Genomic DNA, 57,466 nt, shown 5'->3' with positions numbered 1-57,466 from the left:
ATAGGGAATGAAGGCGCCGACCAGAAGAATGCCGAACAGGAGGTTGGCGTAGCGCACGTTCCATAGCGACAGGGCGTAGCCGTTGATAGCGCCGGCGGCGATGGAGATCGCCACGCTCGGAATGAGGATCTTCGCCGAATTGAGGAAGCCAACGCTGATGCCATTGCAGGCCAGGCCCGTGCACGCACTCGACCAGGCCGTGCGCCAGGCCGTGAGGTCGAAGGCCTGTGGTGGGGCGAAGATCTGGCCCTGACGGATCTCGTCCATAGTCTTGAGCGACGTCAGCACCATCACCACGGCCGGCAGCAGGAAGAAGGCAGCGGCGACGACGAGAAAGATGTAGAGGCCGATGCGGCCGGGGGTAAGGCGGGAGGGTTTGCGCCCGCGTTGCGTCTCGAGGGCGCTCATGCCGGCCTCCTCGACTGCCGGCGGAAATAAGTGTGGTAGAGCCAGGGCGAGATCACGCAGATCACCGTGATCAGCATCACGGTCGAGGCCGCCGTGGCGAGGCCGATGTTCTGGCGCTGGCCGAGATTGTCCATCACGAATTTGGCCGGCATTTCGGACGCCGTGCCCGGCCCGCCATTGGTGAGGGCGACTACGAGGTCATAAACCTTGATCACCGCGATCGAAAGCAGCACCGTCGCCGTGGTGATGGTGGGGGTCAGGATCGGTAGGACGATGGAGACATAGACCCGCCAGGTTGGGATACGGTCAATCTTCGCCGCCTTCCACAACTCCGTATCCACCCCGCGCAGCCCCGCCAGCATCAGCGCCATTACCAGGCCCGAGGCCTGCCAGATCGCGGCAATCACCAGTGCAAACACGGCGAGATTCGAATTCACCGCCCAGTCAAAGGTGAAGCTCGTCCAACCCCAGTTGCGCACCGTGTTCTGGATGCCGAGATTGGGGTTCATCAGCCACTGCCAGACCAGGCCCGTGACGATGAAGGACATCGCATAGGGATAGAGGAAGATGGTGCGGAACGTGTTCTCGAAGCGGATCTTCTGGTCGAGCGCCACCGCCAGCAAGAAGCCCACGATCAGGCAGCAGATGATGAAGAGCACGCCAAAGACGGCCAGGTGCCACACCGAAACCTGCCAGCGATCCGAGGCAAACAACCGGACATACTGATCGAAACCGACAAAATTGTAGACCGGCAGCAACTTGGAACCGGTGAAGGAGATGACGATCGTCCAGATAACCGTGCCGATATAGGCGGCTACGACGATGATCCAGGCCGGTATCAAGGCCAATGCCGCCATGCTCAGTCGGCGAGGACGACGATTTGGACGCGACAATCTTGCAGGTTCGGCCATTGCGACCTCCTTCAGGATCCATCTTGTGGTGAGAATGGGGGCCGGTCTTCTCGGCTCCGCCGCGAGATGGAGCGAGACCGGCTTGTCCGTGCGTCGGGCAGGCGGGTCCGAGGACCCGCCTGTAGGAGCCTACTGCGCCGACTTCAGCGCATTCGCGAATTTGGCGGTGAAGTCTTCCGGGGTCTGGCCCTTGTCGTTCCAGAAATTGGTGACGACATCCTCGAGCGCGCCGATCAGATCGGCGCTGGACAGCATGTCGACCACCGGCGTCTGATGCGCGGGATCGGCGAGGAGCTTCATGCCTTTCTGCGCACACGGGTCGAACTTGCTGGCATCGACATCGGTGCGCACCGGCATCGAGCCCTTCTGAATATTGAACAACACCTGGGTCTCAGGCGACAGCATGGTCGAAGCGAGGAGGTTCTGCGCCTTGAGCTGGGCCGCGTCGGTGGTCTTGGGGAAGACGAAGACGTCGCCGCCGATCACCAGCTCCTTATCGTCGATGCCGATCTGGCAATAGAAATCCTTGCCGGCCTCCTTGTTCGCCGCCTTGAATTCACCCTTGGCCCAATCGCCCATGAACTGCACGCCGGCCTTGTTGGTGATCAGCAGAGCCGTGGTATCGTTCCAGTTGCGTCCCGGCGACCCGGCATCGGTGTAGGCACGCAACTTGCCGAAAATCTCGGCCGATTTCTTGAACTCGGATGTATCGATAGCGGTGGCATCGTTCTTGGCATAGAGCCGCATGAACGTGTCCTTGCTGACCGATTGCAGCACGACATTGAACAGCAGCCGCTCCTGCCAGGGCTCGCCGCCCTGTGCCAGCGGGATAAAGCCGGCCGCCTTGATCTTGTCGAGAGCCACGAAGAAATCGTCCCAGCTGGTCGGCACTGTGGTGACACCGGACTTGTCGAGCACTTCCTTGGAATAGAAGGCCCAGTTCTGGCCATGCACGTTCACCGGAACGGCATACATATGGCCCTCGCGGCTCGCGGCTGCGATGAAGGAAGGCGGCAGGAAGGACTTCCAGTTGCCTTCCTCGGCAACCTGGTCGACGGTATTGAGCAGGCTCTGGCTGACCAGATCGTCGAACTGTTTGCCGGTGTTGAACTGCGAGGCAGTGGGCGGATTGCCACCGACGATACGGTTGATTGCAGCCGAGCGCGCGGCCTGGCCGCCGGCAACAGCCGAGTCGACCCAAATGCCCCCGGCCTTGGTGTACTGGTCGGCGAAGACCTTCACGGCGGCGGCCTCGCCGCCGGAAGTCCACCAATGCATCACCTCGGCCTTGGGCTTGTCCTGAGCCATGGCCTGCCCGGAAATGCCCTGCCCGGCAAACGCCAGCGCGACAAGCGCACCGGCAAGCATCGAGCGCGCCGGAGCCCGCTGCAGAATCGCCCTCAATTTTTCCATGGACATCCTCCCTGAAGGATCGCATGCTGTGCTTATGTAATCGATTGCATGCGCCGGGATATTGATTGCGATCGGCGTTCGTGTCAAGGGGATCGGCGCAGGGCTCCGGTCGCACCCGCAACGAGCAGATGACGTGACTTTTACGAAGTTTCGTCAGCAGGTTAGAGTACGGTAGTCTGATGCCGCCCGCCAAAGAACGAGCCAAACGCATTCAAAGACGCGCGTTGCGCGACGTCTCCAAGATCCGCATCGGCGACGTGGCCCGCGCCGCGGGGGTCTCGACGGCCACGGTCAGCCGTGCCCTCACCTTTCCGGATCGGGTGCAGACGGAAACGCGCGAGCGTGTGCTCGCGGCCGTGCGCGAGCTCGGTTACACGCCCAACAGCGCTGCCCGGCAGTTGCGCGCCGGCTCCTCGCGCAGCGTGCTGGTGGTGGTCGGCCCCCGGCGCAATCCGCCCTTCTTCAGCGAGGTGCTGCGGGGGATCGACACCGCTCTGTCCCAGGCTGGCTATGCCGTGCTGATGGGCAATCTCGATAGCATCGACGGCAAGGAGAAATATCTGGTCGACCTCGTTTTCGGGGGCCATATCGACGGAGCGCTGGTGCTTGCGAGCACCGTGCCCTCGCATGCCGGGCGCACCATCGCCGATTCAGGCATTCCCATCGTCGGCGTCTGCGCGGAGACCGATGTTGCCGGCATACCGGCCGTGGTGGTCGACGACGAGATCTGCTGCCAGGCCCAGACGCGCTATCTCCTCGACAGGGGCCACCGGCATCTGGCCTATCTCGCCGGCCCGAAGGGCAATTACAACGAGCGCCATCGCTATGCCGGCTTCCAGGCCGAAATCGCCGCCGCCGGCCTCGGGCCTGATGATTTCGTGCGCTTCGAGGGCAATTATGATTTCGCCTCCGGCGTCGCCTCGGGCAAGGCTTTCCTGGCGCTGGAGCGCCGGCCGACCGGGGTGGTCGCCACCAGCGACGAAATGGCGATCGCCTTCATGACGACCATCCGCAGGGGTGGGCTCAGGGTACCCCAGGACGTTTCCATCATCGGCTTCGACGGCATCGAACTCGGCGATTTTGTCGAGCCGACCCTGACGACCATTCGCCAGCCGCGTTTCGACCTCGGATCGACCGGGGCGAAGCTGCTGCTCCAGTTGATGCAGGGCAACGCTGCCTCGCAACAACTGACCACGCTGAAGGGCGCGCTCGACGAGCGCGAGAGCGCCGGATGGGTGAAGACGTGACCGGCACCGGGACGAGGCCGAAGATCGCGCCGTCGAGCGCCGTCTCCCTGCCCCCGCGCGGACCCGACTGGTTCGAATTCGATTACGCCGTCAGCAGCGACGGCCGGCTGATCTGCCTCGATACCAGCCACGATATCGCCAGGCAGGGCCGTGAATCGTTTCTCAAAAGCGCTCCGACGTTGGGCCGGCTATCGATCTTCGACGGCGAAAGGCAGACGGAACCAGCCCATTTTCCGATGCCATCGAACACCTGCAATGCGACGGCGAAGGCAAGATCTGGTGCGGATATTGGGACGAGGGTGCTCTCGCCAATCGCGCCTGGAGCCGTGGCGGCCCCGGTATGGCGCCCAGCGGCCTGATGCGCTTCGATATAGGTGGAAGGGCCCTCTGGTCACAGGGCGTCGCCACCACAGACTTTGCCATGGTCGACTGCTATGCGCTCAATGTCGGACGCAGGCAGGTCTGGAGCTGTTGCTACACGGACTTCCCCATTCTCAGCATCGACCTGTCTGGGACTCACCGGCTCCGGCCCGAGGGCGCCAAGGCTATCGCCATCGATCGTCACTTCGATCTGCTGGCCGGCGGCTATGCGCAAGAAAGCCATCGCCTCGTACTGTTCCGATGCGACAAGCACGAGATCAAGACCCTTGCTGCCTACGATCTCGATCTGGGCTTCAGCCGCGAACGACCGGCACAGCTTTTCACCGCTCGCCAAGATACGCTGCACATCGTATTGGATGATCAATGGTACAGATTGAGCGTCATGGATGTGGCACTGGTCGCCGGGATCTTTTACTGAAGCAAGGGATCCGAAGCGCGCCCGTCAACAAGGTGAACGATTCCTTCCTTGCATGGCGACGAAAAATCCCTATATTGCGCTTGTCTCGATGAGACATCTCATAGACGGTCTACTTGATCGTTGGTTTTGAGAGTGGGCCCCACCCGGGACCCGCTCTTTTTGTTTCGAGGGTTGCGTGAACGAACCCGAAGCCATTGTCAGCAAGGCCGATTCGTCGGCTGACGCGTTGAACGAACCGCGCCGTCTCACCGAGACGGGCGTTGCCGCACGCGTGGCAGAGATCACCGAGCGCACCATTATGCCACTCGGCTTCCGCCTCGTGCGGGTACGCCTCAACGGCAATAATGGCGGCACCGTGCAGATCATGGCCGAACGGCCCGACGGCACCATGACGGTGGACGATTGTGAGCTGATCTCCAAGACGCTCTCACCCGTCCTCGACGTCGATGATCCGGTCGGCAAGGCCTATCACCTGGAAGTCTCGTCGCCGGGGATCGATCGCCCGCTGGTGCGCGTCAGCGACTTCCAGCGCTGGGCCGGGCATGAGGCCAAGATCGAGATGACCCTGATCGTGGCCGGTCGCCGCCGTTTCCGGGGCATCCTGCTGGGCGCCGAAGGCAGCAAGGCCAAGATTCGCCGTGTCGATGCTGGTCCCGGTGAGGCCACCGATGTGGAGTTGAAGGTCGACGAGATGAGCGAAGCCCATCTCATCCTGACCGACGCGCTGGTGACGGAATCGCTGCGCCGCGCCAAGGTCGCCTCCAAGGCGCTGGCCGCGCAACTCGAGGCTCAAGAAACGTCGGAGCTGGAAGCGGACGAACTGGAATCGGACGAAACCTCCGATCCGGAGACGCCGTCCAAGAAGCCGCATAGACAACCAAAAACCCGCTGAGAGGAAAGAATCATGGCCGTCAGCGCGAACCGCCTGGAACTGTTGCAGATTGCCGACGCCGTCGCCCGCGAGAAGGTGATCGATCGTCAGATCGTGCTCGCCGCGATGGAAGACGCAATTCAGAAGGCCGCCCGCTCCCGTTACGGTCAGGAGACGGAAGTCCGGGCCGAGATCAATCCCAAGACCGGCGAGATCCGCCTGTCGCGCCTGCTGCAGGTGGTTGACCAGATCGAGAACGACGCCGTCCAAATCCTGCTCGAGGATGCACGCCGCAAGAATCCGGCCGCCCAGATCGATGACTGGATCGCCGAAACCCTGCCGCCCTTCGATTTTGGCCGCATCGCCGCCCAGTCGGCCAAGCAGGTTATCGTGCAGAAGGTGCGCGAGGCCGAGCGTGATCGCCAGTTCGACGAGTTCAAGGACCGCGTCGGCACCGTGGTGAACGGCCTGGTCAAGCGCGTGGAATATGGCAATGTCGTCGTCGATCTCGGCCGCGGCGAAGCCGTGGTACGCCGCGACGAATTGCTGCCGCGTGAAGTCTTCCGCCCCGGCGACCGCATCCGCGCCTATCTCTTCGACGTGCGCCGCGAGCAGCGCGGCCCTCAGGTCTTCCTGTCGCGCACCCACCCCCATTTCATGTCCAAGCTCTTCGAGCAGGAAGTACCGGAGATCTATGACGGCGTGATCGAGGTGAAGGCGGTGGCCCGCGACCCCGGTTCGCGCGCCAAGATCGCCGTGATCTCGCGCGATTCCTCCATCGATCCGGTCGGCGCCTGTGTCGGTATGCGCGGTTCGCGCGTGCAGGCGGTGGTCGGCGAACTGCAGGGTGAGAAGATCGACATCATCCCATGGTCGCCCGACGTCGCCACCTTCATCGTCAACGCGCTGCAGCCGGCCGAAGTGTCGAAGGTGGTGCTCGACGAGGATTCCGAGAAGATCGAGGTCGTCGTGCCCGAAGCCCAGCTTTCGCTGGCCATCGGCCGCCGCGGCCAGAATGTGCGCCTGGCCTCCCAGCTCACCGGCTGGGACATCGACATCCTCACCGAGGCCGAGGAGAGCGAGCGTCGCCAGAAGGAATTCGTGCAGCGCACCCAGACCTTCATGACCGCCCTGAACGTCGACGAGGTCGTCGGCCAGTTGCTCGCCTCCGAAGGCTTCCGCACGGTTGAGGAAGTCGCCTATGTCGATCCTTCCGACGTGTCGTCGATCGAAGGCTTCGACGAGGAAACCGCCGGCGAGATCCAGACCCGCGCCCGCGACTACCTCACCGCGGTCGAGGAAGAGTTCGATGCCAAGCGCAAGGCGTTGGGCGTGGAAGATGAGTTGAAGACGGTCGAAGGCATCTCCACCGCCATGATGGTGGCGCTGGGCGAGAACGACGTGAAGTCCGTCGAGGACCTTGCCGGCTGCGCCACTGACGATCTCGTCGGCTGGACTGAGCGCAAGGACGGCGAGACCACCAAGCATGCCGGCTATCTCGACGGCTTCGAGCTCAGCCGTGACGAGGCCGAGGCGATCATCATGGCCGCCCGCGTCAAGGCCGGCTGGGTCGAGGCTCCGGCCCAAGTCGAGGAAGAGACTGCCGAGGAAGAGGCTGCCGACGAGGAAGCTTCTACACTCTCCGAGCATGGAGCATGACCCCTCGTGTTGACAGAGCGCATCGAGGAAGACGATGACCGCCGGGCGCGCGAGCGCCTGTGCGCGGCTACGCGCCTCGTACGCCCTGTCGACACGCTGATACGCCTGGTCGCAGCGCCCGACGGCACCCTGACCCCGGATCTCAAACGCGTCCTGCCTGGACGCGGGGTCTGGGTCACCGCCAACAGGGCCAGCGTGCAGGAAGCCATGCGCAAGCGGGCCTTCGCCCGCCTGCTCAAACGACCGGTCGAAGTGCCGGCCGATCTGCCAGGCATCATCGAGCGGCTGTTGCGGAAGGCGGCGCTCGACATGCTAAGCTTCGCCAATAAGGCCGGACTCGTCCTCTCCGGCTTCGCCAAAGTAATGAATGCAATCGAATCCGAACGCGTTTCACGGCGCCTCGTGGCCCTGATTCAAGCGCGTGATGGGGCCGAAGATGGCGGCCGCAAGCTTGCACAAGCCGTCAAACGGGCCTATTGGGATAAAAATGCACCTAACTTCATTACGATTTTCGATTCTGCCCATTTGGATTTGGCATTAGGGCGGACAAATGTGATACATGCTGCGCTCTGCGCGGGCCCGGCGGTTACCGGTTTCCTGGATCGCGTTGCAGCGCTTGCTTTCTGGCAGGATGGCGGACTGGCCTCGGCTGAGCCACGTCCATCCTCCGAAGCCCCGCTGCAGGCGGACGACGAACCCTCAACGCAAGATGCCGCCCCGTCGCGAGACGGCGACGACGTCAGCTGAACTATCGAATGAAACGGGGCGACCCGCAGGATTTGGCACGGAATGACTGATACGAAAAACCCGGGCGATACGCTGACTGTTACGCCCACCAAGACGCTGACGCTGAAGCGGCCCTCGAGCGCGCCGGATACGGTTCGCCAGAGCTTTTCGCATGGCCGCTCGAAGACTGTCGTCGTCGAGACGGTGAAGCGCCGTCCGTCAGGCCCCGTTACTCCGCCTGCCGCGCCGCCGCCTGCTGCGCCGCCACCGCGGCCGGTGCCTCCTCCGGCAGCAGCAGCGCCCCAGCCGGCTCTGCCCCCCCGGGCCGCCGAACCGGCGCCCGCGCCGCGCCCGGTGGAAGCGCCCAAGGCTCCCGCGCCCGCGCCCGTTCAGCCGGCACCCGTTCAGCCTGCGCCGGTCGTTGCCGAGAAGCCAGCCGCTCCGGCGGCTGCCGCTCCTGCACAGGCACCCGCTCCCGCACCGCAGGTGGAAACACCGGCGCCGCGCCCCGCAGCCCCGGCTCCGGCTGCAGCGGCACCGGCGGCTCCCCGCCCCGCGGCTCCAGCCGCGGCCGCTCCCGTGGCCCCACGTCAGGCTACTCAGACGCAGGGACGTCCAGGCGCACCTCAGCAGGGTGGACGCCCCGGACAGTCGCCGTCCGGTCGCCCCCAGGGCCAGCGCCCGGGCCGGCCCGGCGCCGGCATGGTTCTGCGCACGCTGTCGAACGAGGAAATGGACGCCCGCACGCGTGTGCTGGCCGAAGCCCGTGTCCGCGAAGCCGAGGAGCGCAAGCGCGCGGCCGAGGAAGCCGTGCGCCGCGCGGCCGAGGAAGTCCGCCGCGAGGAAGAGCGCAAGGCGGCCGAAATCCGCAAGCGCGAAGAAGATGAGCGTCATCGCCGCGAGGAAGAAACCCGCCGCCATGGCGAGGCCGAGGCACGCCGCCATTTGGGCGAAGCCGCGCCTGCGCCCCGCGAGGGGGCTGCACCGGCTCGGCCGGGTGGCTATGGCGACCGGCGCGAAGGTCCCGGCGATCGGCGGCCGCCCCGCGAAGGCGGCAGTTCCTTTGGCGATCGGCGTCCGCGTGAAGGCGGTGCCGGGCCAGCAGGTGAACGCCGTGGTCCGCCGCGTGAAGGCGGTGCCGGCCTCGGTGACCGTCGTGGTCCGCCGCGTGAGGGTGGTGCCGGCTTTGGCGAACGCCGTGGCCCGCCGCGCGAAGGCGGTACCGGCTTTGGCGACCGTCGCGGCCCGCCGCGCGAAGGTGGTTCCAGCTTTGGCGACCGTCGTCCCGGCGGTGGTGGCTTCGGGGCCAATCGCGGTGCTTCCGCCTTTGCTCCGTCCGAACCGGCAATCACGCCGCCCGCGGGCCGCAATGTCGGTGGTCCGCCGCGCGCTCGTGCCGTGGTCGAAGACGATGATGGCGCTCGTGGCGTACGTCGTGGTCCCGGCGGTCCCGGTCGTGCCGGCGCCGCTCCCCCTCGCCGTGAGGCTACACCGCGCACGACCGAGCAGAAGGGTCGCGGCCGACTGACCGTGACCAGCGCCACGGGTGAACAGGACGAGCGTACGCGCTCCGTCGCCTCCTTCCGTCGCCGTACCCAGCGCATGACCGGCCATCGCCATGTCGAGGCCAAGGAAAAGATCATGCGCGAAGTGGTGATTCCGGAAGCGATCACCATCCAGGAACTCGCCAACCGCATGTCGGAACGCGCGGTCGACGTCATTCGCCTGCTGATGAAGCAGGGCGAGATGAAGAAGATCAACGACGTCATCGACGCCGATACGGCGCAGTTGATCGTCGAGGAGCTCGGCCATACGGCCAAGCGCGTGTCGGAAGCCGACGTCGAGGAGGGCCTGTTCGATACGGCCGACATCGACGATCATCTGGAGTCGCGCCCGCCGGTCGTGACCATCATGGGCCATGTCGACCACGGCAAGACTTCGCTGCTCGACGCGATCCGCTCCGCCAATGTCGTCTCCGGCGAAGCCGGCGGCATCACCCAGCATATCGGCGCCTATCAGGTGACCTCGCCGCTCGGCGGCAAGATCACCTTCATCGATACGCCCGGCCACGCCGCCTTCACGGCCATGCGTGCCCGCGGCGCCAAGGTGACGGATATCGTGGTGCTGGTGGTCGCGGCCGATGATGGCGTCATGCCGCAGACGGTGGAAGCCATCAATCACGCGACGGCGGCGAAAGTGCCGCTGATCGTGGCGATCAACAAGATCGACAAGCCCGACGCCAAGCCGGAACGCGTGCGCACCGAACTGCTGCAGCACAACATCCAGGTGGAATCGATGGGCGGTGAGACCATCGAGGTGGATGTTTCGGCCAAGCAGCGCACCAATCTCGACAAGCTGCTGGAGATGATCCAGCTGCAGGCCGAAATTCTCAACCTGCAAGCCAATCCGGATCGTCCGGCCGAGGGCTCCGTCATCGAAGCCAAGCTCGATCGTGGCCGGGGCCCGGTTGCGACGGTGCTGGTGCAGCGCGGCACGCTCAAGGTCGGTGACATCGTGGTCGCCGGTGCCGAGTGGGGCCGCGTGCGTGCCCTGGTCAACGATCTCGGCGCCACCATCCCCCAGGCCGGCCCGTCCCTGCCGGTCGAGGTGCTCGGCTTCAACGGAACGCCGGAAGCCGGTGACCGTGTTGCCGTGGTCGAGAGCGAAGCCCGTGCTCGCGAAATCACCGAGTACCGTACGCGTCAGAAGCGCGAGAACACCGCTGCGCGCCTGAGCACAGGCCGCGGCACGCTCGCCGACATGATGGCGGCGGTGAAGGCCGGCTCGGGTGCCCGCGAACTGCCGCTGGTCGTCAAGGCCGACGTGCAGGGTTCGTTGGAAGCCATCATCGGTGCCCTCGACAAGGTGGGTAACGATGAGGTCAAGGCCCGCGTCATCCATTCGGGTGTCGGTGGCATCACCGAATCCGACATCGGTCTGGCGGAAGCCTCCGGTGCCGCTGTGATCGGCTTCAACGTCCGCGCCCACAAGGAAGCCCGCGAGGCTTCCGAGCGGACGGGTACCGAGATCCGCTACTACAACATCATCTACAACCTCGTGGATGACGTGAAGGGCGTGCTCTCCGGCCTGCTGGCTCCGACGCTGCGCGAAGAGTTCCTCGGCAATGCCCAGATCCTCGAGGTGTTCAACATCACGAAGGTCGGCAAGGTTGCGGGCTGCCGCGTCACCGACGGCCACGTCGAGCGCGGTGCCAATGTCCGCCTCATCCGCGACAACGTCGTCATCCACGAAGGCAAGCTCTCCACGCTCAAGCGCTTCAAGGACGAGGTCAAGGAAGTCCAGGTCGGCCAGGAATGCGGCATGGCCTTCGAGAACTACCAGGACATGCGCGCCGGCGACGTCATCGAGTGCTACCGCGTCGAGGAAATCAAGCGTACGCTCTGATCGATCTCGGCAGAAAATCACGCAATGGCCGGGGGAACCCGGCCATTGCTGTTTTTGGAGCGCGGACATCCTGTCCGCTCTTCTGTCATATAAGGGAAAGAGCGGACAGGATGTCCGCGCTCCGAGAAAGCCATGCCCCGTCTTACCCCCTCCTCCTCCAAGGCCCCCACGCAGCGGCAGTTGCGCGTCGCCGAGCTGATCCGCCACGCCCTCGCCGAGATCCTACAGCGCGGCGAGATCGTGGATCCCGTGCTCGAAGGCAAGGTCATCACCGTGCCTGAGGTCAGGATGTCACCCGATCTCAAGGTCGCCACCGTCTATGTGATGCCGCTGGGCGGCGGGGATGGCGAGGCTGTGATCAAGGCCCTCGCGTCCCATGCCAAATATCTGCGCGGCCTGATCGCCCGGCGGGTGACCATGAAATACGCGCCCAATTTCCGCTTCCTGATCGATACGACCTTCGATTACGCCTCCAAGGTCGACACCCTTCTGCGCCAGCCGCAAGTCAGCCGCGATCTCGAGCAAAGGCTGCCCGGCCAGGAGGAGGACGAGGCATGAACGCGCCCCGTTCAACCCGTGTCGAGGTCAATGGCTGGATCATCCTCGACAAGCCCGTCGGCATGACCTCGACCCAGGGCGTCGCCGTGGTCAAGCGCGTGTTCAACGCCAAGAAGGCGGGCCATGCCGGCACGCTCGATCCCCTGGCCTCCGGTATCCTGCCCATCGCCCTCGGTGAAGCCACCAAGACGGTCCCCTATGTCATGGACGGCCGCAAGGTCTATCGCTTCACCGTCACCTGGGGAGTGGAGACCAACACCGACGACACCGAAGGCGGCCCGGTGGCGACCTCCGACCTCAGGCCTGAAAAAGCAGAGATCGAAGCCTTGCTGCCCCGCTACACCGGCGTGATCAGCCAGGTCCCCCCGCGTTTTTCCGCCATCAAGGTGGATGGCGAGCGCGCCTACGACCTTGCGCGTGACGGCGAGGAGGTTGAGCTCGAGGCCCGCAATATCGAGGTTCATGCCCTGCGCATCGTCGAATTTACCGGCGAGACCACCACTTTCGAGGCCGAATGTGGCAAGGGCACCTATGTCAGGGCGCTGGCGCGCGACCTCGGCCGCGACCTCGGCTGCTACGGACATGTCACCGCTTTGCGCCGGGCCATGGTCGGTACCTTCGATGAGCAGGATGCGGTTACGCCCGACGAATTGCGCGCCATGAAGGAAGGCACGCCGGACCTGCCCCCGCTGGCGGAAGCCCTGCTGCCGGTGGAAACCGCCCTCGAGGCCCTGCCGACCCTGATGGTTTCCCAGCACGACGCCAGCCGCCTTGCCCGCGGCCAGGGCGTGATCCTGCGAGGCCGCGACGCGCCGGTCTTCGAAGGCGTGGCGGCAGTGATGTCCGGCGGAACGCTGGTGGCGCTCGCCGAACTCGAGCGCGGCGAATTGCTGCCCAAGCGCATCTTCAGACTATAGAGAGCGTCGTGCCAAAAGGCGGACACCGGTTTTTGCCAAAACGAAGCGGCAACAGCTCCTTGCAGCATCGGACCTGATTCCTGAATCGAGTCCGGTGCTGTTGCGTCTTGCGGGCCGGTGACCTCGCCGTCCCGGCAGCAGGGGGTCGGCTCATTTGCGATAGACAGAGGGATTTCAGGCTTCCTGAAACCACTCCGCTCTTCGCAAGGGCAAGATCGACGGCCCGTGGATGCGCCGGGTCGCCACGGTCTGGAACACGTTGATGCCGCCACGCTGGAAGCTGATGCAGCACATCGACAGGTAGAGCAGCCATAGCCTCGTGCGTTCCCAGCCGACCATGGCGCTGGCCTTCTCCCGGTTCGCCCAGAGATTGTCGACCCAGTGCTTGAGGGTCAGGTGAAAATGCATGCGCATCGGCTCGATATCATGGATCTCGAAGCCATGCCGCTCCAGATTGGTCGCGGTCATGCCGATATGGTCCATCTCGCCCCCCGGGAAAATATAGCGACGGATGACTCTCATATAGGCCGTTTCCCGGCCGAACTTGGACATGTCGAACAAGGCACGCCGAACACTGGCCTGGTGGAGATAGCGGCCGTCGGGCGTCATCAGTTCACGCATGTGGATGAAGTGGCGGTCGTGATTCTTCAGCCCCACATGCTCGAACATCTCGATCTGCGCGACCGCATCGAACTGCCCCGATGGCTCGATGGTGCGATAATCGCGCAATTCCACCTCGACCTGGTCTCCCAGCCCCTCCCGTTCGATTTTCGCGCGGCAGAATTCCAGCTGGCGCTGCGCCAGGGTCACGCCATAGGCCGTGACGCCGTAATGCCGGGCAGCGTGGCAGACCAGCCCGCCCCAGCCGCAACCGATGTCGAGCAATCGGTCACCGGGTTTCAACTGAAGCTTCTGGCAGATGCGGTCGAGCTTGGTCTGCTGGGCATCTTCAAGCGAGGATTCCGGACTCGGGAAATAAGCCGCCGAATAGACCATCTCCGGATCCAGGAACAATTGATAGAACTCGTTCGAGACGTCGTAATGGAACTGGATCAGCTCCTTGTCGTCCCGCCCCTTGGCATAGCGCATCGGGATCGAGCCATCAAAGCTGGGCAGCGGGGCTGCCTTGGCCATCCGGCCAAAGAGGAATGGCGTGGCAAACCCCAACAGCTTCATTTTGGGAAATGACCGACCTGTGGCGAGTGCCTTGCTGTGATTCCAGCGGTCTGCCGCCTGCAGAGGACTTCCACCGACAATATCGACTTCCTGTTCAGCGTATAGCTCGAACAACGTCATCAGCCTCGGGCGCGTCAACATCCTGCGTATCGCTTCGGGGGAGCGCAGCACAAAGCGGATGTCGTCTCTGGCATGAGGCCCGAGCGGCAGAACTTCGCCGTTCCACAATTCGAGACTGAGATCCGCCCCAAGCTTGTCGGCGACCTCCCCGACGAGCTTACGCGTAACTGCAAGACGCTTTTCTTCGAGATTCATGGGCGCCGCTTCATGGGTTGGGAGGCTTGCCTGCACTCGCCCCACCCGACGTGAAGGCAATGCAGCGACGCTTCCCGAATCGACCGGCTCGGGCAGACGTCTCTCCGTCACCTTTTTGACAGGTTTAATATTACCTGCAACCCATGGGTGCATCATGTCGCGGCCGCAACGGACAAGGACGATATGAGGCTACGGCGCTTGGCGTGATATCTACGCCTTCGAGGCCTTGCCGTCCTGCGTGGCCGCGACGCACCGGTCTTCGAAGGCGCGGCAGTGGTGATGTTAGGCGGCGCGCCGGGAGCGCTCGCCGAACGCGCGCGCGGCGAATTGCTGCCCAAGCGCATCTTCAGCACCGGCCCTCAGATCGACTTCGCATCGAGGCCTGGCAACTGGGCGATCGCACTTGCGAGAAACTCGATCAGCAGTCTGACGCGCGCAATGCCGGCACGCTCGGGCACGATCAGCATGTTCAAAGGCGTGGGCACCGGCACATAATCGGGCAGGATCGGCTCCAGCCGACCTTGCTCGAGGAGATCATCGACCAGCCAGACATGGGTCGGGCCGAAACCACGGCCGGCCGCGAAAGCTTCGCGCGCCGCAAGTCCGTGATCGACCTGCAGGCGTCCGCCAAAGGGCACGGCATGGCGGCTTCCGTCCGGCCCCTCGAGAACGAGCATCTCGCTGCCCGCGATGTTCGACATGCGTATGCCCTCAAGCCCGGCCAGGTCTTCCGGTGTCCGTGGCCGCCCATACCGGGCCAGAAAGTCAGGAGCTGCCACGAGAACCCGACGGCTGCGGCCCAGCGACCGCCTCTTCATGGAGCTCTCGTCGAGCGGCCCGAGCCGCAGTGACAGGTCGACGCCTTCCCGGACGAGATCGATACGTTCGTCGGTGAGGCTGAATTCGACTCTGATATCGGGATGGCGGTCCTGGAAGGCGAAGAGCAGGCGGGCGACATGCCGAACGCCGAGGGCGGCCGTGCAAGACAGGCGGACCGTGCCGGCATGCTCTCCCTGCCCCTGTCGAGCCTCGTCGCCGGCCTGTTCGACGAGGCGCAGGATCTGGACGGCATGGGCATAATAACGGCTGCCTTCCTCGGTGAGCGAGACGCGCCGGGTCGTACGGCTGAGAAGAGCCACGCCCAGCGCATCCTCGAGCTCGCTCAGGTGCCGCGTGACACTTGACTGGCCGATATTCAGCTCGCGTGCGACCGCAGAAAAATTTCCGCGCTCGGCGACGCGAACAAAGCTGCGAATGCGTTCCAAAGTGACGTCTGATTTATCCATAAATCGGCATAGTACTATGCATTCTCCAGGTATAGCGGATTATATGGACCTTCCCTAGCTTTGAGGAATGATTTCTCATTCCCGGAAACACCCATGAAAGTCCTGCTCGTCTTCGCGCATCCCGAACCCCGCTCGCTCAATGCAAGGCTTCGCGACGTTGCCATCGCCGAACTCGAGGCTCAGGGCCACGAAGTTCGTCTGTCCGATCTCTATGCCGACAAATGGAAATCCGAAGTCGACCAGGCCGATTTTCCGGCACTGGAAGCCGAAGCCAGACTGATACCGGTGCATGCCTCCAAGAAAGCCTTCGAGGCCGGCACGCTAACCGACGACGTCAAAGCCGAGATCGAGAAACTGCTATGGGCCGATGTCCTCATCCTGCAGTTTCCGCTCTGGTGGTTCACCATGCCGGCCATCCTCAAGGGCTGGGTCGACCGCGTCTTCGCCTATGGTTTCGCCTATGGCGTCGGGGAACATAGCGACCAGCGCTGGGGGGATCGCTATGGCGAGGGAACCCTGGCCGGCAAGCGCGCGATGCTCATCGTGACGGCCGGCGGCTGGGAAGAACATTATACGCCGCGCGGGATCAATGGCCCGATCGACGACCTGCTGTTCCCGATCCATCACGGCATTCTCTATTATCCCGGCTACGACGTACTGCCGCCCTTCGTGGCCTATCGAGCCGATGGCCTCAAGGAAGCGGGTTTCGAGCCGCTGGCCGAGCGCCTGCGCGACAGAATGCGAACGCTGCCATCCGCGTCGCCCATTCCCTATCGCCGCCAGAATGCCGGCGACTACCTGATCCCGACCATGCAACTGCGAGCCGGGCTCGCAACGTCGGGCGAAACGGGCTTCTCGCTGCATCGGCGCGCGCCCGCCGATTGAGCCTGCCGGCCCGGATGGCCGTCACAACCTGGTTTCGCCTTCGTCCTCGCGCAGGGCCCGGTCCTCCATCTGAATGGTGACATGGCCGATGCCGAATTCGTGGCCGACAAGCTGGCGGGCTGCGACCAGAACCTCGCGCGCTTGGGTCATGTCGGCCAGCACCAGATGGCCACTCATGGCATCGAGCCCCGAGGTTATCGTCCACACATGCAGGTCATGCACGGCGACCACGCCGGGAATTTCGCCCAGCTTCTTCTCGAGCAGGGAGAGATCGACGGTAGGTGGCGTGCCTTCCATAAGAATATGCACCGCCTGCTTCAGCAGGATCCAAGTGCGCGGCACGATGAACAGGCCGATCCCCGCGCCGATGATGGGATCGACCAGCGTCCAGCCCGTCAGCATCACCACGAGGGCGGCGAGGATGACGCCGAGGGAGCCGAGCATGTCGGACAGGACCTCGAAATAGGCCCCCTTGACGTTGATGCTCTCGGAAGAGCCCCCGGACAGGAGCTTCATGCTGATCAGATTGACCACCAGTCCCGCCATGGCCACTGCCAGCATCGGGGCCCCGAGGATTTCGGGCGGATTGAGGAAGCGCTCATAGGCTTCATAGAGGATGTAGACGGTGAGCAGCAGCAGCACGACGGCGTTGGTCAGCGCCGACAGGACCTCCATGCGGACATAGCCATAGGTCTTCTGAGGCGTGGCCGGCCGTTCGGCGAAACGGATGGCGATCAAGGCCAAAGCGAGGCCTCCGGCATCCGTTAGCATATGCGCGGCATCCGCCAGCAGAGCGAGGCTGCCTGTCCACAAGCCACCGATGACCTCCGCCGCCATGAAGGCCGAGGTCAAGGCAAGGGCGGCCAGCAGACTGCCCTTGTGACGGCCCGCTGCCGTCTCCCCGCGCGAGGCCACCCCGTGCGCATGCCCGTGTCCCATCCATGCCCTCTTGCAATTGCCGCACAACGCAAGCCGCGATGCAGGGGAAACATAACTCCTCTAGCCGCTAGAGGAGCAAGACACAAAGGCGATGGGTGGGGCGAATATGCGCCAAACCGTCCAGAATGAAGTGCGTGATCCGTTCAAATCACACAGCGCTTTTGCCGACTCAGTGCTTGCTGGCTTTCCGCTTGGCTGCAGGAGTAGCCTTCCGCTCGGGCTCGGGCTCGCCTTTCGCGTTCAGTTCGTGCACGTCATAGAAGCGGGAGGTCAGCGTCGATTTTGCTTCCTCGCCGACGATGAATTTCTTGGCCATCTCCCAGTGGCGAAGATCGCTGCCTTCCGGACACCCTTCGCGCAGCCAGATCTCATAGGCCTTCATTCGAATGCGCTGTTCGGTCGTATGTGGCATCGCTGCGCTCCCTCGTCGCGTTTAACGGAGCGGCCGACGCAGAGGCGCGTGGCGGGCATTGCCGATCAGACATATCACGGCATCCGCCCGCCCCGCATTGCCCGGCCGCTGCGGGGAAAACGCAGGGCGGGCCGGCTGGTTCCCGACAAGCGAGGTTTCTGGGCCCAAGGCCTGGCACGAAATTGGCGTGCCGATCTGAAGATCGGTACAGCGTGTTTCGATCTATCCCGCGTCAGACCTCCCCACCCTTGGCAAGGAAATCTTCGGCGCTCAGCACGATCTTCGAGTCCTGCGCGCCCACCAGCTTCTCGTCCTTGTCGGGATAGGGCAGGCCCGCCAGCACGCTGCGGATTGCGGCAAGGCGCGTGCGCAGCTTGTCATTGGCCTTGACGATGGTCCAGGGGGTGTCGACCGTGTCGGTCGCTTCCAGCATGCGGTCATAGGCCTGCGAATAGGCTTCCCATTTGCCTACCGCCTGATGATCGATCGGCGAGAGCTTCCACTGCTTGAGGGGGTCCGCATAGCGCGCATGCAGGCGCTTGAGCTGCATGGCCTGGCCGATGGTCAGGAAGAGCTTGAACAGGCGGATGCCGTCGCGCACCAGCATCGCCTCGAATTGGGGCGCCTCGTGCAGGAACTTGTCGGTCTGCTCCGGTGTGCAGAACCCCATCACCGGCTCGACCCCACCGCGATTGTACCAGGAGCGGTCGAAGATCGCGATCTCGCCCTTGGTCGGCAATTGGCTGACATAGCGCTGGAAATACCATTGCCCCTGCTCGGTGGGCGTCGGTTTCGACAGCGCGACCACGCGGGCATCGCGCGGGCTCAGATGCTGGGTGAAGCGGTGGATGGCGCCGCCCTTGCCTGCGGCGTCGCGCCCCTCGAAGATCACGACCACGCGCTCGCCCTGCGCCTTCGCCCAGGTCTGCGCCTTGAGGAGCTCGATCTGCAGCGCGCGCAGGTCCCGCTCATAGGTCTTGGATTTCAGCTTTTCCTTATGCGGGTAATTGCCCGAACGGAAGGCCGCGTCGTCGATCTCCGGGGGCAGGTCGAGATCATCGAGACGAAACCCGGCGATCGCCTTCATGAGCGCTTCGTCCGCCTGCTTGCCCGCCTTCTTTGTCATGGAACCTCTCCAAATCCGCACGATCGTCGTGAAACTGTCATCGCTCTGTCTACATTGCCAGCATGAACGATTTCCACAATGCCCAGAGCAAAGCGCGTTCTAGTAGAAACACCCTTTTGCTCTGGCTCTCTGGTTGGACGCGTCTTTGCGATTCGAGATGAGTCCGTCAATTCGCAAAACGCCTTGGATGGAAAGCCGCAATGTCGATGGTGATGGAACGCTCCTGGCTCTTGACGAAATTGGCCTGGAGCGGTGTAGCTGGTCCGGTGGGCTCGAACCGAAACATCCTGAACCGCATCTGGGGCCGCCGCTGGCTGGTGCTCTCGATCGCGCTGCTGCTGACCGCCCTGGTGCTGTGGGACGGCGCCAATCCCTGGCATGGTCTGCTCATCTTCGCCATGATCGTCGCGGCCACGGGTACCCTTCCCTCGACCGGCGGACATGACGGCAGCATCAGGCCCCCTCTGCCCGAAAGCGGCGGCAAGCCCTCCTTCGACGATCTGGTGATGGCCATCCCGGACCCGGTGATTGTGCTCGATTCGGAGCTTGCGGTTCGCTACTTCAATCGCCGCGCCCGTGACATCGTCCCCAATCTGCGTATTTCCGAAGCCCTGACCTATGCGCTGCGCGTGCCGGAATTGGTCGATGCCATCCGCTCGGCCCTCGACACCGGGGCCAGCCGGCAGATCGAATATTCCGAGCGCGTGCCGATCGATCGTGTCGTCGAGGCGCAGATCTCCACCATTGCGGGCGAGAGCGGGCGCACCGCCTTCGTGGTGATCGTGCTGCGCGACGTCACCCAACGCCACCGCGTCGAGCAGATGCGGGTGGATTTCGTCGCCAATGCCAGCCATGAACTGCGCACGCCGCTGGCTTCCCTGCTCGGCTTTGTCGAAACCCTGCAGGGCCCGGCGCGCAACGACGTCGCCGCGCGCGAAAAATTCCTCGACATCATGCGTTCCCAGGCCAATCGCATGTCCCGGCTGATCGACGATCTCCTGTCGCTCTCGCGCATCGAACTCAATGCCCATGTCCAGCCCGACAAACCGGTCGAACTCAGCGCCGTGGTCGGCCATGTCGCCGACACGCTCGGTCCCCTCGCCCAGGACCGGGGCGTCACGCTCAGCCTCGACAGGCGCATCCCGACGCTGGAGGTTCGCGGCGAGCGGGACGAGTTGATCCGCGTCTTCGAGAATCTAGTCGAGAACGCCATCAAATATGGCGCGTCCGGCGGCAAGGTCGAAATTGTCATCGATTCGCTGCCCAAGACGCAGGGCAAGGGCCGCGAGGCCGTGGTGACGGTGCGCGACTACGGTCCGGGCATCGAGGCCGAACATGTGCCGCGCCTGACCGAGCGCTTCTACCGGGTGGATGCGGCCAAATCCCGCGAGAAGGGCGGCACCGGCCTCGGCCTTGCCATCGTCAAGCACATCGTGGCACGCCATCGCGGCCGGCTCGGAATCGAAAGCGCGCCCGGGGAAGGCAGCACTTTCTCGGTCCGGATCGATCAGATCGGCTGAGAAGACGCGTCTATATGATGCCGCCGGTGTTTCCGGGACTTTTTACAATTGCGTCGCGTCCTTTTTGGCCACATCGCAACATTTCCCCTATCATATTGAAATACAACAATTATAAATGTCATAAAACGATAGTCGAACTGTCATAGAACCGTTGCTGCCGGCTTTTAGGAGTCGCGACGTAGACAGGATTGCCGACCGGTGAACGGTCGCCGTGCCCTGTCCAGAGAACAACGGAGATAGACCGTGAAGCTTTCCTTTCTTGCGCTCGCCGCTTCAGTAGCCCTGTCGAGCACGATCGCTGCCACTGCTGCCTATGCCGCCGACATCACCGGCGCCGGCGGCACCTTCCCCGCCCCCGTCTACAATGCCTGGGGCAGCGATTTCAAAGCCAAGACCGGCACCGCGCTGAACTATCAGGCGATCGGTTCGGGCGGCGGCCAGACCCAGATCACCAACCGCACCGTCGATTTCGGCGCTTCCGACGCCCCGATGGCCACCGACAAGCTGGCTGCCGCCAAGCTGCTGCAGTTCCCGACCGTGATCGGCGCCATCGTTCCGATCGTGAACATCGAAGGTGTTTCCACCGACCAGCTCACGCTGACCGGCCCGATCATTGCCGACATCTACCAGGGCAAGATCACCAAGTGGAACGATCCGAAGATCGCCGAGCTCAACAAGGATGTGAAACTCCCCGATCTCGACATCGCCCCGGTCTACCGCGCCGACGGCTCGGGCACGACCTATGTGTTCACGTCCTACCTTTCTGCCGTGAGCCCCGACTGGAAGAGCGGCATCGGCGCCGCCACCTCGGTGCAGTGGTCGGCCGGCTCGGGCGCCAAGGGCAATGACGGCGTCGCTGGTGCGGTGAAGAACACCCAGGGCGCCATCGGCTATGTCGAATATGTCTATGCCGCCAACAACAAGCTGACCACCACGCAGCTCCAGAACAAGGACGGCAAGGTCATCAAGCCGACCGTTCCGGCGTTCCAGGCCGCCGCCTCCAAGGCCGACTGGAAGGGTGCCAAGGACTTCGCCGTCTCCATGATCGATGTCGGTGGAGAGACCTCCTGGCCGATCGTCTCCACCACCTTCATCCTGTTGCCGAAGGATCCCAAGGACGCCAAGCAGTCCGCCGAAGTCCTGAAGTTCTTCGACTGGGCCTACAAGGATGGCTCCGCCACCGCCGAAAAGCTCCACTACATCCCGCTGCCCAAGGACGTCATCGACACCGTTCGCACGGCCTGGAAGAGCGAAGTGAAGGCTGCCGACGGCAAGGCTGTCTACGAATAAGTTGAACGCGACCCGGCGCAACCTTGCGCCGGGTCGTCTTCCCAAAAGCGTTTTGCGATTTGGCGGAATCGCCAGGAAGCACAAAGACGCGTCGAACCAAAGAATCGGAGCAAACCAGCGTTTTCGTCTAAACGCGGTTTGCTCCCGTCGAAACACAGGCCGGAATATCGCCATGAGCGCCATAGCCGACTCCTCGCTGGACGCATCCAACTCGGCTGCAAAGGTCGCGCAGGGTTCTCCCTCGCCCGGCGCCAAGACGGTTCCTGGCGCCAACCTGGATCCCATCTTCAAGGCCGCCCTCTATGGTTGCGGCTCTCTCGTGCTTATCCTGCTCTGCTCGATCGTCGTGCTGCTGTTCTATGGCGGCTGGCCGGCGCTGGCCCATTTCGGGCCGAGCTTCTACTGGTCAACCGCCTGGAACCCCGTCACCGAGAAATTCGGCGCCGGGGTGATGATCTACGGCACGCTGTTCACCGGCCTGCTGGCGCTGATCATCGCCCTGCCGATGTCCTTCGGCATCGCCTTCTTCCTGACCGAGATCGCGCCGCAGAGCGTGCGGCGGCCGATCGGCATTGCCATCCAGCTCCTGGCGGCCGTGCCCTCGATCATCTTCGGCATGTGGGGCTCTCTGATCGTGGCGCCGATCCTGGCCCAGACGATCTATCCGCCGATCATCTCCGTCCTCTCGCATGTGCCGGTGCTCGGCTATCTGTTCAAGGGCCCCACCAACGGCGCCGGCATGCTGACCGCCGGCATCATCCTGGCGCTGATGATCATTCCCTTCATCACCGCGATGTTCGTCGAGATCCTCGAAGCCGTGCCCGCCATGCTGAAGGAATCGGCCTATGGCGTCGGCGCCACCACCTATGAGGTCTTCCGCAACGTCTCGGTGCCCTATGGCCGGACCGCGCTCGTCGGTGCCGTGATGCTCGGCTTCGGCCGTGCCCTCGGCGAGACCATGGCCGTGACCTTCGTCATCGGCAACGCCAACCGCATATCGGCATCGCTGTTCTCCTCGGGGGCGACCATCGCCTCCACCATCGCCAACGAATTTCCCGACGCGCCTGCCGGCTCGCTGCGCAGCCAGTCGCTGCTGGAGCTCGGTTTCGTGCTCTTCGTGATTTCCTTCATCGTGCTTGCGATCTCCCGCATGCTCGTGCGCAGCAACGCCAAGTAAGGGAGAGCATCATGGCCCATCTCGCCCACGGCAACGCCCGCCTCGCCCGCCGTCGTGCCCTCGACTACGCCTACAAAGTCGTCTCCATCGGCTTTGCCGCGATCTCCCTTCTGGCGCTCGCCTGGATCCTGTACACCCTGCTGCGCGAGGGCCTGCCCTCGCTGACCTTGGACCTCTTCACCAAGGACATGGCTGATGGCGGCCTACGCAATGCCATCGTCGGCTCTTTCGCCATGGTCTTGCTCGCCCTCCTCATCGGCGCGCCGATCGGCATCATGGCTGGCACCTTCCTCGCCGAGGCGGGGCGCGGCAGCAAGTTCGCCGACGCGGTGCGCTTCATCAACGACATCCTGCTTTCGGCGCCGTCCATCCTGATCGGCCTGTTCGTCTACCAGATGATCGTGGTGACGACGGGCGGCTTCTCCGGCTGGGCCGGCGTGGTCGCCCTCGCCATCATCATCCTGCCGGTGGTCGTGCGCACCACCGAGGACATGCTGGCCCTGGTGCCGATCAGCCTGCGCGAAGCCGCCTTCGCGCTGGGGTCGCCGATGTGGAAGGTCATCACCTCCGTGACCTGGCGCTCGGCCCGCACCGGTATCGTCACCGGCATCCTGCTGGCCCTGGCCCGCGCCGCCGGCGAGACCGCACCCCTGCTGCTGACAGCCTTCGGCAATTCCAACTGGTCGCTCAACCTCGGCAATGCCTTTGCCAGCTTGCCGGCCGCCATCTACCAGCTCGCGCCTTATCCCGACCCCAAGGCCGTCTCGGTGGCCTGGAGCGGCGCCCTCCTCATCACCGCCGGCGTGTTGGCGCTCAATATTCTGACCCGCTTCGTGCTCGCTCCCAAGAAATGAGTGATCCCATGTCCGCTACTCCACAAGCCTCCATCGCGGTTGCCGAACGCCCCATCGCCAATCCAGCTGCCGCCGTGAAGCTCAAGGTCGAGAATCTCGACTTCTTCTATGGCGAGAAGCATGCGCTCAAGGGCATCAATCTCGACATGATCGACCGGCAGGTCACGGCCATGATCGGCCCTTCCGGCTGCGGCAAGTCCACCCTGCTGCGCGTGCTCAACCGCATGTACGACCTCTATCCGGGCCAGACTGCCAAGGGCCGCGTGCTGCTCGATGGTCAGAACGTCATCGGCAAGGAGATCGATCCGGCAGTGCTGCGCGCCCGCATCGGCATGGTGTTCCAGAAGCCCACGCCCTTCCCGATGTCGATCTATGACAACATCGCCTTCGGCGTGCGCCTGCATGAGTCGATCTCCAAGGCGGAAATGGATCAACGCGTCGAATGGTGCCTGACCAAGGCCGCCCTGTGGAACGAGGTCAAGGACCGCCTGCACGCCTCTGCGCTCGGCATGTCCGGTGGCCAGCAGCAGCGCCTGTGCATCGCCCGCACCATCGCGGTGAAGCCCGAAGTCGTGCTGCTGGACGAGCCGACCTCCGCGCTCGATCCGATCTCGACCGCCAAGATCGAGGAACTGATCGACGAATTGAAGCGGGACTTCACCATCGTCATCGTCACGCACAATATGCAGCAGGCGGCGCGTTGCGCGGATGTGACGGCCTTCTTCTATCTGGGTGACCTCATCGAGGTCGGCCAGACCAACAAGATGTTCACCACCCCGAACGACAGCCGTACACAGGATTACATCACCGGCCGCTTCGGCTGATCCCTCGGCCAGCGTCGAATTCATTTGGAGGCGGCATGTCCGACCACATCGTTACATCCTTCGATCAGGAATTGCGCGAATTGCGCAACATGATCGCCGAAATGGGTGGCTATGCAGAGAAGAGCGTAGCCGACAGCGTCGAAGCCCTGCTCAAGCGCGACACCCAGCGCGCCAAGGCCGTGATCGAGCTCGATCTGGCGATCGACAAGCTCCAGCGCCAGGTCGAGGACCGGGCTATCCTGGTCATCGCCAAGCGCCAGCCACTGGCACTCGACCTGCGCGAAATCGTCTCGGCCCTGCGGGTGGCCAACGATCTCGAACGCATCGGCGACCTCGGCAAGAACGTCGCCAAGCGCGTGGTCGCCATCCACAGCCATGCGCAGCCGGCCCAGCTCTTCGGCGGTTTCGACCATATGGCTGACCTGGTGCTCGAGCAGCTCAAGCAGGTCCTCGACGCCTTCGCCCAGCGCAATGTTGAAGAAGCGCTCTCGGTCTGGAGTTCGGACGGCGAGATCGATGCGATGTACACCTCGCTGTTCCGCGAATTGCTGACCTACATGATGGAAGATCCGCGCAATATCGGCTTCTGCACCCATCTGCTGTTCTGCGCCAAGAACATCGAGCGCATCGGCGACCATGCCACCAACATCGCCGAGACGGTGCATTACCTGGTGACCGGTGAATCGCCGGCCGGCGAGCGGCCCAAGGCGGACAACAGCACCGATCTCGTCGACCTTCCTGTGCCGGCTAAGTAACAAGGGATAGGCCATGCCTCCCAAGGTTCTGATCGTCGAGGACGAAGAAGCATTGACCCTGCTGCTGCGCTACAATCTCGAAGCCGAAGGCTATGAGGTCGACAGTGTGGCGCGCGGTGACGATGCCGAGATCCGCCTGCGCGAAAGCGTGCCGGATCTGGTATTGCTGGACTGGATGCTGCCGGGGTTGTCGGGTATCGAATTGTGCCGGCGCATCCGCATGCGGCCGGAAACCGAGCGCCTGCCCGTGATCATGCTCACGGCGCGTGGCGAGGAAACCGAGCGTGTGCGGGGTCTGGCCACCGGCGCCGACGATTATGTCGTCAAGCCCTTCTCCGTGCCGGAACTCTCGGCCCGCGTCCGCGCTCTGCTGCGTCGGGCCAAGCCCGATCACGTCGCCTCCCTGCTCAAGGCCGGTGACATTTCCCTCGACCGCGAGACCAAGCGCGTTCATCGCGGCAATCGCGAGATCCGCCTCGGCCCGACCGAATTCCGCCTGCTCGAATTCCTGATGCAGGCGCCGGGACGCGTGTTCGCACGCGAGCAATTGCTCGACAGCGTCTGGGGCCGCGACGTCTACATCGACGAGCGCACGGTCGACGTGCATGTCGGGCGACTGCGCAAGGCGATGAACCGCACGCGCGAGATCGACCCTATCCGCACGGTTCGCGGCGCCGGCTATTCCTTCGACGAGACCTTCGCCAAGCAGGCCTAGGACGGATATTTCATCGCCCGACACCAAGGCCGGCGGCTCACCGCCGGCCTTGTCGCATCACGTACCCGGTACTCGCCCGATCTAGGCGATTTCAGAGGCTTGCGATAAGACGACTTGCCAAAGAAAATGCCGGGGTTGCCATGATCCGTTCCTTGCTCGTCGCGTCGCTTTTGACTGCCAGTTCGTTGGCGCTGCTTCCCAGCGATGCCGCAGCGGCCAAGCTCAAGAAAACCTTGTGTTCGGGCGAGTTCGGTACCGGCTCCGGCTTGGCGGGCTCCTATATCGGCAAGGATTGCTTCATCGCAGCCGACAGCGACATGCAGGAGCAGGTCGCCGGTATCTGCAAGGAAGGCTCGCGATGCGAGGTCGAGGCCATGGTGGAGGTCGCACCCGATGGCAGCATGCAGATCAGGACCGTCTTGTCCGTCAGGCAGGCCGGACGCGCGCCCGCCACGCGCACGTCCTATGCCCAGAAGGCGGGCAACTATGCCGACGGCATCTATGCCTTGCAGGACGATGGCTGCGACAAGCAGGGGGCGACGCCAGGCAACCGGGTTTCCGTGCAGCTTCTACGGGCAGCCGGTCCTGCCATCCAGCTCTACGGCAAATATTGCGCGGTCATCGAGGCCGATGGCGAGGAGCCTTCCAGCGCCAAGTTCCAGGCGACGCTGCAGCTTCGATGCGGCAGCTCGCCGGCGCAGGACCAGGCCCTGCGAAGCGGCCGCTCCGGCACGGCGGAAACCATCGTGATGACCCCCGCCCCCGAGCGGCAGCTGTGGCTCGATGAAGACACATTGATCCGTTGCCCGATCAAGCGCGCCTATACACCGCAATGGTGGATCGAGGCCCCGCCCTTCAATGGCCGCTATCCCCAATAGCTTCTGCAGGCGCCGATATCAGCCCAGAGCCGCCAGGCGCCCTTGCAGATAACGGCGGATGACGGGATCACTCTCCAGCCCGATCGCCCGCGAATAGGCGTTGCGGGCCTCCTCCTGCCTTGCGGCGCGGGCCAGCAAGTCCGCGCGTGCAGCCCAATAAGGCTGGTAATCGGCGATCCGCCTGTCGCTGGCGACCTCGTCGAGCCCGGCCAATCCGGCTTGCGGTCCCGCAAGACGGGCGAGCGCCACGGCTCTGTTGATGGCAGCGACGGGGGACGCGGTCAGTAGTACCAAGGCCTCATACAGCGTGACGATCGCGGCCCAGTCCGTCGTCGCGCAGATGCGCCTATTGGCATGGGCCGATTGCAGCGCGGCTTCGAGCTGATAGCGACCGATCTGTCGCGCCTGCCCGGCCCTGGCGAGCAAAGCCTCAGCCTCCTCGATCAGGGCGGCATCCCAAAGCGTGGTATCCTGCTGTTCCAACGGGATATAGTCGCCGACCGGGCTACGGCGTGCAGCCCGCCTCGCCTCGGCATGCAGCATCAGGGCCAGCAGGCCGAGCACTTCCGGCTCGCCGGGCAGGAGCGAGACCAGCAACCGGCCGAGCCAGATGCCTTCCACCGACAGATTGCGCTCGCGGGCCTGCGCCCCTTCGGGATCGGCCCAGCCCTCGGCATAGACGGCATAGACGGCCTCCAGTACCGCTTCGAGACGACCGGGCAACTCGTCGGGTTCCGGGATCCGGAAGGGGATGGCGGCCTGCTTGATCTTGAGCTTGGCCCGCACCAATCTCTGGCTCATCGCCGCAGGTGAAACCAGGAAGGCGCTGGCGATCGCGCCGGCGTCGAACCCCAATATCGTCTGCAGGATCAAGGGCGCGCGCACGGCGGCATCGAGCGAGGGATGAGCACAAGCGAACATCAGGCGCAGGCGCTCATCGGGAATGACAGGCTGTTCGGCCTGCTCGGAGGCGAGGGCCTCGACATGGCGGATGACCTCGTCCGCCTTTTCGCCGCGCAGCTTGGCGCGGCGGGCCGCGTCGATCTGCCGGCGCCGGGCCGCGGTCAGGAGCCAGGCTTCGGGATTGGCGGGCACACTGCCCGCCGGCCAATGTTCCAAAGCCGCCGCAAAGGCGTCGGCCAGGGCGTCCTCCGCCCCCGCAATGTCGCCCGAACGTGCCGCGAGAAGGGCGACGAGCCTGCCATAGCTGCGTCGCGCGACGATTTCGGCAAGTTCGACGGCGGGGGCGGAAGGCACCGGATCGGCTCGCTTGGTTCAATAATCCTTGGGGTCCCACACCGGCCGGACCTCGATGGTACCGATGGCTGCACTCGGGCAACGCGCAGCCCAGCCGATCGCGGCATCCAGGTCCGGCACATCGATGATGTAGAAACCGCCGAGTTGTTCCCTGGTGTCGGCGAAGGGGCCGTTGAGCACCTGGGTCTTGCCGTCGGCGAGGCGCACGGTCGTCGCCGCAGACGTGGGGCGCAGACGGCTCCACGGGCCGAGAGCACCGGCCGATCTGAGGGCCTCCGTATAGGCCTGATAGGCGGCCAGCACAGCCTGCTTATTGGCGGGGTCCACCTTCAGCATGGCTTCCTCGTTGCTGTAGATCAGAATCGCGAACTGCATGGGTCTCTCCTGTCTCCGCCGGCGCATGATGCGCCGGCATGACAATGACGCGCCATCCCGTTCACTTTCGACAGCAGGACGAAAATTATGCGCTCGCCTTGGTGAGTTGCTCGATCTCGCCCGAACCCAGATTGAGTTCGGTCGCCTTGATCAGGTCCCCAAGTTGCTCGACGCTGGTGGCGCTGGCGATCGGAGCGACGATGCCGGGCCTTGCGATAAGCCAGGCAATGGCGACCTGGGCCGGTGTGGCGCTCTTGGCCTCGGCTACCGCATCGAGAGCGGCCAGGATGCGCAGGCCCCGCTCGTTGAGATAATTGGCCATCTCGCCGCCACGCGCGTTGCTCTTGGCGAAATCGGCCTCACTGCGATATTTGCCGGAGAGGAACCCCCTCGCCAGCGAGAAATAGCTGGTCACGCCGATCTCGTTCTTGAGACAGAACGCCTCGAGCTCGTTCTCATAGCCGGCGCGGTCATAGAGATTGTAGTGCGTCTGCAGATTCTCGAAACGCGGCCACATCTCCTTGGTGCTGATAGCCAGCGCCTTGAACATGGTGTTGGCGCTATGATTGGAATTGCCGATCACGCGCACCTTGCCGGCCTTGATCAACTCGTCATAGGCGGAGAGCGTTTCTTCCAGATCCACCTCCGGATCCTCCCAATGGGAGAGGTAGAGGTCGATGTAATCGGTTTGCAGGCGCCGCAGGGAATCCTCGGCCGCCTTGAGGATATAGTCGCGCGACAGGCCCTTCTTGCCGGGCCCCATTTCCGAGCCGACCTTGGTGGTGAGCACGATGTCGGCGCGATTGCCGCGGGCCTTCATCCATTTGCCGATGATGGCTTCAGACTCACCGCCCTGATTGCCGGGAACCCAGGCCGAATAGACATCCGCCGTGTCGATCAGGTTGAAGCCGCCCCCAACGAAAGCATCGAGGACAGCGAAGGAGGCTTTCTCATCCGCGCTCCAGCCGAAGACATTGCCGCCCAGGCCCAACGGAGCAACCGAAAGATCAGACCGCCCAATCGCACGTTTTTCCATAAATGCTCTCCATGATCATGACAAAATATGGACCTGACCGGCACGAAAGCGTGCCGGCTCGGCCTCCAGGGCCGCAGGGAACTCAAATCGAATAGGTCAGTTCCTGTTCCCCGCCACCTGCCCGACGCATCTCTTCCACCGACATGTTGTCGAGCAGGTCGGAAGAAAGGTCTCGCACACGCCGCATCAAAAGGCGTACGGTGCAACCTGGAACATCCGGGCAGTCGAGGCAAGGCTGATAAGCGGTGTGGCTGGCGCAGGCGATCGGCGCGAGCGGACCGTCGAGGACCCGGATGGCATTGCCGACGCTGATCTGGCTGGCCTCGCGGGCCAGCATATAGCCACCGCCCTTGCCTTTCTTGGAGCGCACGATGCCGGCCACGCGCAACTCACCCAGGATCGCATCGAGAAACTTCTTGGGAATGCGGTTTGCCTCGGCGATTTCCTGGCTTTGCGCCGTCTCGCCGGCCGGCAGGCCGGCCAGATGCGCCAGCGCCTTGAGACCATATTTGCCCTTGTTCGTCAGCATCGCCCTGATTGCTCCGCGTGACAGAAGTCTATCCTGTCTATCACGAATATAGGGATTATCGATCGAATCGGAAGGTCTACCCCAACGAAGGAGGGGCTCGAAACCAAGGCGCATGTGGAAAGAAAGATGCAGGCGAGGACGCCCGTGATCGCAAAGAAGGATCTCAGCTCATCTCAGGCAAGGTCTTGGGCCTGCCCGGCGGTTCGGGAGAGAGATCCTCGTATAGCCCCTGGGCCTCACTGGCAGGCCCCCGGCGCTCACCGAGCGCGAGAATGCGATAGACCCTGACGGTACGCTCCAGCGCGATGGTCAGAACATCCTCGGGCTTGACCGCCTTGGCAGGCGTATCAATTCGGGTGCCGTTGAGGCGGACATGACCGTCCGCCACCAATTTTGCTGCCAGAGAGCGTGTCTTCACGACACGCGCATGCCAGAGCCATTTATCGATCCGAAGACGATCCTGGCTGCCGGCCTGGTCCATAGGTCAGGTTCCTCGAATCCGGTTCCTTGAATCCGATTCTTGGGATCAGCTCTTGTCCGACTTGCCGCCCTGCATCTGCTCCTTCAAGGCAAGGAGCTTGGCGAAGGGCGAGTTCGGATCCGGGGCGCGATTGGACTCGCGTCCCTGCGGCTTGGAGTCGCTCGACCAGTTGCGCGGACGCTCACCACCCCGATCCTGGCGATCGGGACGCGGGCCGCGATCGGGACGAGAGCCACGATCGGGACGGGCATCGCCCTGGCGGCGCCCTCCTTCTCCGGCCGGCTTGCGATCTCCGGGCCGGTTTTCTTCGCGCGGCCGGCCATTGCCGCGATCATCGCGACGCGGCCGTTCGAAGCGATTTGGCCGTTCGCCTTGCCGGGCCTCCGCCCCCTCAGCCGGCGCGGCCGGCGCCGCTCCGTCCACGGGCGCGGGGCGGCCGCGGCGGAAGCCGCCGCCGGCCTCCGGCTTGCGCTCCCCGCCCGGCTGGCGGTTGCCGTGCTGGGGGCGGCCTTGATGATGCGGGCGCTGATGACGCTCGAAGCGCGCCGGACGCCAGACCTCGATCTCCGGCACTTCCTCCACGCCTGCCGCGACGGTAGGCGTCTCGGAGGCAGGTGCCTCGGAGGAGGCTTCGACGGTGGCTGCAGCTTCACCGGTGGCAATCTCGGCGCTTTCGCTCGCTTCCGCGGGCGTCTCCGGAGCCACAGCTTCGTCTGCCGGCGCTTCGTCGACTTGAGTTGCCTCGACTTGAGCTTCTTCGACTTGGACTTCCTCGGCCTGAGTCTCCTCAGCCTGAATGTCCTCCCCCTGGGCTTCCTCCGCTGGCGCCTCGATGCCGGGCATCGCCTCGACCGGCGTTTCGTTCGCCGTCTCCCCGGCAGCCTCGGCGACTTCCTCGAAGCTGTGCTCATGTTGCGGCGAGCCGATCGCCTCCATGGCATCGATCTCGGCCGGGCTCGGCGTGGCCTCCTGGCTTGATTCGGCCGCCTCCGCCCCATTCGCCGCGTCAGAGGCGGCAGCCTCGACAGGGGCTGCAGGCTCGGTCGGCGCAGGCAGCCTGATCTCGTGGGTGATCGCCGGCCCCTTGCGCTTTTCGGAGCGATAGCCCAGGCCCCGCAGGATCGAGGCGAAGTCTTCGCCCGAGCAGCCGACCAGCGAGGTCATCTGCACGGTCGCAATGAAGCTGTCGCCATCGGCAGCGCCGGCCGGCGGCTGGCCTACCGTGGTGCCTGGACGATAGGCAATCGCCGGGCGAATGAGATCGGCAAGGCGTTCGAGAATGTCGACCCGCACCGCCCGCTCACCGCAGACGCGATAGCCGACAAGGCGATAAAGTCCCTTGTCGATGCTCTTGTCGGCCGGCATCGAGGTCCGGCCGGATGCCGCCAGATGCGGGATCTCGTCGAGCCCCTTCTGGTCGAGGCCACCATGGGTGAGAGCCCAGAGCTGCGCCGCGAGCGCGCGGGGCGCCGGTTTCATCAGCATCGGCAGATAGATGTGATAGGCGCCGAAGCGCACGCCATGCTTGCGCAGCGAAGCACGCTGGTTCTGGTCGAGCTGCTTGAGGTCCTCGGCCACTTTGGAGCGGTCGAGCACGCCCAGCGCCTCGACGAGCTGGAAGGCGATTCCCTTGGCCAGGCCCTGCAGATCTTCGGCCTTGTCCAGCAGCAGCAGCGGCCCGAGCAGGCGGGTAATATGGTTGCCGATCCAGATGTCGAGCCGCGTCTGCACGGAATCGCGCGCGGGGCCCGTCAATTGCTCGTCCGCCAGCAGGCGGATGCGCGGGGCGAGCGGCCTTTCCCCACCGAGGAGCTTGGCTACGGGCTCGCCGATCCAGCGCACGGTGCCATCCGCCGCCAGGGCGAATTCGGTATCGGGCGCCTGCGCGAATTTCTGGCTGCGCGTCTCGATCTCGCCAGCCAGAGCCTTGGCTGCCGCGGCTCGCAAGGCACGGCCGCTCTCACCGTCACCGGCACTCGGATCGGGTGCAAACTGGAAACCCTGCAGCGTTCCGACATGCTGCCCTTCGACAATCACATCGCCGGTCTTGGTAATTTCAGTCTCAAGCATAGCGTTTTCTCTAAGGCGCCGCATCAGCACGCTGGTGCGACGGTCGACAAAGCGTTGGGCAAGCCGTTCATGCAATGCGTCGGAGAGCTTGTCCTCCACACTGCGTGTGACACCTTGCCAATGAGCGGGGTCTTTCAGCCAGTCAAGCCGATTTGCCGCAAAAGTCCAGGTTCGGATATGGGCGATACGCGTTGAGAGCGTATCGATATCGCCGTCGGTCCGATCCGACATGGCGACCTGACGGGCGAACCAGTCGTCGGGGACCTTACCCTCACGCATCAAAAATCCATAGAGATTCGTGATGATGTCGGCGTGAGAATGAGGGGAAATCTTGCGATAGTCCGGCAGCCCGGCCACTTCCCACAGGCGCGCCACGGCCTGCCCTCCCTTGGCGAGGCGCCTCACCTCCTCATCGCGGGCGAGGATGGAGAGGGCCCGGATGTCGTCGGCGTCGGGAGCCCGGGTCAGGCCCTGCTCCTCCGGCGTGGCCGACAGCGAGGCCTGGAGCGCCTCCACCGAGGTGAAATTCAAGGCCGGATTGCGCCACTGCAGCACTTTCACGCTGTCGAAGCTGTGGCCTTCGATGGCCTCCACGAGTTCGGGCTCGAAAGGATCGCAGCGTCCGGTCGAGCCGAAGGTGCCGTCGCGAACATGGCGCCCGGCACGGCCGGCGATCTGCCCGAACTCGGCAGGCGTCAGGCGGCGGAACTGATAGCCGTCGAATTTGCGGTCACCGGCAAAGGCGACATGGTCGACATCGAGATTGAGCCCCATGCCGATGGCATCGGTGGCCACCAGGAAATCGACATCGCCATTTTGATACATCGCCACCTGCGCATTGCGGGTGCGCGGCGACAGCGCTCCCAGCACCACGGCGGCGCCGCCGCGCTGGCGGCGGATCAGTTCGGCGATGGCATAGACCTCGTCGGCCGAGAAGGCGACAATGGCGGTTCGCCGTGGCAGACGCGTCAGCTTGCGGTCACCGGCGAACAGGAGATGGGACAGGCGCGGCCGAGTGACGACGTTGACGCCCGGAATCAGTCTCTCGATGATCGGCCTCATCGTCGCCGAGCCGAGCAGCAGCGTCTCATGCGTGCCGCGGCGGTTGAGCAGCCTGTCGGTGAAGACATGCCCGCGTTCGAGATCGGCGGCGATCTGGATCTCGTCGAGCGCCACGAACGGCACTTCCAGATCGCGCGGCATGGCTTCCGCCGTCGCCACCCAGTAGCGGGCCTTGTCGGGCTTGATCTTTTCCTCGCCGGTGACCAGCGCCACGAACTCGGCTCCGACCCGCTCCACCAGCTTGTTGTAGACCTCGCGCGCCAAGAGGCGCAGCGGCAGGCCGATAATGCCAGCGCCATGGCCAAGCAGGCGCTCGATGGCCAGATAGGTCTTGCCGGTATTGGTCGGCCCCAGCACCGCTGTAACGCCGCGTGCGCGCACGGATGGGGGCAGGATGGGAGGCAGCATCAAGTCGGCGGTCTTTCGGGTGTCATTTCACAGAGCAAAGCGCGTTTTGGCGATAACGCTTCCTGGCTCTAATTCCTTGTTTCGATGCGTCTTTGCGATTCGGCGCGATTTCGTCAAATCGCTTTTGGGGAAGCCGAAGCCCCCGATTCAGGATTTGCCGGACACCCATTGCCCCGCGACGTCAAGGAAATACGACCTTTGCGGGCATTTCCTGCATTCTGGTACCAGACACACGCCATTCTGTCTCGCCATGAAACGCAAATATGGGCGCGGGCGGCCGAAATTTAACCCCCCGAACGGGATTGGAACGAAAAGCGCCCGAATCGCTGCCCCGGCTGAATTCCTGCTCTGTTCGGCTGATGTCAGGAAGGTTGGCGCGACGGGAGCCCCTTGCCTGAACAGGGTTAACACCGCATCCGCTCCCGACAGCAGCGACACGCCGGCTCGTTTCCCATTCTGGAACGGGCTTTCGGGGCCTTCCGACAGGCCATTAACGCTTGGAACGGCGTCTGAACGAAGCGAGAGCGAATCACCGACTATCCTGCCGATCGAGCGATCCGGCCCTCTGTTCATCTCTCTTCGCCCATGAGGAAAGTGTTGCTGGCCCCTACTCCCGGCAGGCAAGGGTTAATTCCCGGAATGGACCACCCTGGCCGGCTTTTCAGGGTGCGGCTTAAGGCTTGGTACGCGCCTGGAACAAAGGGCGCCCGAATCACCGACTTGGTTCGACAGCAGAACGGGCCGGTCCTGGGACCGGCCCGCAAATCATGTCGCCCAAATCATGTCACCCCTGGGCGACGAAGTGGCTGCTACCAGCGATGCCAGCGGCGATGTCCCCCGCCCCAGCCGCGATGGTGGTAGTAGCGGGGGCGATAGTAGTGGCGGTAATGGGGCCGATAATAATGGCGCCTGTAATAGGGACGGTAATAGGGGCGATAATAATGGCGGGGTCGCCAATAGGGGCGATGACGCACGCAGCGTCCCCAGCGATTGGGAGCCCAGCCCCGCGGGCAACCCCAGCGAATATCCTGCGCCAGACCGCCGGCGTTGGTCTGGCCGGCCGGCGCAACAGGCATGGCTGACGAAGTCTGGACCGTAGCGAAGAAGCCGATCGCGGCAAAGCAAGCCGCGAAGATCAACCCAATGGGTGTTCTCATCCCGCACTCTCCTTGAACGTTTTGCGCTTCAGCAGAACCACAAAGACGCATCGACAAAGGAAGCTCAAGCAAAGACGCGTTTTTTCAAAACACGCTTTGCTTCAGACACTTGTGATGACGAAAATTAGCAAGGGTGAGCTGAACCGTATCTGAACGGCACAGACCTCTGTTCCAAAGCGGAACAACTGGGCTCGATGAGAGACAACGTCTTAAGAAAGCGAACAGCGCCTGAACGAAAGGCGAGCGAATCAGCCTTCGTGGTCGTTCGGATCGGAGCCGATGCGGCGCAGGCGTTCCTTCACGCCGGCCAGTTCGGTCGACATTTCCTGCACGCGGTGACGAAGCTCGTCGGCGATGCGGGCCGCCGTAGCCGGATATTCCTCCAGCGTACGCCGGAACATCTGACGCGACACGCGCAGCACCACGCTGGCCTCGCGGGCGATCGCGGTGGTGGGGCGGCGCGTTTCCGACAGCAGGGCCATTTCGCCGATCAGGGTACCAGGTCCGACGATGGCGCTAGCGACATCATCGTCGATCAGGGTGATCGCACCCGAGACGACGACGAAGCCATATTCGGAAATGTCGTCCTTGCGGAACAGCGTGTCGCCGGCGCGCAGCCGCCTGGTTTCGGACGAGAAGGCGAGCAGGCGCAAGGCATCGCGGTCCATGGCGCGGAACAGCGCCACTCTTTCCAGCAATACCATATCGTCTTCGAGCGCCATCTGCGGCCCTGGGTTCGAGAAGAGAGGCCCTAGAGGCTGTTATGGACCATGGATGGGGTTTTGGTGAGGTCAAGACTGGCTAGATGGGAGGAGCGAGCGCTGCCAAGACTTTCGTCTTGGCAAGCGAAGCGACGCTGCAGATGGCCAGTCTTGACCTCACCCCGCAGGGGCGTGGCGATTTTGCTCGACGAGTACGTCCTTCTTCGTAGCAAACTGCAAGGTTTGCGTCCTCGAACTCCTTCTCCTCGACCAAAATCGCTCACGTTAAAACCCCATCCATGGTCCATAACAGCCTCTAGGGCACCAGCTTGTAGCCGCCGCCTTCGGTGACCAGCAGGGCCGCGTTGGACGGATCCTTCTCGATCTTCTGCCGCAGGCGGTAGATGTGGGTTTCGAGCGTATGGGTGGTCACGCCCGAATTGTAGCCCCAGACCTCCTGCAGCAGCACGTCGCGCTGCACCGCCTTCTGACCGGAGCGATAGAGATAGCGCAGGATCGAGGTTTCCTTCTCGGTCAGCCGCACCTTGGAGCCCTTCTCGGTCAAAAGCAATTTGGAGGCTGGCTTGAAAGTGAAGGGGCCGATGTTGAAGACGGCGTCCTCGCTCGTCTCATGCTGGCGCAGATGGGCGCGCACGCGGGCGAGCAGCACGGCGAAGCGGAAGGGCTTGACCACATAGTCGTTCGCCCCGGCCTCGAGGCCGAGAATGGTGTCGGCGTCGGAATCATGGCCGGTGAGCATGATGATCGGCGATTTGAACCCGTTCTTGCGCAGAAGCTTGACGGCTTCGCGCCCGTCCATATCCGGCAGACCGACATCCATGATCACGAGATCGAGATGGTCCGACTTGGCGATCTGAACCGCGCGGCTTGCGGATTCGGCCTGCTCGATCTCGAACTCGTCATAGAGCGCCAATTGCTCGGCCAGGGCCTGGCGCAGCTCGTTATCATCGTCGACGATCAGAATTTTTCGACTGCCGGACATGAGATTCCCCAGAAGGCGGAAGCGTTTGAAATCCCGCAGATTCCTCCTGAGCGAGCCTGTGGTTCGATCAGGAAGAATCTGTTCAGGCGCTCGGCGTGCGCGGCAGGAAACCCGGTATGCTTTCGCGCTTTGAATACCAAAGCAAAGCGCGTTTTAGCGAAAACGCCCTTTTGCCCTAGTTTCCGAGCCAATCCAATGGATTGGCTCGAGCGTCTTTGCGATTCCTGGTGACTCCCACAAATCGTAAAACGCTTTAGCGCTCTATCGCATTATGACGGTGTGCGCCATGATTTGTGAATCGCAGCAATGCACTTTCGACAGGCATTTGTGCCGAAATTATTGAAAGTCAGCCCTTGAAACACAGGATCGACCTCATCCGCGCGCGGGTCTCGCTGCTTTCAGGCGGCCGCGGACGTTTGACGGTAGGTTGGGTCGCCTATCTTTGGGCGCGCCGACCGCCGGCTTCGTCGCCGTACCACCGGACGTGTTCCGCAAGGCGCTGCCGCGTCTGTCGCGCTATGCCGTGATGGTGGCCGAACGAGGGAGGCATCGGCCATGCGAAAAAGCCCCGAGATATTTCATAGCAAGGATGAATTGATGAGGAAGATCATTTTCGCCGCAGCCGGATTCGCGATTGCCGCGACGGCTTTTGCCACTGCGACGGCGGCCATGAGCGTTCAGGATGTCGCAGCTGGCACCTATGTCCGTCGGGACAATGGCGAAGCCACGCTCGTGGTCAAGCGAACCAGCGAGCATTGGCGGGTGAGCGCCGCCATCGGCGGCGTTCCAAACGGCGCGGCGACGGTTGCCGACTGCGGCTTCATCGCCGAAGGCACGATCACCGGCCGGGCCTTCGAGGGCAAGGTTACCCGCGTCAACATCGTGGCTGATCTCGACGAGGAGGGCGATGTGGCCAAGCCCGGCCTCGGCCTCGCCTTCTCCGTCGACAACGGCGCGATCACGATTCGCGGCGCCGATGCGGCAGCCATCTGCGGTGGCGGGGGCAGCGTGATAGACGGCGTCTACAAGCGCAGGAGCCATTGATACCGGCGCTTCACGACCTGCCTTCCTTCAACCCCGTTGCCGCCCCTTTCGATCCCCCTGGAATATTCGCAATGAAACGCCTGGCTTTCAGCATAGTCGCCCTGACTGCATTCCATGCCCTGCCCGCCCACGCCATCGACTGCAAGAAGGCCTCGACCTCGATCGAACGCCGCATCTGCGCCGACAAATCGTTGCGGCGGGCCGATGCCGCGATGGGCGCGGCCTATGCCAAGATCCTCAAGGCCAGCCCGGATCCGCAGATCCGCGCCATGCTGATCAAAAGCCAGAAACATTGGCTAGCGCGGCGGGACCTTCGCCTGGACACCGAGGGCGAAAGCCAAGGCGACGGCCGGAGAGAGGGCGAGGAAGCATCCGATGAGGAGGCGCCGAATGTGCTGCTCAAGGCGATCGAGGCCCGAACCGCGGATCTGGCCGAATACTCCAAGACCAATCCGACGCTACCGCGCCTCATCGAGATCGCCAACAAGCAGCGCCAGTTCAACGCCCAGTTCACCGGTGGTCCCTTCGCGGGCTACAGCGCGGATTGTGACTTTCTGCCCAGCAGCGGGGAGCAGATCTATACCTGCCTGGGAACCCGCTCCTATCAGAACAAGGACCGGGTCTGCTCCGTGACGACGGACTTTGCCACCAACGCGCTCTATGTCACCCAGACGGTGGCCGACGTCTTTGACGGAAAGCTCAAGACGATCGCGACCTGCGGCGACGAGAACGGCAACAGCCCCTGCCCCGATAGCCAGCCTTCCTCCGACCGGCATTGGACCCCTCAACCGGCTGCAAGTGCCAATACAGGCGGCGGCGCGAGCACGCCCTTGCCCAAGATCAGCGCCGATCTCGGCGAGGACGAAGACAGCCCATGGCTGCGCGCCTGCCTCACGGACATGAGCTATCCCCTCGCCGACCCCACCAGCGACGGCAGCAAGAAATAGCCCCCGCGCACGCCGCCGGCCGAGAGAAAAGCTCAGCGTGTCCCGAAGATGGCGCTGCCCACCCGCACATGGGTGGCGCCGACCTCGATGGCAGTCTCGAAATCGCTCGACATGCCCATCGAGAGCATCGAAAGCCCGTTGCGCGCGGCGATCTTGGCGAGCAGGGCGAAATGCGGCCCGGGCGACTGCTCCACCGGCGGAATGCACATCAGCCCATTGATGGCGAGGCCATAGTCGTCGCGGCAGGCCGCGATGAAGGCATCGGCCTCCTGAGGAACAACACCGGCCTTCTGAGCCTCCTCGCCCGTATTGACCTGCACCAGCAAGCGCGGTGCCTTGCCCTGCCTGGCGATTTCCTTGGCAAGCGCCTGGGCCACCGAGGGACGATCGACCGTATGGATCACGTCGAACAGGGCGACCGCCTCCTTGGCCTTGTTGGACTGCAGCGGGCCGATGAGGTGCAGTTCGACATCGGGAAAGACGGCTTTGAGATCAGGCCACTTGCCCTGCGCCTCCTGCACGCGATTCTCGCCGAAGACCCGCTGGCCCGCGGCGAGCACGGGCTCGATCGCCTCCGGCCCGAACGTCTTGGAAACGGCGACCAGCGCCACCGAACCGGCGGGACGCAGCGCATCGGCTTCAGCGCGGGCGATGGCTAGGCGAACCTCCGCAAGGCGGGCCGGAGCATCGGACATGAGATGATTTCCAGAGAGTGACGAAAGACGAAACAGGCCTTCGACATAATAGGACAGGCGGGCCATGGCTACCGGAACCTCGCCGGGCCGTGCTAAAAGCCCTCTCCAGTCATTTGCAAGCGTAGCGTAGAGAGGGTAGGCCGATGATGCGATTCAAGGTAGCCAAATCTATTTTGGCAAGAAGGCAGATCTTGGCACGAAGCACCCTGGCAGCGCTCCTGATCTGCGGTCTGGGACGGCCAGCCTCCGCCCTCGATATCGGCCCGACCACGATATCCCTGCCGGTCTTTGGTATTCCCCTCGACATTCCGATCCGCGCATCGCTCGACAGTAAGAGCGAGGCAGGCGGCGTCCAGCTCGACCTCGCCGTCACCGGCGATCTGAAATCCCTGCAGGACAATGCGCTGGCGATCGCGCGCAAATTGCCGTTTCCGGAGGATGCCTGTGCCCGCAAGGGCCCCAATCTCGTGGTCAACAGCATCGACAGCGCCCATATTCGCGCCGAGGGTGACACGGCGGTGATCGACGTTGCCGGCAAGGTCACGGCCTGGGGCTGCGCCAAGGTGCTGGGACAGAAGATCAAGACCAAGATCGCCACGGACAGGATTGCCATCACCATCCCGGTCGAGCTCTACATCCCGACGCCGCGCCAGGTTGCCCTGCGGGTGAAGGGAGAAGCCTCGATCAAGACCGGCGATCCGCAAATCACCGAAATCGCGACCGCCCTGCTCGGCAATCTCAACCAGCGCCTGACCGCGGCGGTGGCCAAGGCCCTCGACGAGGACAAGGCCCGGGCCTCCGTACCTCAGATACCGGGCCTCGACATCAAGATCGAGCAGGCCGTCTTCGCCCAGGATCAGGACAAGCTCCTGGTCAAGGCCAAGGCCGACGGCCACGCCACGTCAGCCGCCTTCGAGAGCCTGATCGGGCTCGCGGGCAAGAAGGCGCCGTGAGGCATTGTCGGGAAATAATTGAAGCACCGCCTTTTTCATGCCCGGGCTTGACCCGGGCAACCAGCGCCCTTGTCTTCGTTGCCTGAAAGGGGGCTGAATTGCCAGGGCAAGCCTGGCAATGACAAAGGCCGAGCCAAGTCGATTCATTTGTTCACGGACGAATCTTAAGCCACCTCAAAGCTGCTGCCTGAGCGTTTCCTGCACGGCTGAATCGAAGGAATCGGCCTTGTTTCTGCCGGTCTTGGTGCGCTCGGCCGCCACGAAGGCATCGCGCTTGCGATTGATCTCGGCGAGCTTCTCCTGCAGGCCCTTGCGCTTGGAGAGTTGCTCTTCGACATAGGCCTTGCGCTCGGCTTCGGACTTGCCTTGCAGCACTTTGGGAAGCGCCGAGGCCGCGACCTTGTCGAGGCTCTGGCGGCCATTGGCGATATCGGCGGTGAGATCTCCCTCGCCCGTCACCACCTCCTTGGGTCCGGCCTTCTTGCTGTAGAAGCTGGAATTGTCGACCTGAGCCGGGGCCGGCGCCTGCTTGCGCAGATCCATCTTGTTGCGGACGGCCTGCTGCCTTTCGCCATCGCCATAGGGCAGCACGGTATCGTCGAGCGACTGCTGCAGTTGCAGGATGTCCTCGTCATAGGGCGTGGGCACTTCGACGATCTGCCCGCCATCCTGGGGGATCGGCAAATAGCGGCCATTGCCGCGGCGGGCGATGTCCTGCCAGATCTGGCGGGTGTCGCCGGCATCGCCGGCCTGGACCGTGTTGACCACGATGCCCTTGGCCACGGCCGCCTTGACGATCTCGGGGTAGCGAGGCGCATTGGGATAATCCATGTGCGGCGGCGCATCCCCCACCAGGAAGATGATCTTGCGGGTCTGGCCTCCGCTATCCCATTGCAGGCTGCGGACAGCCTTATCCAAAGCCTCGTTCACGGATTCGGGCGTGTCGCCGCCACCGTCGGCGGTATATTGCACCAGATCGCCATAGAGCCCCTGGATATCACCCGTAAGGGCATGGACATCGGTGACATAGGCATCGCCGCGGTCGCGATAGCCGATCAGGGCGATGCGAATCTCCGCATCAGGATTGGCGTCGACGATGGCATTGGCGATCGACCAGATCTTGCGCTTGGCACCGTCGATCAAGCTCGCCATCGAGCCGGTGGTGTCGAGCACGAAGGCAACCTCGACGCGCGGCCGCACCTGCGGATCCGAGGTCGCATGGGCAGGCAGGATCGGCATCGCGAGCGCAAGCAGGCTGGCCGTCGCGAAAGCGAGGCGAAGGGCGGATTTCACGGCGTATCTCCCGGGCGTTCTGCAATCGAGTTGCAACACGCCAAGCTCGCCACCGATGATGGCAAAGTCGGGCTCTGGCAGTGGCGCAAGAGCGGCAAAGGAGGTCCTTGGCCGCCACCTGTTTCCTGCGGAACATGTCGAGCCGCGGCCCAGATGCGGCGCGGCGGCTTGCCATCTCCTACCCCAGGCGGGAATGTAGCCCCCCGCCGCCGTTCGAGCGGCCAGGCTCGCTGCTCGTTGGCGAAGACAAGACATTTGAAACCAGGAGGAAATTTTTGATGAAACGATTGATGGCGGCCGTCCTGCTGGCCGCAGGTGCATTCCTGGCTTCGCCAGCCAACGCTGCCCCCGAAAAAGTCATTCTCGACACGGATTTCTCGACGATCGGCGATGACGGCCAGGTGCTGATCATGGCGGCCCAATTGCAGAAGGATGGTGTGATCGACCTTCTGGGCATTACCGTGGTCACCGGCAATGATTGGCTGAAGCAGGAAGTCGCCGATGCCCTGCGCGCCGTCGAACGCCTCGGCATCGAGGACAGGGTCGGCGTCTATGCCGGCGCGAACCTGCCCTTGGTGCACGATCCCCGCAGCTTCGAGCATGAGCGCGCTTTGTTCGGCTTCGGCGAAAGCTACAAGACTTCGTTCCATCGCCCGCAGCCTAAGGATGCCGACCTGATCGCCCCGCCGGACGGCTTTGCCAAGAAAACCAAGCTGCGCAAGGACGATGCCGTCGACTTCATCGTGGACACGATCAAGGCCAATCCGCACCAGGTCTCGCTCTTGGTAATCGGGCCGGCCACCAACATCGCCCTGGCAATCCGCAAGAACCCGGAAATCGTGCCGCTGATCAAGCGCATCGTCTACATGGCCGGCGCGGTTGACGTGAAAGGCAACACGACGCCCGCCGCCGAGATGAACGTCTGGATCGATCCTGAGGCCGCCCGCATCGTCATGCGCGAACCGATCGAGCAAGCCCTGATTCCGCTCGACGTCACCGACATCACCCAGATCGGCAAGCCCGAGTTCGATCGCCTGACCGCTGGCAACGGCCCGATCCAGAAACTCTTCCAGGATAGCTGGATGGCCAAGAAATTCGCCAAGGATGACAAGGCCAAGGCCAGCGTATTCGATACGCTCGCCCTCGCCTATCTGGTCGATCCAAGCTTTGCGACGAAGGTCGACGATCTCTATATCGACGTCGACGTGGCGTTCGGGCCTGGTTATGGCCGCACGCTCGGCTATTGGCAGAAGCAGCCGACGGACCTCCTGCAGAAGGTGAAAGTGGTCAAGCAGTTCGACAACAAGCGCTTCTCCGATTTCTACGTCGACCTCTTGACCCGTCCGGTACCGGTCAAGCTGGCCGAGTAGGCAGGGTCTGCCCGACGTTCGGCCGTTGACGATGGCTCAACCCTTGTCATTACCGGCCTCGACCCGGCAATCCAGCTCTCGTTTCCAGAGCGGAAATCCGTCGACGCTGGATGCCCGGGTCAAGCCCGGGCATGACAAAACTGCGCCTGTACCGGCCCTGTCGGGTGATTTCCCGCAGATTCTTCAGGCCTTCGAAAGGAGACAAGGCTAGCTTTGCACCTCCGTGCCCGCTAAAAGCGGCGTTTCAAAATCAACTGTCAGTTGACTATTCAACTCCGAGTTCCCTCCCCCATGACCACCGAGCGCTATAACGCCCGCGACGCCGAGCCCAGATGGCAGAAGATCTGGGCCGACCAGGCGATCTTCGAAACCAGGAATGAGGATCCGCGTCCGCGCTATTACGTGCTCGAGATGTTCCCCTATCCCTCCGGGCGCATCCATATGGGCCATGTGCGCAACTACACCATGGGCGACGTGGTGGCGCGCTATCGCCGGGCCAAGGGCTTCAACGTGCTGCATCCCATGGGCTGGGATGCCTTCGGCATGCCGGCCGAGAATGCCGCGATGCAGAACAAGTCGCATCCGGCCAAATGGACCTATGCCAATATCGACACCATGCGCGGCCAGCTCAAGTCGATGGGCCTGTCGCTGGACTGGAGCCGCGAGATCGCAACCTGCGATCCCTCTTATTACCGCCACCAGCAGGCGATGTTCCTGGACTTCCTGCAGGCCGGCCTGGTGGAGCGCAAGGTTTCCAAGGTCAACTGGGACCCGGTCGACCATACCGTGCTCGCCAACGAGCAGGTGATCGACGGCCGCGGCTGGCGCTCGGGCGCCCTGGTCGAGCAGCGCGAACTGACCCAGTGGTTCTTCAAGATCACCGATTATTCGCAGGACCTGCTCTCGGCCCTGGACACGCTGGATCGCTGGCCGGAGAAGGTCCGGCTGATGCAGAAGAACTGGATCGGCCGGTCGGAAGGCCTGCAGGTGCGCTTCGAACTCGACGCGGCCACGGCGCCGCAGGGCGAGAACGAGCTCCTGATCTATACCACCCGCCCCGATACGCTGTTCGGCGCCAAGTTCATGGCCGTAGCTGCCGACCATCCGCTCGCCAAGGCTGCCGCCGCGAACAATCCGGAGCTGGCCGCGTTCATCGAGGAGATTGGGCGTACGGGTACCTCGGCGGCCGTGATCGAAACGGCCGAGAAGAAGGGATTCGATACCGGCATCCGCGCCGTGCATCCCTTCGATCCGGACTGGAAGCTGCCTGTTTACGTCGCCAATTTCGTGCTGATGGAATATGGCACGGGCGCCATCTTCGGCTGCCCGGCGCATGATCAGCGCGACCTCGATTTCGTCAACGCCTATGGTCTCGGCAACACGCCGGTCGTGTGCCCGCCCGACCAGGACCCCGCCAGCTTCGTGATCACCGACATCGCCTATGACGGCGAAGGGCGGATGATCAATTCGCGTTTCCTCGACGGCATGACCATCGAGCAGGCCAAGGAAGAAGTGGCCCGCCGGCTGGAGAGCCGGACGCGCGGCAACGCGCCCGTGGCCGAGCGCAAGGTCAATTTCCGCCTGCGCGACTGGGGCATCTCGCGCCAGCGCTATTGGGGCTGCCCGATTCCGGTGATCCATTGCGAGGTCTGCGGCGTCGTGCCGGTGCCCAAGAAGGACCTGCCGGTCAAGCTGCCCGACGACGTCACCTTCGACCGGCCCGGCAATCCGCTCGACCATCATCCGACCTGGCGCCATGTCGACTGCCCGCAATGCGGCAAACCGGCCCGCCGCGAGACGGACACGATGGACACCTTCGTCGATTCGTCCTGGTATTTTGCGCGTTTCACCGATCCGTGGATCGAGACGGCACCGACAGTCCGTAAGGAAGTCGATGCCTGGCTGCCGGTCGACCAATATATCGGCGGCATCGAGCACGCCATCCTGCATCTGCTCTATAGCCGCTTCTTCGTGCGCGCCATGAAGAAGACAGGCCATGTCGGCCTGGATGAGCCCTTCAAGGGCCTGTTCACCCAGGGCATGGTGGTGCACGAGACCTATCGCGCCGACAATGGCGAGTGGGTGGTGCCGGCCGACGTGCGCATCGAGGGCGATGGTGCCGAGCGCCGTGCCTTCAACAACCGCACGGGCGAACCGGTCGAGATCGGCTCGATCGAGAAGATGTCGAAGTCGAAGAAGAATGTCGTCGATCCCGACGACATCATCGCCGACTACGGCGCCGACACGGCACGCTGGTTCATGCTGTCGGACTCGCCGCCCGAGCGCGACGTAATCTGGACCGAGGACGGTGTACAGGGCGCCGGCCGCTTCGTGCAGCGCATCTGGCGCATCGTCAACGAGATCGCCGCCCATACGGCCTCTCCCGTCGGCCCCACCGCGAGCGAGGACGACGTTCTGGCCGTGCGCAAGGCCGCGCACCGGGCCCTGGCCGCCGTCGAAGCCGATATCGAGCGCCTCGGCTTCAACCGCTGCGTGGCGCATATCTACACGCTGGTAAACAGTCTCGGGCGCGCGTTGGACGGCACCAAGAACGCCGAGGCGGTGCCTGCCAATCTCGCCGCCGCCCTGAAGGAAGCCGGCGTCATGCTGGTGCAGTTGATCGCGCCGATGATGCCCCATCTGGCCGAGGAATGCTGGAGCGTGCTGGGCTGTCAGGGCCTGGTGGCCGAGGCTTCCTGGCCTGTGGCCGATCCTGCTTTGCTGGAAGACGACACCATCACCCTGCCGGTGCAGTTCAACGGCAAGAAGCGAGCCGATCTTACCGTGCCGAAAACGGCATCGCCAAAGGAAGTCGAAGCTGCCACACTGGCTGATGAAACCGTCCAGCGTGTGCTGGAAGGGCGCTCTCCCAAAAAGATCATCGTCGTGCCGGGAAGGATTGTGAATGTCGTCGTCTAGTCAGACCTCGCGCCGCGGTGCGCTGTTCGCCCTCGCCCTCCTGCCGGCCGTGATGCTGGGCGGCTGCTTCCGCCCGATGCTGGCGGATCCCGGCAACGGCTCGCCCGGGCTGAAGGGGCGCCTTGCTTCCATCGCCATCGATCCGGTCGACGACCGTGTCGGCCAGCAGGTACGCAACCGCCTGTCGTTCAATCTCACGGGCGGCGCCGAAGGGCCGCCGTCGCGCTACCGGCTGGTGCTTGCGACGTCGTCCAGCTTCGATTCCGCGCTGGTCGATGCACTGAACGCTACGCCCCAGGTCGACACCGTGACGCTGACGACGGATTATACGCTGCTCGATCCGGCCACGGACAAGATCCTGCTCAAGGCGAAGAACTTCGCGCGCAAGTCCTATAATTCCGGCCTGCAGCGTTTCGCCAGCGTGCGGGCGCGGCGCAATGCCGAGAACGATGCGGCCGACGTGATGGCCGACCAGATCCGGCTTCGGCTGGCAACCTGGCTCGCCGATCACCCCTGATCGCCGGGGTGAGGCACGCCCGTCCGGCGCGCCTCACCCTATCCCTGGTTCCGTAACCCCGCCTGCTTCGGTGCAACGCAAGGCACCACAGGCAGTAACGACACCATAGGCAGTAACGATACATGGCCTCCATCGAACGGCGCGCCGTCGATGCCTTCATCAAGAAACCGGACGCCCATTTCGCGGTGATCATGGTCTATGGGCCGGATACTGGCCTGGTGAGCGAACGTGTCCGTGCACTCGTGGCGGCCTCAGTCGACGATATCGACGATCCTTTCCAGCTCGTTCGCCTCGACGGTGACGAAATCAGCGGCGACCCGGCCCGCCTGGCCGACGAAGTCTTCACCATTCCCCTCTTCGGGGGGCGCCGCGCCGTGCGCCTGCGGGCCGGCAGCCGCAACATCGTGCCGGCGGTCGAGCCCGTGCTCGCCAACCCGCCAGCGGCCTGCCGGGTGGTGATCGAAGCCGGCGATCTCAAGAAGAACCACGCTTTGGTTTCCCTGGTGGAGAAATCGCGAGCCGGGGCGGTAATCGCCTGCTTCGGCGACGAAAATGCCAATATCGGTCAGATCATCGCCGAGGAAGTCGCCATTTCAGGCCTGACCATCGCGCCCGAAGCGCGCGAGACGCTGATTGGCCTTCTCGGCGGCGATCGCCTGGCCACCCGCAGCGAGCTGAAGAAGCTGACGCTCTATGCCCACGGTGCCGGGCGTATCGAACTGAGCGATGTCGAGGCTGTGGTGGGCGATGCCAGCGCGCTCGCCACCGACGAGATCATCGACGCCGCCTTTTCCGGCCGGGCCGACCTGCTCGACTCCACCTTGGCCAAGGCCTGGAATGAAGGGGTCAACACCTCTCAGCTGGCAGGAACGGCTCTGCGTCACGCTCTCCTGCTTCACCGCCTGCGAGGCGAGGTCGAGAAGGGCCGTCCTGCGGCCGCCGTCGTCGATTCGATGGGCATGCAGGTGCATTTTCGCCGCAAGGCCGGCGTCTCGGCTCAGCTTGCGGCCCTGACGATGGCGAGGCTCGATCGCATTGTGGCCGACCTGTCGGACGCCGTGCTCGATGCCCGCCGCAATGCTGCCCTGGGGCAGGCGATCGTCTCGCGCGCCTTGATGCGGATCGCCCTCATGGCGAAGGCCCGGCGCTGATCCTGCCTGCCCTGGGCGAGCCTTTTCCTGCAGCGCTGGCCTCGGGCCTTCACCCTCGATGCCCAGCCATAGAACAGGAAGCAACTTCACGGCCACAACAACTGTCGATTACTCTAATAAAGCCCTTATTAATTTACATTCATCGAAGAAATAAAGACAGAATACCGAAAATACCTCATCCTATCCTTCTGAATGCGCGAGAGCTAGCCCTGGAGGCGGCCGGAATTCAGCAGGGAGGACGCGTTGAGGACAGAGGAAGTGGCAGACTTGCCAGGCAGCGATCCGCTTCCGGCCTGGTTGATCTTTACCGGCGTGACTTTATTCGCCTTCCTGCTGGCATGGTATTTCGGGCTGATCGCCAGAATGGTTGCGAGTGACCGCACCTTCATCTCCGTCGTCATTGCCGTTCTATATGTCGTCGCCAGCCTGCACTGCCTGTGGCGCGTCCTGATCATCTCGAAGGAGGGGCAAGCAGCCCTGCGGTCGGCGCGGCTTCTCGTCCGCTACGAGAACGGTCGTTCCAATGAGCCGAAAATCGATCTCGTCAAGGAGCTGCCGGCCGGACTTGTCTCGTCCCATATCCGGGACCTCAAGACGAAAGCCAGCCTGCAGGGGCATATGCGCCTCGACCAGACGCTGCTGCTGCGTGTTCTCGCCAATCGCCTGCGGGGTTCGAACGGCCTGGGCGCCTTTGCCAGCGACACCCTGATGAAGCTGGGGCTCCTGGGCACCATCATCGGGTTCATCATGATGCTGGCGCCTATTGCCGGCCTCGACATCGAAGATCACGCGGCCATGCGAATCTCGATGTCGCTGATGAGCGACGGCATGGCCGTGGCCATGTATACCACGCTCGTCGGGCTGGCCGGCTCCATCCTCTTGAAGATCCAGTATCAATTCCTGGAGAACGCCACCGCCGCCATCTTTGCCTTCGCCGTGGATATTACCGAGGTCTATGTGGTCTCGGCGCTGGAGCGGCGGGCTCAGGCGGCATGATCGACGATTTCGACCTGATGCCTCGCGAGGAGGCGTTCGATCCGTTCAGCGTGGTGCTGTTCAAGGCGCTGCAGGTCGTCGCCTTCCTGTTCTTCATCGCCTTGATCATCGTGGCACCCAAGGCTGACAACGGCAAGGTCGACAGCAAGGCCGAATTCCTGATCAGCATGGACTGGCCGGACAACCACCCCGACGACATGGATATTTTCGTCCAGGACCCGCTTGGCAATGTGGTCTGGTACCGCCGCCGGGAGGCTGGCTTCATGCTGCTCGATCGCGACGACAGAGGTGGCATCAACGATTTCGTCATGGTGAATGGCAGCAAGGTTCCGACGGCGACCCGGCAGGAACTGGTCAGCATCCGAGGCTTCGTCGCCGGGGACTACACCATCAACGTCTACCACTTCACTGCGCTGACGGGTCGTATGGTGCCCGTGACAGTGACGCTGCAAAAGCTCAACCCCAAGGTGACCATCGTGGCCAAGGAGACGCTGGAGGTTGTCGACGGCGGCACCGAGAAGACTGCGCTACGCTTTACCATGGATGAAAAGGGCGCGGTGACGAAGGTCGATCGGACGCCGAAATCGATCCTGCAGACCTTCTACAATCCCCGCGCGAATGGTGCCAAGCCATGAGCTGGGTCCAGATCCATGTGCTTCTTCTCACGCTGGCCTATGTCACGACGGCGGCCTTGCTCCTTGCTATCGTGAGCAAGCTGGCATTCAACCGGCTGGCGAAGGTGGCGGCGATCTTGGCTGCCAGTTCCTTCTACGTCGCGGTCTTCTTCTCCACGCAGGGCCTGCTCGGCTGGTCCGCGCCAAGGGCCTTGCCCGAGCGTTTCAAGGTGTTGTGGACCTATGTGGTCGAGCCCGATCCGGCACACGCCAATCCGGGCGCGGTGCATCTTTGGGTCGAGGAACTCGATGCGGCCAATTTGCCCAGCGGTGAACCCCGCTCCTATCTCCTGCCCTATTCGCGACAATTGGCCGATCGGGTCAACCAGGCGCAGACCCAGATCAAGGACGGCATGCTGGTTGGCGGCAAGCCCCGTTATTATGGGAATCCGTCCTCGACCGAGGGTGTTTCCGGCCCCATCAATGTAAACGCACCGCCGGGCGGCGACCCTTCCGGAGGCGGGGTGCTCGATCCGGCCTTTCTCGGCGGCCAATCCAAGAATGTCGACCTCATTCCCCTGCCAAAGCCGATCCTGCCGGAAAAGGAACTGACCGAGCCGGCACAATGAACGGACCTGCTTCAGTACACCTCGATATCGGCTCTTCCTGGGTCCTATTTCAGGATCTTGGTCTGGTCGATATAGAAGATCCGATCCGGCAACTGCAGCTTGCGATCGATGCCGGAGATCGTCACCGTGGTGTCGTAGCCCTGCGGATCGGTGACGGTCCACTGCTTCAGATCGTAGTTCGGTGCCGGAAAGGTCAGCTGTATGCGGGACTTGCCGCCGCTGGCTGCCGACCCTTCCTCCAGGATGACGCTGATTCCGGCCGCTTCGCGCCCGACCGCCAGCACCCTGGAATCCTCGATCAAATCGAGCCTGTCGGCCAATAGAAAGCGCAGCGGCGTCTGCTTGATGAAATAGAGATCCTGGGTGTTGAGCTTGCGGTTGCGAACGGCCACCGAGGTGCCATCCGCCAGCAGTTGCAGCGAGGACGGCGGGTCATAGTCGAAGCGCATGCGGCCGGGCTTGGACACCCAGAACTTGCCATTGATGCGCTTACCGTCAGAGCCGACCTGCACGAAGCTGCCTGAGAAGAATTTGATATTGTTGAAATAACTGTCGATCTGGTCGAGTGTCGCCTTGTCGGCCGCACTGAGTGCCTTGGGATTGATGCGATGGGTATCGATTTCCAAAGGCTGGCCCGAGGCGACCAAGTCGGGTGACGGCAGGGCGTCGGCGGCAGCCGGCACCGTGGCGGCGGGCGGCGTACCGGACTCGTTCTGCCCATAGGCAGTGCCGGCCAGCAAGGACAGGCTCAGAGCGACGAGAACGGTACGGGCAAAAGGCATTGCAAACTCCGAGACGACCGGCGCGGAGACCGGAACCGGCAACTGGAAACGAATGGGGCAAATCCCAAAGCGTTTTGCGATTCGAGGGTCTCACCAAGAATCGCAAAGACGCGTCTAAGCGAAGGACCAGAGCAAAGCGACGTTTCACCAAACGCGCTTTGCTCTGGGGAATGTGCCCTAAAGCGTGTCTATGGCCTTTTAGCGGCTTTGCAACAACAAAGCCGTGCAGAAGCCGCGATCAAATATGGATCGCACGTCCTTCGACGGCCAGCGCTGCCTCCTTGACGGCTTCCGACATGGTCGGATGCGCGTGGCAGGAACGGGCGAGATCCTCGGATGAGCCGGTGAACTCCATCAGCACCACGCCTTCATGGATCATCTCGCCGGCACCGGCACCAAGGATGTGCACGCCGAGCACGCGGTCCGTGCTCGCATCCGCAATTACCTTGACGAAACCTTCGGTGGTGCGGTTGGCGCGGGCACGGCCATTGGCGGTGAAGGGGAATTTGCCGACCTTGTAGGCGATACCGGCCGATTTGAGCTCTTCCTCGGTCTTACCCACCGAAGCGATCTCGGGATAGGTGTAAACCACCGCCGGAATGACGTCGTAGTTCACATGACCGTGCTGGCCGGCCAGGATCTCGGCGACGGCAATGCCCTCGTCCTCGCCCTTATGCGCCAGCATTGGCCCGCGCACCACGTCTCCGATGGCATAGATGCCGGGGACATTGGTGGCGAAATGGTCGTCGATAACAACCCGCCCACGCTCCGTGACGACACCGGCTTCCTCCAGGCCAAGGCCGTCCGTATAGGGCCGACGGCCGGTGGCGACCAGCACGATGTCGGCTGCGATGGTTTGCTTGTCGCCGCCCGCCACCGGTTCCACGGAGACGACGGCACCCGCAGCGCTGGTCTCGACACCGGTGACCTTGGTGGCGAGCTTGAACTCGATGCCCTGGCGGCCGAGCAGACGCTGGGCCTGCTTGACGACCTCGCCATCCATGCCGGGCAGGATACGATCAAGGAATTCGACCACCGTAACCTCGGCGCCGAGGCGGCGCCATACCGAGCCGAGCTCGAGGCCGATCACGCCGGCGCCGATGACGACCAGCTTCTTCGGCACGGTGGCGAGCTCGAGCGCGCCTGTGGAGGAAACCACGGTCTTCTCGTCGATGGTGACGCCGGGAAGCTGGGCGACATCCGAACCCGTGGCGATCACGATCGACTTGGTTTCCAGCGTTTCAACCGAACCGTCTTCGGCCGTCACCTCGACCTTGCCGGCAGCGAGGATCTTGCCGGTGCCTCGATAGGCCGTGATCTTGTTCTTCTTGAACAGGAAGGCAACGCCCTGGACATTGGCGTCCACGGTCTCCTGCTTGTGCTTCAGCATCTGGCCGAGATTGAGCACGGGCGCCGGCACTTCGATGCCGAAGGCCTTGAAGCCATGCCCGGCCTCGTCGAACAGTTCGGAAGCGTGCAGTAGCGCCTTGGACGGGATGCAGCCGACATTGAGGCAGGTGCCGCCATAGGTGGCACGCTTCTCGACCACTGCGACATTCATGCCGAGCTGGGCGGCGCGAATGGCGCAGACATAACCGCCGGGGCCAGTGCCGATAACGACGAGATCATGAGAGGGCATGGGCTTTCTCGTTTTTCTTTACCCTCCCCTGGAGGGGGAGGGTCGGCCGGAGGCCGGGGTGGGGTGATTTCCGCGCGCCCGTCGATACGACCAAGTGTGGTAGCGCTCCGCAATGTTGAGCCACCACCCCACCCCGACGCTACGCGTCGACCCTCCCCCTGCAGGGGAGGGTAAAATTTTACAGATCCAGTACCAGACGAGCCGGATCCTCCAGGCTCTCCTTGACGCGCACCAGAAAGGTGACCGCTTCCTTGCCGTCAATGATGCGATGGTCATAGGACAGCGCCAGATACATCATCGGACGCGCCACGATCTGGCCGCCGATGACCATCGGACGCTCCTGGATCTTGTGCATGCCGAGGATGGCCGACTGGGGCGCATTGAGGATCGGCGTCGACATCAGCGATCCATAGACGCCGCCATTGGAGATGGTGAAGGTGCCGCCCTGCATCTCCTCGATCTTGAGCTGGCCATCACGCGCGCGCTTACCGAAATCGGCGATGGTCTTCTCGATGCCGGCGAGGCCGAGCGTCTCGGCATCCCGGATCACCGGCACGACGAGGCCCTTGTCGGTGCCGACGGCGACGCCGACGTGGCAATAGTTCTTGTAGATGACGTCCTGCCCGTCGATCTCGGCATTGACGGCCGGCATCTCCTTGAGGGCCTGGGTGCAAGCCCGCACGAAGAAGGACATGAAGCCGAGCTTCACGCCGTGCTTCTTCTCGAACAGATCCTTGTACTGGTTGCGCAGCGCCATGACGTTGGTCATGTCGACCTCGTTGAAGGTCGTCAGCATGGCCGCATTGGCCTGCGCTTCCTTGAGGCGGCGGGCGATGGTCTGGCGCAGCTTGGTCATGCGCACGCGTTCCTCGCGCGCGGCATCGGCCGGGGGCGAAGCGACCCGCGGAGCTGATGGCACCGGAGCAGCGGCAGGAGCCGGTGCGGGAGCTGCAGCCGGGGCCGTGGTTGGGGCCGGCTGAGCCGTAAGCACATCGCCCTTGAGCACCTGGCCGCGGCGGCCAGACCCTTCGATCTGGGCGGGGTCGAGCCCGCGATCGGCGGCGATCTTGGCCGCGGCGGGCGAAGGCGGAACAGCGGAAGCAGCCGGCGCGGCGGCGGCCGGCGCAGCAGGGGCTGGTGCAGGAGTGGCAGGAGCCGGAGTGGGCGCGGCGGCCGGGGCAGCGGCTGTGCCGGAGCCCGCCCCGATGGTGCCGAGCGTGGCGCCCGGCCCAACGGTCTCGCCGGTCTTGGCCAGGATCTCGCCAAGCACGCCGGCGGCCGGGGCATTGACTTCCAGCGTGACCTTGTCGGTCTCGAGTTCCACCAATGGCTCGTCGGCCCTCACGGCCTCACCCGGCTTCTTGAACCATTTACCGATGGTGGCTTCCGTGACCGATTCGCCCAGGGTCGGCACCTTGATTTCCGTCGCCATGCTCTCACGCCCGCCTTGAGGCGCCCTCTTTTTCAAAGCGTTTTGCGATCTGGCGGAATCGCCAAGAATCGCAAAGACGCGTCCATACAAAAAGTTAGAGCAAGGAAGCGTTTTCATCAAAACGCGCTTTTGCTCTGGGGAGTTGCGGCAGGCGGGAACAGATCCCGCCCGCCGGTGCGAAGTGAGCCCGTCAGATCGTCAGGGCTTCGTCGGTGAAGGCTTGCAACTGGGCCAGATGCTTGGACATCAGCCCCGTTGCGGTCGCGGCGGAAGCCGGACGGCCGGCATAGGCAGCCCGCTTGGCCTTGGTGCCCGCCTGCCCCAGCACCCATTCCAGATAGGGCTCGACGAAGGACCAGGAGCCCATGTTCTTGGGCTCTTCCTGGCACCAGACCACATCGGCCTTGCGGAAGCGCGACAGCTCGTTGGCCAGCGACTTCAGGGGGAAGGGATAGAGCTGCTCGACGCGCAGCAGATAGATGTCGTCGATGCCCCGCTTCTCGCGCTCGTCGAGCAGGTCGTAATAGACCTTGCCCGTGCACAGGATGACACGCCGGATCTTCTCGTCCGCCACCAGCTTGGTGGTGGAATTGCCGAACTGGGCATCATCCCACAGGATGCGATGGAAGGTGGTGTCGGCCCCCATCTCGCTGAGCTTGGAGACGCAGCGCTTGTGGCGCAGCAGCGATTTCGGCGTCATCAGGATCAAGGGCTTGCGGATGTCGCGCTTGAGCTGCCGGCGCAGGATGTGGAAATAGTTCGATGGCGTCGTGCAGTTGGCGACCTGCATGTTGTCCTCGGCGCACATCTGCAGGAAGCGCTCGAGGCGGGCAGAGGAATGCTCGGGCCCCTGCCCCTCATAGCCATGCGGCAGCAGGCAGACCAGGCCGGACATGCGCAGCCATTTGCGCTCGCCCGAGGAGATGAACTGGTCGAACACCACCTGGGCGCCATTGGCGAAGTCACCGAACTGGGCTTCCCACAGGGTCAGCGCCTTGGGCTCGGCCAGCGAGTAGCCATATTCGAAGCCGAGCACGGCCTCTTCCGAGAGCATCGAGTTGATGACCTCGTATTTGCCCTGACCTCCGCGGATGTTCTTGAGCGGCGTGTAGCGCTTCTCCGTCTCCTGGTCGATCAGCACGGAATGGCGCTGGGAGAAGGTGCCGCGCTCGCAGTCCTGGCCCGAGAGCCGCACGCGATGGCCCTCGTCGCACAACGTGCCGAACGCCATGGCCTCGGCGGTCGCCCAATCGAGCCCCTCACCGGTCTCGATCATCTTCCGGCGCGTTTCCATGAAGCGCTGGATGGTCTTGTGGACCTGGAAGCCTTCCGGGAGCTTGGTCAGCGCATTGCCGATCTGGGTGAGCTTGGCCATATCGACGCCGGTAGCGCCGCGGCGCGGATCGTCGTCACCCGAACCGATCGCCTTGAGGCCGGCCCACTGCCCGTCGAGCCAATCGGCCTTGTTGGGCCTGTAGGCTTGGCCAGCCTCTTGTTCGGCCTCCAGGCGCGCGCGCCAGTCGGCCTTCATCTTCTCGACCTCGCCGGCGGTGACCACGCCGGTCTCGATCAGCCTGTTCGAGTAAAGCTCGACCACGCCCGGATGCGAGCGGATCTTGCGATACATCAGGGGCTGGGTGAAGCCCGGCTCGTCGCCCTCGTTGTGCCCGAAGCGGCGATAGCAGAACATGTCGATGACGACCGTCTTGTGGAAGGTCTGGCGGAATTCCGTCGCCACCTTGGCGGCGAACACCACCGCCTCCGGATCGTCGCCATTCACATGGAAGATCGGCGCCTCGATCATCTTCGCCACGTCGGAAGGATAGGGCGAAGAGCGCGAATAGCGCGGATAGGTGGTGAAGCCGATCTGGTTGTTGATGATGAAATGCATCGAGCCGCCGGTGCGGTGCCCCTTCAGGCCCGACAGGCCCAGGCATTCGGCGACCACGCCCTGGCCGGCAAAAGCAGCATCGCCATGGATGAGCAGCGGCATCACCTTGGCGCGCGAATCGGTGTCGCCATGCTGGTCCTGCTTGGCGCGCACCTTGCCGAGCACCACGGGATCGACGATCTCGAGATGGGACGGATTGGCGGTCAGTGACAGATGCACCTTGTTGCCGTCGAACTCGCGGTCCGACGAGGCACCGAGGTGGTATTTCACGTCGCCGGAGCCTTCCACGTCGTCGGGCGTATAGGAACCGCCCTTGAACTCGTGGAAGATGGCGCGATGCGGCTTGCCCATCACCTGGGCGAGCACGTTGAGGCGGCCGCGATGGGCCATGCCCAGCACGATGTCCTGCACGCCGAGCGCGCCGCCGCGCTTGATGATCTGCTCCAGCGCGGGAATGGCCGATTCCGAACCGTCGAGGCCGAAGCGCTTGGTGCCGGTATATTTGACGTCGATGAACTTCTCGAAGCCTTCGGCCTCGATCAGCTTGGAAAGGATTGCGCGCTTGCCCTCGCGGGTGAAGGTGATCTCCTTGTCCGCCCCTTCGATGCGCTGCTGGATCCAGGCCTTCTGGGCGGGATCGGAGACATGCATGAACTCGACACCGAGGGTCGAACAATAGGTGCGCTTGAGGATCGTCTCGATCTCGCGGATGGTCGCGAATTCCAGACCGAGGACATGGTCGATGAAGATCTTGCGATCGAGGTCGGCTTCCGAAAAGCCATAGGTCTGCGGATGCAGCTCTTCGTGATCGCGCGCTTCCTGCAGACCGAGTGGATCGAGATTGGCGAAGAGGTGGCCGCGCATGCGATAGGCGCGGATCAGCATGATGGCACGCACCGAGTCGCGCGTCGCCTGCAGCATGGCCTCGGAGGAGATGGCCGCGCCCTGGGCATCCGCCTTGGCCTTGATCTTCTCGCCGACCTTCTTCTCGATCTGGCCCCAATTGCTGTCGAGGGCCGAGACGATTTCACCATTGGCCGCAATCGGCCAGTTGGGTCTGGCCCAACTCGCGCCACGCGCATTCTTCTCGACGATCGCCTTGTCGTCGGCGAGACCGGCAAAGAAGGCCGCCCACTCGCCGTCGACCGAGGACGGATTGTCCTCGTAGCGCGCATAGAGATCTTCGAGATACTCGGCGTCGCCACTATAGGCGAAGCTTTGCAGGTTCATGTCGTCTTGACGATCCATCGTCCCGTTCCTTCGGTTCCGAGGGCCGGGGCGACGGCCCCGGTCCGATCTCAGCCCCTTTTTGGCTTCAGCCCTTCAGCAATTCGGTGAGCGTGGTACCGAGGCGAGCGGGGGATGGGGATACCCTGACGCCAGCGGCTTCGAGCGCGGCGATCTTGGAGCCGGCATCGCCCTTGCCGCCGGAGATGATGGCGCCGGCAT

The 57,466-nt window shown here is 63.5% G+C and carries 51 protein-coding genes and 1 pseudogene (1 of these 52 cut by a window edge); 28 read left to right on the top strand and 24 right to left on the bottom strand.

Going from position 1 to position 57,466, the window contains the following annotated elements:
• The 3 genes from ACZYTC_RS00260 to ACZYTC_RS00250 all read right to left on the bottom strand — a co-directional run.
• On the bottom strand, positions 1-408 hold the beginning of the coding sequence (locus ACZYTC_RS00260; protein ID WP_434958069.1) for a carbohydrate ABC transporter permease. 480 nt of this gene lie to the left of the window's left edge; the window shows 408 of its 888 coding nt (coding positions 1-408); its start codon is at positions 406-408; its stop codon lies off the left edge, out of view.
• Entirely contained in the window at positions 405-1,319 is a 915-nt protein-coding gene (locus ACZYTC_RS00255; protein WP_434958070.1) for a carbohydrate ABC transporter permease, read from the bottom strand. The genes ACZYTC_RS00260 and ACZYTC_RS00255 overlap by 4 nt, the downstream gene beginning before the upstream one ends.
• A gap of 129 nt (positions 1,320-1,448) precedes the next feature.
• Positions 1,449-2,732: an ABC transporter substrate-binding protein gene (locus ACZYTC_RS00250; protein WP_488988647.1), complete on the bottom strand. Its 1,284-nt coding sequence runs from the start codon at positions 2,730-2,732 to the stop codon at positions 1,449-1,451.
• Positions 2,733-2,911: 179 nt separating this feature from the next.
• Between ACZYTC_RS00250 and ACZYTC_RS00245 the strand changes: the two genes are divergently transcribed.
• The 9 genes from ACZYTC_RS00245 (at position 2,912) to truB (ending at position 12,914) form a co-directional block, all read left to right on the top strand.
• Positions 2,912-3,979: a LacI family DNA-binding transcriptional regulator gene (locus ACZYTC_RS00245; protein ID WP_441770145.1), complete on the top strand. Its 1,068-nt coding sequence runs from the start codon at positions 2,912-2,914 to the stop codon at positions 3,977-3,979.
• Positions 3,964-4,338 carry a hypothetical protein gene (locus ACZYTC_RS00240; protein WP_441770144.1) on the top strand — a complete coding sequence of 125 codons (375 nt, stop codon included), beginning with the start codon at positions 3,964-3,966 and terminating at the stop codon, positions 4,336-4,338. The genes ACZYTC_RS00245 and ACZYTC_RS00240 overlap by 16 nt, the downstream gene beginning before the upstream one ends.
• Positions 4,320-4,778, top strand: a complete 459-nt coding sequence (locus ACZYTC_RS00235) for a hypothetical protein (RefSeq protein WP_488988646.1) — start codon at positions 4,320-4,322, stop codon at positions 4,776-4,778. Before ACZYTC_RS00240 ends, ACZYTC_RS00235 begins: the two co-directional genes overlap by 19 nt.
• A gap of 175 nt (positions 4,779-4,953) precedes the next feature.
• A complete protein-coding gene (gene rimP, locus ACZYTC_RS00230) occupies positions 4,954-5,670 on the top strand; it encodes a ribosome maturation factor RimP (RefSeq protein WP_434958075.1) in 717 nt (238 codons plus the stop codon).
• 12 nt (positions 5,671-5,682) lie between these two features.
• Positions 5,683-7,308, top strand: a complete 1,626-nt coding sequence (nusA, locus tag ACZYTC_RS00225) for a transcription termination factor NusA (RefSeq protein WP_441770141.1) — start codon at positions 5,683-5,685, stop codon at positions 7,306-7,308.
• Positions 7,309-7,314: 6 nt separating this feature from the next.
• Entirely contained in the window at positions 7,315-8,055 is a 741-nt protein-coding gene (locus tag ACZYTC_RS00220; protein ID WP_441770140.1) for an RNA-binding protein, read from the top strand.
• A 42-nt stretch (positions 8,056-8,097) separates the two neighbouring features.
• The gene (gene infB / locus ACZYTC_RS00215) at positions 8,098-11,439 is read left to right on the top strand and encodes a translation initiation factor IF-2 (protein WP_441770139.1); all 3,342 of its coding nucleotides are present in this window, start codon (positions 8,098-8,100) and stop codon (positions 11,437-11,439) included.
• A 132-nt stretch (positions 11,440-11,571) separates the two neighbouring features.
• Entirely contained in the window at positions 11,572-11,997 is a 426-nt protein-coding gene (gene rbfA / locus ACZYTC_RS00210) for a 30S ribosome-binding factor RbfA (RefSeq protein ID WP_434958080.1), read from the top strand.
• Entirely contained in the window at positions 11,994-12,914 is a 921-nt protein-coding gene (gene truB / locus ACZYTC_RS00205; RefSeq protein ID WP_434958081.1) for a tRNA pseudouridine(55) synthase TruB, read from the top strand. The genes rbfA and truB overlap by 4 nt, the downstream gene beginning before the upstream one ends.
• A gap of 174 nt (positions 12,915-13,088) precedes the next feature.
• Here the strand turns inward: truB and ACZYTC_RS00200 are convergent, their stop codons facing one another.
• Together ACZYTC_RS00200 and ACZYTC_RS00195 are read right to left on the bottom strand one after the other, a co-directional pair.
• On the bottom strand, positions 13,089-14,405 hold the full coding sequence (locus tag ACZYTC_RS00200) for a class I SAM-dependent methyltransferase (protein WP_441770138.1): 1,317 nt from the start codon (positions 14,403-14,405) through the stop codon (positions 13,089-13,091).
• Between the two features lie 359 nt (positions 14,406-14,764).
• Positions 14,765-15,691: a LysR family transcriptional regulator gene (locus ACZYTC_RS00195; protein ID WP_434958083.1), complete on the bottom strand. Its 927-nt coding sequence runs from the start codon at positions 15,689-15,691 to the stop codon at positions 14,765-14,767.
• A 93-nt stretch (positions 15,692-15,784) separates the two neighbouring features.
• Here ACZYTC_RS00195 and ACZYTC_RS00190 point away from each other — a divergent pair, with 93 nt between their 5' ends.
• Complete coding sequence (locus ACZYTC_RS00190) at positions 15,785-16,576, top strand: NAD(P)H-dependent oxidoreductase (protein ID WP_488988645.1); 792 nt, start codon at positions 15,785-15,787, stop codon at positions 16,574-16,576.
• Positions 16,577-16,597: 21 nt separating this feature from the next.
• On the opposite strand, the gene ACZYTC_RS00185 is transcribed toward ACZYTC_RS00190, so the two are convergent.
• The 3 genes from ACZYTC_RS00185 to ppk2 form a co-directional block, all read right to left on the bottom strand.
• The gene (locus ACZYTC_RS00185) at positions 16,598-17,515 is read right to left on the bottom strand and encodes a cation diffusion facilitator family transporter (RefSeq protein ID WP_441770137.1); all 918 of its coding nucleotides are present in this window, start codon (positions 17,513-17,515) and stop codon (positions 16,598-16,600) included.
• Positions 17,516-17,684: 169 nt separating this feature from the next.
• Positions 17,685-17,927 carry a DUF2934 domain-containing protein gene (locus tag ACZYTC_RS00180; RefSeq protein ID WP_441770136.1) on the bottom strand — a complete coding sequence of 81 codons (243 nt, stop codon included), beginning with the start codon at positions 17,925-17,927 and terminating at the stop codon, positions 17,685-17,687.
• Positions 17,928-18,159: 232 nt separating this feature from the next.
• Positions 18,160-19,053, bottom strand: a complete 894-nt coding sequence (gene ppk2, locus ACZYTC_RS00175) for a polyphosphate kinase 2 (RefSeq protein ID WP_434958087.1) — start codon at positions 19,051-19,053, stop codon at positions 18,160-18,162.
• Between the two features lie 200 nt (positions 19,054-19,253).
• On the opposite strand from ppk2, the gene ACZYTC_RS00170 reads away from it, so the two are divergent.
• The 8 genes from ACZYTC_RS00170 (at position 19,254) to ACZYTC_RS00135 (ending at position 27,066) form a co-directional block, all read left to right on the top strand.
• Positions 19,254-20,573 carry an ATP-binding protein gene (locus ACZYTC_RS00170; RefSeq protein WP_441770135.1) on the top strand — a complete coding sequence of 440 codons (1,320 nt, stop codon included), beginning with the start codon at positions 19,254-19,256 and terminating at the stop codon, positions 20,571-20,573.
• Positions 20,574-20,816: 243 nt separating this feature from the next.
• Positions 20,817-21,863 (top strand): phosphate ABC transporter substrate-binding protein PstS, encoded by a 1,047-nt coding sequence (pstS, locus tag ACZYTC_RS00165; RefSeq protein ID WP_434958089.1) that lies wholly within the window; start codon positions 20,817-20,819, stop codon positions 21,861-21,863.
• A 172-nt stretch (positions 21,864-22,035) separates the two neighbouring features.
• A complete protein-coding gene (pstC, locus tag ACZYTC_RS00160; protein WP_434958090.1) occupies positions 22,036-23,040 on the top strand; it encodes a phosphate ABC transporter permease subunit PstC in 1,005 nt (334 codons plus the stop codon).
• A gap of 11 nt (positions 23,041-23,051) precedes the next feature.
• A complete protein-coding gene (gene pstA / locus ACZYTC_RS00155) occupies positions 23,052-23,894 on the top strand; it encodes a phosphate ABC transporter permease PstA (RefSeq protein ID WP_434958091.1) in 843 nt (280 codons plus the stop codon).
• Positions 23,891-24,718, top strand: coding sequence for a phosphate ABC transporter ATP-binding protein PstB (gene pstB / locus ACZYTC_RS00150; RefSeq protein ID WP_441770133.1), 828 nt, complete (start codon positions 23,891-23,893; stop codon positions 24,716-24,718). The genes pstA and pstB overlap by 4 nt, the downstream gene beginning before the upstream one ends.
• A 35-nt stretch (positions 24,719-24,753) precedes the next feature.
• Positions 24,754-25,473: a phosphate signaling complex protein PhoU gene (phoU, locus tag ACZYTC_RS00145; RefSeq protein ID WP_434958093.1), complete on the top strand. Its 720-nt coding sequence runs from the start codon at positions 24,754-24,756 to the stop codon at positions 25,471-25,473.
• Positions 25,474-25,486: 13 nt separating this feature from the next.
• The gene (phoB, locus tag ACZYTC_RS00140) at positions 25,487-26,188 is read left to right on the top strand and encodes a phosphate regulon transcriptional regulator PhoB (protein ID WP_149253701.1); all 702 of its coding nucleotides are present in this window, start codon (positions 25,487-25,489) and stop codon (positions 26,186-26,188) included.
• A 140-nt stretch (positions 26,189-26,328) separates the two neighbouring features.
• Positions 26,329-27,066 (top strand): hypothetical protein, encoded by a 738-nt coding sequence (locus ACZYTC_RS00135; protein ID WP_488988644.1) that lies wholly within the window; start codon positions 26,329-26,331, stop codon positions 27,064-27,066.
• An 18-nt stretch (positions 27,067-27,084) separates the two neighbouring features.
• On the opposite strand, the gene ACZYTC_RS00130 is transcribed toward ACZYTC_RS00135, so the two are convergent.
• From ACZYTC_RS00130 to ACZYTC_RS00090, 9 genes are all read right to left on the bottom strand, one after another.
• Positions 27,085-28,323, bottom strand: a complete 1,239-nt coding sequence (locus tag ACZYTC_RS00130; protein ID WP_441770131.1) for an RNA polymerase sigma factor — start codon at positions 28,321-28,323, stop codon at positions 27,085-27,087.
• 18 nt (positions 28,324-28,341) lie between these two features.
• Positions 28,342-28,698: a YciI family protein gene (locus tag ACZYTC_RS00125; protein WP_434958096.1), complete on the bottom strand. Its 357-nt coding sequence runs from the start codon at positions 28,696-28,698 to the stop codon at positions 28,342-28,344.
• Positions 28,699-28,783: 85 nt separating this feature from the next.
• On the bottom strand, positions 28,784-29,734 hold the full coding sequence (locus tag ACZYTC_RS00120; RefSeq protein ID WP_434958097.1) for an aldo/keto reductase: 951 nt from the start codon (positions 29,732-29,734) through the stop codon (positions 28,784-28,786).
• Positions 29,735-29,816: 82 nt separating this feature from the next.
• Positions 29,817-30,263 carry an RrF2 family transcriptional regulator gene (locus tag ACZYTC_RS00115; protein ID WP_434958098.1) on the bottom strand — a complete coding sequence of 149 codons (447 nt, stop codon included), beginning with the start codon at positions 30,261-30,263 and terminating at the stop codon, positions 29,817-29,819.
• A gap of 163 nt (positions 30,264-30,426) precedes the next feature.
• Positions 30,427-30,744 carry an RNA-binding S4 domain-containing protein gene (locus tag ACZYTC_RS00110; RefSeq protein ID WP_434958099.1) on the bottom strand — a complete coding sequence of 106 codons (318 nt, stop codon included), beginning with the start codon at positions 30,742-30,744 and terminating at the stop codon, positions 30,427-30,429.
• A 45-nt stretch (positions 30,745-30,789) separates the two neighbouring features.
• The gene (locus tag ACZYTC_RS00105; RefSeq protein WP_488989964.1) at positions 30,790-34,284 is read right to left on the bottom strand and encodes a helicase-related protein; all 3,495 of its coding nucleotides are present in this window, start codon (positions 34,282-34,284) and stop codon (positions 30,790-30,792) included.
• Positions 34,285-35,093: 809 nt separating this feature from the next.
• On the bottom strand, positions 35,094-35,441 hold the full coding sequence (locus ACZYTC_RS00100; protein WP_441770130.1) for a hypothetical protein: 348 nt from the start codon (positions 35,439-35,441) through the stop codon (positions 35,094-35,096).
• A 248-nt stretch (positions 35,442-35,689) separates the two neighbouring features.
• The gene (locus ACZYTC_RS00095; protein ID WP_488988643.1) at positions 35,690-36,163 is read right to left on the bottom strand and encodes a cyclic nucleotide-binding domain-containing protein; all 474 of its coding nucleotides are present in this window, start codon (positions 36,161-36,163) and stop codon (positions 35,690-35,692) included.
• Between the two features lie 295 nt (positions 36,164-36,458).
• Positions 36,459-37,145, bottom strand: a complete 687-nt coding sequence (locus tag ACZYTC_RS00090) for a response regulator transcription factor (RefSeq protein ID WP_434958102.1) — start codon at positions 37,143-37,145, stop codon at positions 36,459-36,461.
• 597 nt (positions 37,146-37,742) lie between these two features.
• On the opposite strand from ACZYTC_RS00090, the gene ACZYTC_RS00085 reads away from it, so the two are divergent.
• Positions 37,743-38,189 carry a hypothetical protein gene (locus tag ACZYTC_RS00085; protein ID WP_434958103.1) on the top strand — a complete coding sequence of 149 codons (447 nt, stop codon included), beginning with the start codon at positions 37,743-37,745 and terminating at the stop codon, positions 38,187-38,189.
• A gap of 71 nt (positions 38,190-38,260) precedes the next feature.
• A complete protein-coding gene (locus tag ACZYTC_RS00080; RefSeq protein ID WP_488988642.1) occupies positions 38,261-39,136 on the top strand; it encodes a lysozyme inhibitor LprI family protein in 876 nt (291 codons plus the stop codon).
• A 32-nt stretch (positions 39,137-39,168) separates the two neighbouring features.
• Here ACZYTC_RS00080 and ACZYTC_RS00075 read toward each other — a convergent pair whose 3' ends face one another.
• On the bottom strand, positions 39,169-39,831 hold the full coding sequence (locus ACZYTC_RS00075; protein ID WP_488988641.1) for a YggS family pyridoxal phosphate-dependent enzyme: 663 nt from the start codon (positions 39,829-39,831) through the stop codon (positions 39,169-39,171).
• Positions 39,832-40,022: 191 nt separating this feature from the next.
• On the opposite strand from ACZYTC_RS00075, the gene ACZYTC_RS00070 reads away from it, so the two are divergent.
• Complete coding sequence (locus ACZYTC_RS00070) at positions 40,023-40,784, top strand: hypothetical protein (RefSeq protein WP_441770126.1); 762 nt, start codon at positions 40,023-40,025, stop codon at positions 40,782-40,784.
• A 174-nt stretch (positions 40,785-40,958) separates the two neighbouring features.
• On the opposite strand, the gene ACZYTC_RS00065 is transcribed toward ACZYTC_RS00070, so the two are convergent.
• Entirely contained in the window at positions 40,959-42,077 is a 1,119-nt protein-coding gene (locus ACZYTC_RS00065) for a vWA domain-containing protein (protein WP_434958107.1), read from the bottom strand.
• A 278-nt stretch (positions 42,078-42,355) separates the two neighbouring features.
• Between ACZYTC_RS00065 and ACZYTC_RS00060 the strand changes: the two genes are divergently transcribed.
• The 7 genes from ACZYTC_RS00060 (at position 42,356) to ACZYTC_RS00030 (ending at position 50,273) form a co-directional block, all read left to right on the top strand.
• Positions 42,356-43,447 carry a nucleoside hydrolase gene (locus ACZYTC_RS00060; RefSeq protein ID WP_441770125.1) on the top strand — a complete coding sequence of 364 codons (1,092 nt, stop codon included), beginning with the start codon at positions 42,356-42,358 and terminating at the stop codon, positions 43,445-43,447.
• A 291-nt stretch (positions 43,448-43,738) separates the two neighbouring features.
• Complete coding sequence (gene leuS / locus ACZYTC_RS00055) at positions 43,739-46,366, top strand: leucine--tRNA ligase (RefSeq protein ID WP_488988640.1); 2,628 nt, start codon at positions 43,739-43,741, stop codon at positions 46,364-46,366.
• A complete protein-coding gene (gene lptE, locus ACZYTC_RS00050) occupies positions 46,353-46,883 on the top strand; it encodes an LPS assembly lipoprotein LptE (protein WP_488988639.1) in 531 nt (176 codons plus the stop codon). The genes leuS and lptE overlap by 14 nt, the downstream gene beginning before the upstream one ends.
• A 122-nt stretch (positions 46,884-47,005) precedes the next feature.
• Positions 47,006-48,034, top strand: a complete 1,029-nt coding sequence (gene holA, locus ACZYTC_RS00045; RefSeq protein ID WP_441770122.1) for a DNA polymerase III subunit delta — start codon at positions 47,006-47,008, stop codon at positions 48,032-48,034.
• A 258-nt stretch (positions 48,035-48,292) separates the two neighbouring features.
• Positions 48,293-49,030 (top strand): MotA/TolQ/ExbB proton channel family protein, encoded by a 738-nt coding sequence (locus tag ACZYTC_RS00040; RefSeq protein WP_441770121.1) that lies wholly within the window; start codon positions 48,293-48,295, stop codon positions 49,028-49,030.
• Positions 49,027-49,665 carry a hypothetical protein gene (locus tag ACZYTC_RS00035; protein ID WP_434958113.1) on the top strand — a complete coding sequence of 213 codons (639 nt, stop codon included), beginning with the start codon at positions 49,027-49,029 and terminating at the stop codon, positions 49,663-49,665. Before ACZYTC_RS00040 ends, ACZYTC_RS00035 begins: the two co-directional genes overlap by 4 nt.
• Complete coding sequence (locus tag ACZYTC_RS00030; protein ID WP_441770120.1) at positions 49,662-50,273, top strand: hypothetical protein; 612 nt, start codon at positions 49,662-49,664, stop codon at positions 50,271-50,273. The genes ACZYTC_RS00035 and ACZYTC_RS00030 overlap by 4 nt, the downstream gene beginning before the upstream one ends.
• A gap of 44 nt (positions 50,274-50,317) precedes the next feature.
• On the opposite strand, the gene ACZYTC_RS00025 is transcribed toward ACZYTC_RS00030, so the two are convergent.
• From ACZYTC_RS00025 to ACZYTC_RS00005, 5 genes and pseudogenes are all read right to left on the bottom strand, one after another.
• Positions 50,318-51,055 (bottom strand): LolA family protein, encoded by a 738-nt coding sequence (locus ACZYTC_RS00025; protein WP_434958115.1) that lies wholly within the window; start codon positions 51,053-51,055, stop codon positions 50,318-50,320.
• 238 nt (positions 51,056-51,293) lie between these two features.
• Complete coding sequence (gene lpdA, locus ACZYTC_RS00020; protein ID WP_434958116.1) at positions 51,294-52,694, bottom strand: dihydrolipoyl dehydrogenase; 1,401 nt, start codon at positions 52,692-52,694, stop codon at positions 51,294-51,296.
• A 178-nt stretch (positions 52,695-52,872) separates the two neighbouring features.
• Positions 52,873-54,126 (bottom strand): 2-oxoglutarate dehydrogenase complex dihydrolipoyllysine-residue succinyltransferase, encoded by a 1,254-nt coding sequence (gene odhB / locus ACZYTC_RS00015; RefSeq protein ID WP_488988638.1) that lies wholly within the window; start codon positions 54,124-54,126, stop codon positions 52,873-52,875.
• A gap of 190 nt (positions 54,127-54,316) precedes the next feature.
• Positions 54,317-57,265, bottom strand: coding sequence for a 2-oxoglutarate dehydrogenase E1 component (locus ACZYTC_RS00010; RefSeq protein ID WP_488988637.1), 2,949 nt, complete (start codon positions 57,263-57,265; stop codon positions 54,317-54,319).
• Positions 57,266-57,332: 67 nt separating this feature from the next.
• Positions 57,333-57,466 (bottom strand): annotated as a pseudogene (locus tag ACZYTC_RS00005) (succinate--CoA ligase subunit alpha); the annotation flags it as partial.

The sequence above is a fragment of the Labrys sp. F242 genome (assembly GCF_057813875.1).
Note: the sequence above shows the minus strand (reverse complement) of the source record. Positions and strands in the feature narration are given on the sequence as shown.

Coding starts and splice junctions, on each gene's coding strand:
- ACZYTC_RS00185 (WP_441770137.1), bottom strand. CDS start 17,515: ATGGGACACGGGCATGCGCACGGGGTGGCCTCGCGCGGGGAGACGGCA.
- ACZYTC_RS00125 (WP_434958096.1), bottom strand. CDS start 28,698: ATGCAGTTCGCGATTCTGATCTACAGCAACGAGGAAGCCATGCTGAAG.
- ACZYTC_RS00255 (WP_434958070.1), bottom strand. CDS start 1,319: ATGGCCGAACCTGCAAGATTGTCGCGTCCAAATCGTCGTCCTCGCCGA.
- truB (WP_434958081.1), top strand. CDS start 11,994: ATGAACGCGCCCCGTTCAACCCGTGTCGAGGTCAATGGCTGGATCATC.
- infB (WP_441770139.1), top strand. CDS start 8,098: ATGACTGATACGAAAAACCCGGGCGATACGCTGACTGTTACGCCCACC.
- lptE (WP_488988639.1), top strand. CDS start 46,353: ATGTCGTCGTCTAGTCAGACCTCGCGCCGCGGTGCGCTGTTCGCCCTC.
- pstA (WP_434958091.1), top strand. CDS start 23,052: ATGGCCCATCTCGCCCACGGCAACGCCCGCCTCGCCCGCCGTCGTGCC.
- odhB (WP_488988638.1), bottom strand. CDS start 54,126: ATGGCGACGGAAATCAAGGTGCCGACCCTGGGCGAATCGGTCACGGAA.
- ACZYTC_RS00080 (WP_488988642.1), top strand. CDS start 38,261: ATGAAACGCCTGGCTTTCAGCATAGTCGCCCTGACTGCATTCCATGCC.
- ACZYTC_RS00075 (WP_488988641.1), bottom strand. CDS start 39,831: ATGTCCGATGCTCCGGCCCGCCTTGCGGAGGTTCGCCTAGCCATCGCC.
- ACZYTC_RS00035 (WP_434958113.1), top strand. CDS start 49,027: ATGATCGACGATTTCGACCTGATGCCTCGCGAGGAGGCGTTCGATCCG.
- ACZYTC_RS00245 (WP_441770145.1), top strand. CDS start 2,912: ATGCCGCCCGCCAAAGAACGAGCCAAACGCATTCAAAGACGCGCGTTG.
- ACZYTC_RS00010 (WP_488988637.1), bottom strand. CDS start 57,265: ATGGATCGTCAAGACGACATGAACCTGCAAAGCTTCGCCTATAGTGGC.
- ACZYTC_RS00115 (WP_434958098.1), bottom strand. CDS start 30,263: ATGCTGACGAACAAGGGCAAATATGGTCTCAAGGCGCTGGCGCATCTG.
- lpdA (WP_434958116.1), bottom strand. CDS start 52,694: ATGCCCTCTCATGATCTCGTCGTTATCGGCACTGGCCCCGGCGGTTAT.
- ACZYTC_RS00195 (WP_434958083.1), bottom strand. CDS start 15,691: ATGGATAAATCAGACGTCACTTTGGAACGCATTCGCAGCTTTGTTCGC.
- pstB (WP_441770133.1), top strand. CDS start 23,891: ATGAGTGATCCCATGTCCGCTACTCCACAAGCCTCCATCGCGGTTGCC.
- ACZYTC_RS00250 (WP_488988647.1), bottom strand. CDS start 2,732: ATGGAAAAATTGAGGGCGATTCTGCAGCGGGCTCCGGCGCGCTCGATG.
- phoB (WP_149253701.1), top strand. CDS start 25,487: ATGCCTCCCAAGGTTCTGATCGTCGAGGACGAAGAAGCATTGACCCTG.
- ACZYTC_RS00170 (WP_441770135.1), top strand. CDS start 19,254: ATGTCGATGGTGATGGAACGCTCCTGGCTCTTGACGAAATTGGCCTGG.
- ACZYTC_RS00095 (WP_488988643.1), bottom strand. CDS start 36,163: ATGGCGCTCGAAGACGATATGGTATTGCTGGAAAGAGTGGCGCTGTTC.
- rbfA (WP_434958080.1), top strand. CDS start 11,572: ATGCCCCGTCTTACCCCCTCCTCCTCCAAGGCCCCCACGCAGCGGCAG.
- ACZYTC_RS00190 (WP_488988645.1), top strand. CDS start 15,785: ATGAAAGTCCTGCTCGTCTTCGCGCATCCCGAACCCCGCTCGCTCAAT.
- holA (WP_441770122.1), top strand. CDS start 47,006: ATGGCCTCCATCGAACGGCGCGCCGTCGATGCCTTCATCAAGAAACCG.
- ACZYTC_RS00120 (WP_434958097.1), bottom strand. CDS start 29,734: ATGGAAAAACGTGCGATTGGGCGGTCTGATCTTTCGGTTGCTCCGTTG.
- ACZYTC_RS00090 (WP_434958102.1), bottom strand. CDS start 37,145: ATGTCCGGCAGTCGAAAAATTCTGATCGTCGACGATGATAACGAGCTG.
- ACZYTC_RS00240 (WP_441770144.1), top strand. CDS start 3,964: ATGGGTGAAGACGTGACCGGCACCGGGACGAGGCCGAAGATCGCGCCG.
- ACZYTC_RS00135 (WP_488988644.1), top strand. CDS start 26,329: ATGATCCGTTCCTTGCTCGTCGCGTCGCTTTTGACTGCCAGTTCGTTG.
- ACZYTC_RS00025 (WP_434958115.1), bottom strand. CDS start 51,055: ATGCCTTTTGCCCGTACCGTTCTCGTCGCTCTGAGCCTGTCCTTGCTG.
- ACZYTC_RS00235 (WP_488988646.1), top strand. CDS start 4,320: ATGGCGCCCAGCGGCCTGATGCGCTTCGATATAGGTGGAAGGGCCCTC.
- ppk2 (WP_434958087.1), bottom strand. CDS start 19,053: ATGACAAAGAAGGCGGGCAAGCAGGCGGACGAAGCGCTCATGAAGGCG.
- nusA (WP_441770141.1), top strand. CDS start 5,683: ATGGCCGTCAGCGCGAACCGCCTGGAACTGTTGCAGATTGCCGACGCC.
- ACZYTC_RS00105 (WP_488989964.1), bottom strand. CDS start 34,284: ATGCTGCCTCCCATCCTGCCCCCATCCGTGCGCGCACGCGGCGTTACA.
- ACZYTC_RS00030 (WP_441770120.1), top strand. CDS start 49,662: ATGAGCTGGGTCCAGATCCATGTGCTTCTTCTCACGCTGGCCTATGTC.
- leuS (WP_488988640.1), top strand. CDS start 43,739: ATGACCACCGAGCGCTATAACGCCCGCGACGCCGAGCCCAGATGGCAG.
- ACZYTC_RS00100 (WP_441770130.1), bottom strand. CDS start 35,441: ATGAGAACACCCATTGGGTTGATCTTCGCGGCTTGCTTTGCCGCGATC.
- pstC (WP_434958090.1), top strand. CDS start 22,036: ATGAGCGCCATAGCCGACTCCTCGCTGGACGCATCCAACTCGGCTGCA.
- ACZYTC_RS00200 (WP_441770138.1), bottom strand. CDS start 14,405: ATGAATCTCGAAGAAAAGCGTCTTGCAGTTACGCGTAAGCTCGTCGGG.
- ACZYTC_RS00060 (WP_441770125.1), top strand. CDS start 42,356: ATGAAACGATTGATGGCGGCCGTCCTGCTGGCCGCAGGTGCATTCCTG.
- ACZYTC_RS00110 (WP_434958099.1), bottom strand. CDS start 30,744: ATGGACCAGGCCGGCAGCCAGGATCGTCTTCGGATCGATAAATGGCTC.
- ACZYTC_RS00085 (WP_434958103.1), top strand. CDS start 37,743: ATGAGGAAGATCATTTTCGCCGCAGCCGGATTCGCGATTGCCGCGACG.
- ACZYTC_RS00180 (WP_441770136.1), bottom strand. CDS start 17,927: ATGCCACATACGACCGAACAGCGCATTCGAATGAAGGCCTATGAGATC.
- phoU (WP_434958093.1), top strand. CDS start 24,754: ATGTCCGACCACATCGTTACATCCTTCGATCAGGAATTGCGCGAATTG.